Below are 56482 nucleotides of genomic sequence, written 5' to 3'. Positions count from 1 at the left end.
GGGTCAGGTGGTTGAAGGCCAGCCAGCCCGGCAGCACCGGCAGCCACAGGGTGAGCAGCCGGAACAGCAGCACCGCCGGCGCGGCGACCTCCTTGGGCAGGCCGACGGCGATCAGACCGACCGTCAGCGTCGCCTCCACCGCGCCGACACCGCCCGGGGTGGGCGCCGCGGAGCCCAGCGCGTTGCCCGCGAGGAAGACGACGGCGACACTGGCGATGCTGATCGACGTCGAGTCGTCGCCGAAGGCCCTGATCGAGGCGTCCAGGCACATCACGAAGCAGGCGGTGAGCAGCAGCATGCCGCCGATGCCGGTGACCAGCTTCTGCGGGCGCTGCAGCACGTCCAGCATGCGCGGCACGACACCGGCGAAGAGCGACCGCACGCGCGTGACGACGAACTTGCGCAGGAACGGCACCGACGTCACCACCAGCACCAGCACCGCCACCGTCAGCAGACCCGCGATGACCGTCCGGGACGGTGACAGCGACGGCGTCTTCTCGGTGCCGGTCAGATAGCCGAAGGACAGCAGCATCAGGATGTGGCAGCCGAGCCCGAACAGCTGCGAGGCGCCGACGCTCGCCACCGCGAGCCCCGGCCGTACCCCGGCCCGCTGCAGGAACCGGGTGTTCAGGGCGACGCCGCCGACCGCGGCCGGCGCGACGATCTTCACGAACGACCCGGCGACCTGCGCCGCCACGGTCCGTACGAAGGGCACCCGCTCGGGCACGAAACCCAGCAGGGCCATCGCCGCGGCCACGTAGCTCGCCGCCGAGAACAGCACGGCCGCGGCCACCCAGCCCCACTCGGCGTTGGAGATCAGCGGCCCGAACTCGATGTGGGTGAGCTGTGTCAGCAGGAAGTACGCGCCGATCGCGCCGGCGATGAAGCTGATGAGGGTCCGCGGACGCACCCGCTCCAGCCGGGCCGGCTCCACCGGGGCCTGCGGCCTGATCCGCAGGACCGCGTGCCGGATCTGCGTGAGCAGATCCTCCTCGCGGGCCTCCTCCAGCGCGTCGTCCAGGGCCCGCTTCTCGGCCCGCTGCTCCGCGCGTACGGCCTTCTTGTCGGGCTTCCCGGACGCCGGCACGGCCGTCGCGCCGGTGCCGGCCGCCTCCGCGCGGGCCAGCTTGGCCTGCCGGGACGCCTCCAGCACCGCTTCCCGCTCGCGCTCGGCCCGCTCCCGGGCCAGCCTGCGCAGGGTCGCCCGGGTGGAGCGGCTGAGCGCGATGGGCTGGAGCATCGGCAGGCAGTCCGCCACCGCGTCGGGACCGAGTACGTCCAGGGCCGTGGCGACCGCGCGTTCGGCGCCCACCCGCAGCCCGAGCGTCACCAGGAGCTGGGAGATGTCCATGCGCAGCAGCAGGTCGCCGGCGGCGATCTCGCCGATGCGCAGCTCGGTGAGGATCACGGTGCCGGAACGATCCACCAGGATCGCGTCGCCCACCAGCCTGCGGTGCGCGATGCGCCGGGACTGCAGGGCCCGCACCTGCTCCCAGGTCCCGCGCAGCAGGTCGTCGGTGATCTCGTCGTCCGGCAGCGAGTCGAGGGTACGGCCGCCGGTGTGCTCGTAGACGAGCATCACGGCGTCGGGGCCCAGCTCGGACGTCGCGATCAGCTTCGGCGCGTTGGCGCCGGCCGCGATCGCCGCGTAGGCCAGCAGCGCCTCCTGCTCCAGGGCCTGCCGCAGCGAGGGGAGGCTGCTGCGGGTGGCGAAGCCGCGCAGCGTCAGGTTGCGCCAGGCGCGGTAGAAGAAGCCCTGCGCCTGCTGCTCGCGGTCCACGACCGTGACGTCCAGCGGCCGGCCGTCCTCCAGGGTGACGAAGTACCGGCGCCCCCGGTCGCCCGTCTCGGCGGTGTCCGACGGGACCTCCTCGCGCGCGGCGGTCACCGGCCGGAAGCCGACGTGCCGCAGCCCCGCCATCAGCGTCCGGCCGGTGGGGCGGACGTTGGGGGAGCCGACCGCGTAGAGCGTTCCGTAGGCGACGGCCCAGCCGATCAGGACCGTCAGGATGATCGAGAACGGTGTCGTGTAGCCGGTGACGAGCATCGAGAAGGCGTCGAGGAGGAGCACGATCCACAGCACCGCGCGCCAGCGGGGTCTGCGGGACATGCCGACGGCCGTCATGTACGCGATGACCGGCGCCAGATAGCCGTGCACGGGGTCGGTGAGCGCGTGGACGTCCCCCGGCGAGGGCTGGGTGAGCGCGTCCTGGATGGAACCGGGGGCCGCCTTCGCCACCCACAGGTCGGTGGCGAGGGTCACCCCGTGCGCGAGGACCGCCGCGAGCACGCCGTCGGCGATCCGCAGCCCGTCCCGTTTGATCAGCCGCTCGACCGCGAAGGCCACCGGCACCAGGAGGATCGCGATGCTGGAGGCCAGACCCGCGACCTTGATCAGCAGGTCGGGCGCCTGGCCGGTGCCCTTGCTGATGTCCTGTTCGAGCCCCGAGGTGGTGCCGTGCGCGAAGGCCGCGACGGCGAGCAGCACGACGATCGCGAGCACGCCCACCAGGAGCCGCATCAGGTCGGACGGACGGTGCACGCGCGCGGGGAGCAGCGGTTCGTCGCCCTCCACCTCGTCGATGTGTGCCACGTCACCGGGATCGGCGACGGTCGCGGACGGTCCGCCGGCCGGCTCCCCGGTGGATCTTCCGTCACGCTTGCCGCGCTTGTCGTTCTCGTCGCTCTTGTCGTGCTTGTCTGAAGCGCCCGGTTTACCGGAGGTGCCCGGGCGCGACGAGGAGTCAGAGGTGCCCTCGGCGTCCTCGGAGTGCGCACCCTGCTGATCCATCGCCTCTTCTTGCTCTCGTATCACTGGTCACCGACCGCACGATGGTGGCATGCCGGGCCGACACCCGGCGGCATCAGGGTGCCGGTGCGGGCCGCACAGTCTGCCCGAAGCGCCGCGGCCGGGCGAGGGGTGCGCACCGCCGCGAGCGCCTCGCGTTGTCGGTGGGGTGGGGCAGGATGGGGCGGATGAGCGAGCAGAGCCTTCCGGACGAGGCCGCCGCGGCGTACGCGGACGCGCTGCCCGAGTACGCCGAGCGGGTCCTCGAGGTGGCCGAACTGATTCCACCGGGACGTGTCATGACGTACGGGGACATCGCGGAGTGGCTGGAGGAGGGCGGGCCCCGCCAGGTCGGCCGCGTGATGTCCCTCTACGGCGGGGGCGTGTGCTGGTGGCGGGTCGTCCGCGCGGACGGCGTCCTGCTCCCCGGGCGCGAACTGGACGCGCTCGGTCACTACCGAGGGGAGGGCACGCCCCTGAGGGAAGCGGGCAGGAGCGCCGAGGGCCATCTGCCGCGCCTCGATCTGAAACGGGCCCGGTGGGACGGCGGCGATCGCGCGCAGGGACACACCTGACAGCCTCCGCCATCGGGCGTGCCGGGGTGCGGCCGGTGAGCCGTGCGAGGGAAACGGGACACATCGGGCATGCCCGTGACATGACGTACTTTCGAGGAGCGGGGGACACCGGAGTCGGAAGTGACCCGAGGGAAGAAGGGGAAGCTCTGCTTCCGCCTCGTTCGCCGGCGTAGCGTCGGCCGCGCGCGTCCCCCTCATCCCGCGGCCACCGCCGCCCCCGCAGAGCGGACACCCCACCAGTACGACCACCAGGACCGGCGAACCACGTGAGCTCCTCTTCCTCCACCGGACACCCGTCGCACCCCCAGGCGCGACGGGGGAGCGCCGGCGCCTACCGGCTGGTGCGCACCCCGCCGGCCCGTGTGGCCCCCCCTCGTCTGGACGCGGCGCAGCGCGCCGTGGTTGACCACCGGAGCGGGCCGCTGCTGGTCCTCGCCGGCCCGGGCACCGGCAAGACCACCACCCTGGTGGAGTCCGTCGCGGCCCGCGTCGCCCGCGGCGGCGATCCGGAGCGGATCCTGGTCCTGACCTTCAGCCGCAAGGCCGCCGCCGAGCTGCGCGACCGGATGGCGCTGCGTATGGGCGCCGCGCGCGCCCCCCGGGCGACGACCTTCCACTCCTTCGGCTACGCCCTGGTCCGCGCCCACCAGGACAGCGAACTGTTCGCGGAGCCGCTGCGGCTGCTGTCCGGTCCGGAGCAGGACGTGGCGGTCCGTGAGCTGCTGGCCGGGCAGGCGGACCTGGAGCGGCTCGGACTGGCACACGTGCGCTGGCCCGACGAACTGCGCGCCTGCCTGACCACCCGCGGTTTCGCCGACGAGGTCCGCGCGGTCCTCGCCCGCAGCCGCGAACTGGGCCTCGGCCCGGACGCCCTGGAGGCGTTCGCCCGCCGCACGGGCCGCCCCGACTGGCGGGCCGCCGCCGTCTTCCTCGCCGAGTACCTCGACGTCCTCGACCTGCAGGGCGTCATCGACTACGCGGAACTCGTCCACCGCGCGGTGCTGCTCGCCCACCGCCCCGAGGTCGCAGCCCGGCTGGCCGCGCGGTACGACGCCGTGTACGTCGACGAGTACCAGGACACCGACCCGTCCCAGGTACGGCTGCTGCACGCCCTGGCGGGCGGCGGACGCACCCTTGTCGCCTTCGGCGACCCCGACCAGTCGATCTACGCCTTCCGCGGCGCGGACGTGAACGGCATCCTCGACTTCCCGCACGCCTTCCCGCGCGCGGACGGCCGCCCGGCGCCGGTCGAGGTGCTGCGGACCTCGCGCCGGTCCGGGGCCGCCCTGCTGGCCGCCACCCGGCTGCTGACCCGGCGCATGCCGCTGACCCGCCTGCCCGCCGACAAGGTCCGCGCCCACCGCGAGCTCGCCGCCGAACGGGACGGAGGGCGCGTCGAGGTGTACACGTACCCGACGTCCGGCACCGAGCTCGACAACATCGCCGACATCCTGCGCCGGGCCCACCTCGAGGACGGCGTGCCGTGGGGCGAGATGGCCGTCCTCGTACGCGCCGGCTCACGCACCCTGCCGGTGATGCGCCGCGCCCTCACCGCGGCCGGCGTCCCGCTGGACGTCGACGGCGACGACCTTCCCCTGCGGCACGAACCGGCGGTGGCGCCGCTGCTGACGGCCCTGCGGGCGGTGGCCACCGCGGTGGCGGAGGAACGCCCCGGCACCCGCGCCGCCGACGCGGCGAAGGCCGCGCCCGGCACGGAGGGCGTGCCCGGCGCCGGGCCGGACGCCGACGGCGCACGGGAGACCGGCCCCACCGCCGAGAGCGCGTCCGAGGCCGGACCGGGCGCCGAAGGCACGTCCGGAGCCGGGGCCACCGCCGGAGGTGCGTCTGACACCCGGCTCACCCCCGGCAGCGAGGCCGCCTCCGACGGCACGCGCGGGGAAGCCGCCCCCGCCGCCCCCGACGGTGCGCCCGAAGCCGTCCCCCCGGCCGGCGCCGCCCGTGCGGGGAGCTCCTGCTGGCTCAGCACCGAGACCGCCCTCACCCTGCTCACCTCCCCCCTCGCCGGCATGGACGCCGCCGACCTGCGCCGGCTCGGACGCGCCCTGCGCGACGAGGAGCGCGCCGCCGGGAACCCCCTGCCGCCGCCCTCGGACGAGCTGCTCGCCCGCGCTCTCGCCGAACCGGAGCGCCTCGCGGCGCACGACCCCGCGTACGCCCGGGGCGCCCAGCGGCTCGGCGCGCTGCTCCGCAAGGCCCGTGAACGCCTCGCCGGCGGCGGCAGTGCCGAGGAGGCGCTGTGGGACCTGTGGGAGGGCACCCCGTGGCCCGCCCGCCTGGAACGCTCGGCCAGGCGAGGCGGCGCGGCCGGCCGCAACGCCGACCGCGACCTGGACGCCGTGTGCGCACTGTTCGCGACCGCGGCCCGCGCGGAGGAGCGCACCGGCGGCCGCGGTGCGCTGAACTTCCTGGAGGAGATCGACGCCGAGGACATCGCCGCCGACACCCTCACCCGTCGCGCCGTACGCCCGGACGCGGTCCGCCTGACGACCGCGCACCGCTCCAAGGGACTCGAGTGGCGGCTCGTGGTCGTCGCGGGCGTCCAGGAGGGCCTGTGGCCGGACCTGCGCCGCCGCGGCTCCCTGCTGGAGGCCGACCGGATCGGTCGCGACGGACTCGCCGAGCCCCTCGCCCCCGGCGCGCTGCTCGCCGAGGAACGCCGCCTGTTCTACGTGGCCGCCACCCGCGCGCGCGAGCGCCTCGTCGTGACCGCCGTGAAGGCACCGGCCGACGACGGCGACCAGCCCTCCCGTTTCCTGACCGAGCTCGGCGTCGAACCCGTCGACGTCACGGGCCGCCCCCGCCGCCCCCTCGCCGTCGCGGCGCTCGTCGCCGAACTGCGCGCCACCACCGTCGACCCCCGCGTCTCCGCGCCCCTGCGCGAGGCGGCCGCCCGCCGGCTGGCCCGGCTCGCCGCCCTCGCCGACGAGGACGGCCGCCCCCTGGTGCCGTCCGCCCACCCCTACCGCTGGTGGGGCATGTGGGACCAGACCGAGAGCAAGGTGCCGCTGCGCGACCGCGACCAGCCCGTCACCCTCTCCGGCAGCGCCCTCGACCAGCTCGCCAACACCTGCGCGCTGCAGTGGTTTCTCGGCCGGGAGGTGAAGGCCGACGCGCCCGCCACCGCCGCCCAGGGCTTCGGCAACGTGGTGCACGTCCTCGCCGACGAGGTCGCCTCCGGGCACACCCCGGCCGACCTCGACGTCCTCATGGAGCGCCTGGACTCGGTGTGGAACGCGCTCGCCTTCGACGCGCCGTGGAAGTCGGCGCAGGAGAAGGCCAACGCGCGCGTGGCCCTCGAACGCTTCCTCGCCTGGCACGTGATGGACCGTGCCGGGCGCACACCGGTGGCGAGCGAGCACGACTTCGACGTGACCCTGGAGGCGGGCGACTACGAGGTCCGCGTCCGCGGCCAGATGGACCGCGTCGAGGCCGACCGCGACGGCCGCGCCTACGTCGTCGACTTCAAGACCGGCAAGCAGGCGCCCAGCTCCGCCGAAGTGGCCCGCCACCCCCAGCTCGCCGTCTACCAGCTCGCCGTCCGCGAGGGCGCCGTCGACGAGGTCTTCGGCGGGGTGCGCCCCGAACCGGGCGGCGCCGAACTCGTCCAGCTCCGCCAGGGCGCGGCCAAACGCGACGGCGGCGAGACGCTGCCCAAGGTGCAGGCGCAGGAGTCCCTGGCGGGCCCGGAGGGGGAGTGGGTCGGGGACCTGCTGGCCACGGCCGCCGGCAAGGTCCTGGACGAACGGTTCACCCCCACCGCGGGCCAGCACTGCACGCACTGCGCCTTCCGCGCCGCGTGCAGCGCACGGCCCGAGGGGCGGCACGTCGTGGAGTGACATGGCCCGGGGACCGTACGCCGTGGCCGGGGCGGAGCGACATGGTCCGGGGACCGTACGCCGTGGCCGGGGCGGAGCGACATGGTCCGGGGACCGTACGCCGTGGCCCGGCGCGGCCGGTGTGACCAGTCGCACCCCACGCGCTGACCTGCGCTTCTCCCGTCCGCGCGGCGCTCTTGGCCTCCGCTGTCGGTGACCGCCGCTAGCCTCTTCGACGTGCCCGCCCGTATCACCGACCCCGAGCAGCTCAAGGAGCTCCTCGGGATCCCCTTCACCCCCGAGCAGACGGCCTGCATCGTCGCGCCGCCCGCCCCGCAGGTGATCGTGGCCGGAGCCGGTTCGGGCAAGACGACGGTGATGGCGGCGCGCGTGGTGTGGCTGGTCGGCACCGGTCAGGTCGCCCCCGAGCAGGTGCTCGGCCTCACCTTCACCAACAAGGCCGCCGGCGAACTCGCCGAGCGCGTCCGCACCGCCCTGGTCCGGGCCGGCGTCACCGACCCCGACGTGATCGACCCCGACAATCCGCCGGGCGAACCGGTGATCTCCACGTACCACGCCTTCGCCGGCCGCCTGCTCACCGACCACGGCCTGCGCCTCGGACTGGAACCGTCCTCCCGGCTGCTCGCCGACGCCACCCGCTTCCAGCTCGCCGCGCGGGTCCTGCGCGAGGCCCCCGGCCCCTACCCGGCGCTCACCCGCTCCTTCGCCGACCTGGTCGGCGACCTCCTCGCCCTCGACGCCGAGCTCTCCGAACACCTCGTACACCCCGAGGAGCTGCGGGCCTGGGACACCGGCCTGCTGACCACCCTCCAGGGCGTCGAGCTCACCAACGCCGACCTGCGCAAGGTCCCCGAGGCCGCCGCCGCCCGCCGTGAACTCGCCGGCCTGGTGATGCGCTACCGGGCCGCCAAACGCGAACGCGACCTGCTCGACTTCGGCGACCAGATCGCCCTGTCCGCCCGGCTCGCCGGGCTCCCCGAGGTCGGCCGCGCCCTGCGCGACGAGTTCCGCGTCGTCCTGCTCGACGAGTACCAGGACACCTCGGTGGCCCAGCGCGTCCTCCTGGCCGGCCTCTTCGGCGGCGGCACCGGCCACCCCGTCACCGCCGTCGGCGACCCCTGCCAGGCGATCTACGGCTGGCGCGGCGCCTCCGTCGCCAACCTCGACGACTTCCCCGAGCACTTCCCGCACGCCGACGGCCGCCCCGCCACCCGCCAGGCGCTCAGCGAGAACCGCCGCAGCGGCGGCCGCCTCCTCGACCTCGCCAACGGCCTCGCCGCACCCCTGCGCGCCATGCACGCGGGCGTGGAGGCCCTGCGCCCCGCCCCCGGCGCCGAACGCGACGGCACGGTCCGCTGCGCGCTCCTGCGCACGCACGCCGAGGAGATCGACTGGATCGCCGACTCCCTCGCCCACCTGGTCCGCACCGGCACGGCGCCCGGCGAGATCGCCGTCCTGTGCCGCACCGCGGCCGACTTCGCCGAGATCCAGGGCGCGCTGGTGGCCCGCGAGGTCCCCGTCGAGGTGGTGGGCCTGTCCGGGCTGCTCCACCTGCCCGAGGTGGCCGACCTGGTCGCCGTCTGCGAGGTCCTGCAGGACCCCGGCGCCAACGCCTCCCTGGTCCGCCTGCTCACCGGCCCGCGCTGGCGCATCGGCCCCCGCGACCTCGCCCTCCTGGGGCGCCGCGCCCGGCTCCTGGTGAGCCACGCGCGCGTGGACGGCGACGACGACCCCGACCGGCGGCTCGCCGAGGCCGTCGAGGGCGTCGACCCGTCCGAGGTGATCTCCCTCGCGGACGCCCTCGACACCTTCCTGGAGACGCCGCTGGACGGCACTGGGGACGACGACGGGCTCCCGTTCTCGCCGGAGGCGCGCGTGCGCTTCGCCCGCCTCGCCGCCGAGCTGCGCGACCTGCGCCGGGCCCTGTCCGACCCCCTGATGGACGTCCTGCACCGCGTCCTCGCCACCACCGGTCTCGAGGTGGAGCTGTCGGCGTCCCCGCACGCCCTGGCCGCCCGCCGCCGCGAGACCCTGTCGAACTTCCTGGACGTCGCCGCCTCCTTCGCCGCCGGCGACGGCGAGGCAACGCTCCTCGCCTTCCTCGGCTTCCTGCGCACCGCCGCCCAGTACGAGAAGGGCCTCGACAACGCCCTGCCCGGCGGCGAGAACACCGTCAAGGTGCTCACCGCGCACAGGGCCAAGGGCCTGGAGTGGGACGTCGTCGCCGTCCCCGGGCTGGTCACCGGCACCTTCCCCAGCGGCCAGGGCCGTGAGAAGTGGACCGCCCAGGGCAAGGTGCTCCCGCACGCGCTGCGCGGCGACGCCGACACCCTTCCCGACGTCGAGTCCTGGGACTCCCGGGGCCTGAAGGCCTTCCACGAGGCCATGAAGGAACACCAGCACACCGAGGAGCTCCGCCTCGGCTACGTCACCTTCACCCGCCCCCGCTCCCTGCTCCTGGGCTCCGGCCACTGGTGGGGCCCCAGCCAGAAGAAGCCCCGCGGCCCCTCCGACTTCCTCCGGGCCCTGTACGACCACTGCGCCGCAGGCCACGGCGAGATCGAGGCGTGGGCGGACGAACCCGCCGAGGACGAGGAGAACCCCGCCCTCCACGAGAACACCGCCGACAAGGCCTGGCCCCTGCCCCTGGACGACACCGCCCTCGCCCTGCGCCGGGCCGCCGCCGAGACGGTCCTCGCCCACCTCGACGCCCTCGCCTCCGAGAACGACGGCCGCCCCGCCGCCACCCACGACCCCGGCGCCCACGACGACCCGGACTGGCCCCCGCCCCCCGCGGACGACGAGCTCTTCCCCTACGACGAGACGCCCCCCGCGGACGACGACTTCTTCCCCTACGACGAGGCACCCTCCGACGACGGTTTCTTCCCCGGCGACGAGGCGCCCCCCGCCGACGTGCTCCCCGCGCACGACGCACCCGCCACCCGCCCGACGATCCCGCACCAGGCCCCGCCCCCGCCGCAGCCCGGTACCACCGGCGTCCCGGGGCCCTCCCGCCTCACCCCCGAGGAGGCCCGCACCGTCGCCTCCTGGGACCGCGACCTCGACGCCCTCACCGGCGAGCTGCTGCGCGCCCGCGAGTCCGTCACCGAGGTACGCCTTCCGGCGTCGCTGACCGCCTCCCAGCTGCTGCACCTCGCCGCCGACCCCGACGGCTTCGCCCAGGAACTGGCCCGCCCCATGCCCCGCCCGCCCCAGCCCGCCGCCCGCCGCGGCACCCGCTTCCACGCCTGGGTCGAGTCCCGCTTCGAGGCGCTGACGCTGCCCATGCTGGAGCCGGACGAGCTGCCCGGCAGCGAGGCCGAGATCGCCGACGAACGCGACCTGGAGCTCCTCAAGGACGCCTTCGAACGCACCGAGTACGCCCACCGCACCCCGTACCGCGTCGAGGCCCCCTTCCAGCTCACACTCGCCGGCCGGGTCGTACGCGGCCGGATCGACGCCGTCTACAAACAGGGCGAGGGCGACACGGCGACCTACGAGATCGTCGACTGGAAGACCGGCCGCGAGCGCACCGCCGACCCCCTCCAGCTCGCCGTGTACCGCCTGGCCTGGGCCGAGCAGCAGCGCGTACCGCTGGAATCCGTGACGGCCGTCTTCCTGTACGTACGCACCGGCGAGGCCGTCCGGCCCGGGCACCTGCCGGACCGCGCGGCCCTGGAGCGGCTGCTGACCGCCGAACCGGTCGGTGACGAAACGCACGGTCAGGGTGGTGTCGCGGCCCGATAGGCTCGTGAGCATGAGCGAGACCCCGGACAGCGCCGTCCGTACGTACATCGAGCACCACCGCACCGCCTTCCTCGACGACCTCGCCGAGTGGCTGCGCATCCCGTCCGTGTCGGCCCAGCCCGACCACGCGACCGACGTACGCCGCAGCGCCGACTGGCTCGCCGCCAGGCTGAAGGAGACCGGCTTCCCCACCGCCGAGATCTGGCCCACCCCCGGCGCCCCCGCCGTCTACGCCGAGTGGCCCTCCGGCGACCCCGCGGCGCCGACCGTCCTCGTCTACGGCCACCACGACGTCCAGCCCGCGGCCCGCGAGGACGGCTGGGACAGCGACCCCTTCGAGCCCGTCGTCCGCGGTAACCGCCTCTACGCGCGCGGGGCGGCCGACGACAAGGGCCAGGTGTTCTTCCACACACTCGGCGTCCGCGCCCACCTCGCCGCCACCGGCCGCACCGCCCCCGCGGTCAACCTCAAACTGCTGATCGAGGGCGAGGAGGAATCCGGCTCCCCGCACTTCCGCGCGCTCGTCGAGGAGCGCGCCGAGCGGCTCGCCGCCGACGCGGTGATCGTCTCCGACACCGGCATGTGGTCCGAGGACACCCCCACGGTGTGCACCGGCATGCGCGGCCTCGCCGAGTGCGAGATCCGGCTGCACGGCCCCGACCAGGACATCCACTCCGGCTCCTTCGGCGGCGCCGTCCCCAACCCGGCCACCGCCGTCGCCCGCCTCGTCGCCGCCCTGCACGACGAGCAGGCGCGCGTCGCGGTCCCCGGCTTCTACGACGGCGTGATCGAACTCACCGACCGCGAACGCGACCTCTTCGCCGAGCTGCCCTTCGACGAGGAGCAGTGGCTGCGCACCGCCAAGTCGCACGCCGCCCACGGCGAGGCCGGACACACCACCCTCGAACGCATCTGGGCCCGCCCCACCGCGGAGGTCAACGGCATCGGCGGCGGCTACCAGGGCCCCGGAAGCAAGACGATCGTCCCGTCCTCCGCCATGGTGAAGCTCTCCTTCCGCCTGGTCGCCGGACAGGACCCCGGCCACGTCGAGAAGGCCGTCCGCGCCTGGGCCGCCGAGCAGGTGCCCGCCGGGATCCGCTGCGAGATCACCTTCGGCTCGGCCACCCGCCCCTGCCTGACCCCGCTGGACCACCCGGCACTGCAGTCCGTGGTCCGCGCCATGGGCCGGGCCTTCGAGAAACCGGTCCGCTTCACCCGCGAGGGCGGCTCGGGACCGGCCGCCGACCTCCAGGAGGTCCTCGGCGCACCCGTGCTCTTCCTCGGCATCTCCGTCCCGTCCGACGGCTGGCACGCCCCGAACGAGAAGGTCGAGCTCGACCTGCTGCTCAAGGGCGTCGAGACCTCGGCATACCTGTGGGGCGACCTCGCGGAGCACTGGCGCCACGCGCCCTGAGCGCAGCGCGGCCCGGGACCGGACCGCCACGGCGCGCACGGCACACTGGGAAGGGCCGCCGCACACCGCCCGCCACCGCCACCCACCGCCGCACCGCACCACCGAGGCCACCGCCGAGCCCTCCCGGACCCGGTCACCACCCGCCGCACGACCCGCTGAACCGCCTGCCGAACCACAACCGCTCACCGGGGGAGTTGGAAGCACCCGTGACCACCTGGACCGACCACACCGCCGACCGTCCCATCTCGCTCACCGCCCCCAGCGGCATCGACCGCGCCGCCCACCACCGCCTCGACGAGGCATGGCTCGCGGCGGCGTGGAGCCACCCCTCGACGCGCTGCTTCGTGGTCTCCGGCGGTCAGGTCCTCATCGACGAGACGCCCGACGGGCGTACCGAGCTCGTCATGACCCCCTCCTTCGAGGCCCCGCTCACCGAAGCGCACCGGTACTTCCTGGGCACCGACGAGGACGGCGTCAGCTACTTCGCCCTCCAGAAGGACTCCCTGCCCGGCCGCATGGACCAGTCCGCGCGCCCGGCGGGCCTGCGCGAGGCCGGCCTCCTGCTGTCGCCCCGCGACGCGGGACTGATGGTGCACGCGGTCGCCCTGGAGAACTGGCAGCGCCTGCACCGCTTCTGCTCCCGCTGCGGCGAGCGCACCGTCATCGCCGCGGCCGGCCACATCCGCCGCTGCCCCGCCTGCGGCGCCGAGCACTACCCGCGCACCGACCCCGCCGTGATCATGGCCGTCACCGACGCCGACGACCGGATCCTGCTCGGCCGCCAGGTCCACTGGCCCGAGGGCCGCTTCTCCACGCTCGCCGGCTTCGTGGAGCCCGGCGAGTCCATCGAGCAGTCGGTGCGCCGCGAGGTGCACGAGGAGGTCGGCATCACCGTCGGCCCCGTCGAGTACGTGGCGAGCCAGCCCTGGCCCTTCCCGTCCAGCCTGATGCTCGGCTTCATGGCCCGCGCCGTCTCCACCGACATCGACGTCGACGGCGACGAGATCCACGAGGCCCGCTGGTTCTCCCGCGACGAGCTCGCCGCCGCCTTCGAGACCGGCGAGGTGCTGCCGCCCTACGGCATCTCGATCGCGGCCCGCCTGATCGAGCTCTGGTACGGCAAGCCGCTGCCGACCCGCGGCTTCGTCTGAGCCGGGACATGCCGAAGGGGCGGCCTCCCGCACGGGGAGCCGCCCCGGGGAAGCCCTGCGGGCTACCGCGTCACCGGTCTAGTCCCGATGCTTCCCGCAGTGCCCGCAGGGCTCTCCCGACCGACTCCGTGGTCAGTGATGCCGCTCCCCGTAGGCCGCGAACGGCATGGCGCGGGTGAGCGCCAGGCCGCGGTAACCCCGGCACTCCCTCAGCCGGCCGGTAGGCAGGAGTTCACCGCCGGTGAACTTGCCCTCGGGGGTGCAGTGCATGCGGTGCACGTCACGGTCGTCGAAGAGCCGAAAACCGTGACCGGGCAGGCCGGTCACCTTCTGCCGGGCAGAGTCGATGATTCCGATGGCCCCCCGGCCCTGATGTTGCCGGGGTGAGCCGACAGCTCGCGGCGCGGGCAGTCGGTCAGAGGGGAGCGCGGGACATGGACGCGGACTCCTCACCGCTGAGCACGGAAGTACTCCTCGAGTACGCCGGCCGGGACCATGACGGCCGTCTCTCCCCCGGGGAGAGCAAGCTGTGCCGGCCGCTCAGGGGCGGTGAGCACGTGACCCTGCCCCGGCTCTCCAGAACGGGAAAGCCGCACACCTGACGTTCGGCGCGCGTGGTCCCGGTGGTCGTCCTCGGCGGGTACGAGCGGACCAACGCCCGAGCATGTCAGTCCAGCAGAGCGGCCGTGAACGTCTCGCGGTGGGCGGTCAGCCAGGCTTGTATGCGGTCCCAGCGCTCCCACCCGCCACGTTCGGCCAGCGCTTGGAGGTAGACGGGGTTGCCGTCAGCCACGCGGCGGGCGACGAAGGACCGGCAGGTCTCGGTGGCCTGTTCGATCACGCCCGGCAATCCGGCGCGATCCCTCGGCGAGAGGCCGTAGCTGTCGGCGAGGATCCGCAGCCGTGCAGACACATCCGATCCGGCGGGATACAGGGCGGCCGCAGACACCGGATCAAGCATGGGCACCCAGTAGCGGGCAGCCATGGCGACGTCCCAGAGAGGACGGCCCGGAGCTGCCGAGTCGAAATCGATCAAGGCGGTGGCACGGCCGTCGCGGAAGACCACGTTGTCCGGGCACACGTCGTTGTGGCACACCATCGTTCCCCCCTCCGGGTCGGCGAGGTCCTGGGGCCACTCGGCGTCCGTGTCGACCGCGACGGTCGCGCTGACCTCATGCAGGCGGCGCAGGAGGTGTCCCACCGATTCGAGGGCGCTTGTCGTCATCACCCAGGGCGGGAACGGCGGCAGAGCTACTTCGCCTGGGACGAAGGTGAGCTGTTCACGGCCGTCAGCGGTGAGGCGCACGGGAGTCGGAGCTCCATCGAAGCCGTGCTCCCTCAGCGCGAGGAGGTGGGCATGGAGAGCCTGTGCGTTGCGCGGGGCCGGGCGTTCCACCAGCGCACCCCTGCGGAAGACCGCCCCCGCGTTCACCATGCCTCCGGCCAGCGCTTCGCCGTCCGCCTCGTCCTCGGTCGTCATGTCGATCACGCTACCGTCGAGTCGGCCTCGTACAGGCCGGGTATGCAAAGACCCCCGATCAGGCGCCAGGCCGATCGGGGGTCGTGCGCGTCATGCGTGTCAGACGCCGAGCGCCTGCTTCACCTGGGCGAGGCTCGGGTTCGTCATCACGACCTCGGTGCCACCGCCGGAGGGAACTACCTGAACGGTCGGAACCGTCTGGTTCCCGCCGTTCGCCTTCTCCACGAACGCGGCCGACTCCGGGTCCTGCTCGATGTTGATCTCGGTGTACTCGATGCCCTCGCGGTCCATCTGGCTCTTCAGCCGACGGCAGTAGCCGCACCACGTGGTGCTGTACATCGTCACAGTGCCCGGCATGTCTCTCGTGCTCCTTCGGCGGCTCGGGGATGAGGTCGCAGGAAGGGAACGTCCGGGAAGGCGCCACCATTCCCGACGCGTGACGCCCGTCGCACCAGTACGACAATCAGTGCGTGCCTGTGGACAACCCGGCGCACCCGTCTCCGGGGACCTGGCAGCATGGCTGTGTGACAGCAGCAACGCACTCCACCCTTTTCCCGCAGGTACCGGAGACGGCCGACGCGGTGCTCGAAGGGCTCGACCCCGAGCAGCGCGAGGTGGCCACCGCCCTGCGCGGCCCGGTGTGCGTGCTTGCCGGCGCCGGCACCGGCAAGACCCGGGCGATCACCCACCGCATCGCCTACGGGGTCCGCGCCGGGATCCTCCAGCCCTCCAGCGTGCTCGCCGTCACCTTCACCAACCGCGCCGCCGGGGAGATGCGCGGCCGGCTGCGCCAGCTCGGCGCGGCCGGTGTCCAGGCCCGCACCTTCCACTCGGCGGCGCTGCGCCAGCTCCAGTACTTCTGGCCGAAGGCGATCGGCGGCTCCATGCCCCGGCTCGTCGACCGCAAGATACAGCTCGTCGCCGACGCGGCCGCCGCCTGCGGCCTGCGCCTCGACCGGGGGGAGCTGCGCGACGTCACCGCCGAGATCGAGTGGTCCAAGGTCACCCAGACCGTTCCCTCCGACTACGCCGCCGCCGTGGCGAAGGCCGGCCGTGAGGTGCCCCGCGACGCCGCGGAGATCGCCCAGCTGTACTCCGCCTACGAGGACCTCAAGCGCGGACGCGGCGTCATCGACTTCGAGGACGTGCTGCTGCTGACGGTGGCCGTCCTGCAGGACCGCCGCGACGTCGCGGAGCAGGTCCGCGAGCAGTACCAGCACTTCGTGGTCGACGAGTACCAGGACGTCAGCCCGCTCCAGCAGCGTCTGCTGGAGCTGTGGCTCGGCGACCGCGACGACCTGTGCGTGGTCGGCGACGCCAGCCAGACGATCTACTCGTTCACGGGAGCAACCCCCGACCATCTGCTCGACTTCCGCGCCCGGTACCCCGGCGCCACCGTCGTCAAGCTGGTCCGCGACTACCGCTCCACCCCCCAGGTCGTGCGCCTCGCCAACGGTCTGCTCGCCCAGGCCCGGGGCCGGGCGGCCGACCACCGCCTGGAGCTGGTCTCCCAGCGCCCCGCGGGCCCCGAACCCGTCTTCACCGAGTACACCGACGAACCGGCCGAGGCCGAGGGCGCCGCCCGCCGTATCTCCGAGCTCATCGACGCGGGCGTTCCCCCCGCCGGCATCGCGGTCCTCTTCCGTACGAACTCCCAGTCCGAGACCTACGAACAGGCGCTCGCCGACGCCGGCGTCCCCTACCAGTTGCGTGGCGCGGAACGCTTCTTCGACCGGCCCGAAGTGCGCAAGGCCGGCAGCGCCCTGCGGGCCGCGGCCCGCTTCGGCGGCAACGACCACCTCCTCGACGACGCCGTGGACCTGCCCTCCCAGGTGCGCGCGGTGCTGTCGGGCGAGGGCTGGACGCCCCGGCCCCCGGCGGGATCGGGCGCGGTCCGTGAACGCTGGGAGTCGCTGGCCGCCCTGGTGAATCTCGCCCAGGACTTCGCCGCCGCCCGGCCCGGTGCCACGCTGGGCGATCTGGTCGCGGAGCTGGACGAGCGGGCGAGCGCGCAGCACGCCCCGACCGTGCAGGGCGTCACCCTCGCCTCCCTGCACTCGGCCAAGGGTCTGGAGTGGGACGTCGTCTTCCTGGTGGGCGTCGCCGAGGGCATGATGCCGATCACCTACGCAAAGACGGACGAGCAGATCGAGGAGGAGCGCCGTCTCCTCTATGTCGGTGTGACCCGTGCCCGTGAGCGTCTGCATGTCTCCTGGGCGGTGGCGCGTTCGCCCGGTGGCCGTGCGAACCGCCGGCCCAGCCGCTTCCTGCAGGGGCTGCGGCCCGGCTCCGCCTCGGCCGGCGCGCACGCGTCCGCCGGCGGCCCGGGCGGTGTGGAGCGCGGTTTCGGCCGCGGCACGGCGACGGCCGCCGCGCCGCGGCGGACCCTCAGGACGGTGGCCCGCTGCCGGGTCTGCGGCCGCACGCTGACGGACGCGGGCGAGATGAAACTGATGCGCTGCGAGGACTGCCCCTCGGACATGGACGAGGGCGTCTACGAGCGGTTGCGCGAGTGGCGGGCGGTCCAGGCGCACCGCAGCGGCCAGCCCGCGTTCTGCGTCTTCACCGACAAGACGCTGATGGCGATCGCCGAGTCCGTCCCCGGGGACGAGTACGAACTGGTGAGGATCCCCGGTGTCGGCGCCCGCAAGTTCCGGCGCTACGGGGCCGACGTCCTGGCCATCTGCGCAGGCCGCGACGTCGCCGGGCTTGACGAAGCGGAATGAGGCCAACTCGTCGGAAAAATAGTTTGCGCATGCCCCGGGAATCCCCATAGGTTCTTGGTCACGGGGAACAGCGGCCTTCCCGGAGGCCCTGCACCCGTGCTGTACTTGCATATCCGTGGACCGGTTCGCACCGGTCCCCCGAGACGCCGAGAGGAGGCGAGCCCAATGATCAGCATCAACACCATCAGCACCGCTGCCGGTACCACCGTCAAACTCACCGATCGTTCGGCCGTCTCCCTGTGCATGCTCGGCGCCTCCAACCCGGGCACCGGTCTGTCCGGCATTCGTGCCGCGCGTCCGGCGTCCGTCTCCGTCGCTCCCGCGGGCCTTCCCGTCCGTGAGCGCGATGAGCGACCGACCGAGGCACTGGAAGCAGCAGTAGTGGCGCAGGCCCAGGCCTATGCCTTTACGGCGACCGGTGCCGGATTCCGGAAGCAGACGACGCAGCACCACCTGATGTGGGCCTTCCGTGGGCCAGAACCCTGGAGCGATCCAGCCTGATCTCGATCAGGCCGGCGCCTTCAGGGCCGCGGAACCCCATCCGGGATCCGCGGCCCTTCTGTTTGCCCACGAACGTGGGCGGCAGCACGAAGGAGCCTCGGGACAAGACAAGAACCCGGTACCAAGCCGCCAACCGGCCGACCGGCCGGAACGACCAGACGAGGAAGACCAGCCGTGCAACTCGAAGCGCACGCCCCGTCCGTACCGCCTTCCGACACGATCCCCAAGCCCGGTTCCACGGAGGACTCCACCTTGACCCCGCTCACCGCGCTCACCGCGCTCGACGACGCCATCGAGAACCTCGGCGTGCCCGTCCCCTGCCGTTCCTACGACCCGGAGGTCTTCTTCGCGGAGTCGCCGGCGGACGTCGAGTACGCCAAGTCCCTCTGCCGCACCTGCCCGCTGGTCGAGGCCTGCCTCGCCGGCGCCAAGGAGCGGCGTGAGCCCTGGGGCGTGTGGGGCGGTGAGCTGTTCGTCCAGGGTGTCGTCGTCGCCCGGAAGCGGCCCCGTGGCCGCCCGCGCAAGAACCCGGTCACAGCATGAACATCACCGGAACGATCGACCGTCCCCTCACGCACGACCCCAAGAAGCAGGCCCCGATGAAGCCGTCCACCGACGAGACCGCAGGCAGCACGCCCGAAGACTTCACCACCAGCGACGCGAAGGACTCGCGTCAGAACAGGACCCGTGAGATGCAACTCATCCCAGAAGCCCTGGCCCGTGCGCATATGCACGAGCGGCTGCACGAGGCCGAGCGGGAACGCCTGGCGCTGCGCCTGGCGACCGCCCGGCGGATGCAGCGCCGGGCCGAGCGCGCCTCCATGCGCGCCCGGCGCGCGCTCGCCATGGCGGTCATGCAGTAACCGAACACACCCGAAGCGGTTGCCTCCGGTACAGGAGGCGGAACCTTCCCGTGGGGGCCGGTCCGTGCGAACGGGCCGGCCCCCACAGCGCTTCGGCTCCGGCGGCTCAGGCCTGAGCCGCCGCCCCCTCCACCCCGGCCTCCGTCCCGTCTCCCTCCCCGTACACGGCGTCGTCCTCGCCGCCCTCTTCGCCGTCGTCCTCCGGGACGAAGCCGGCCAGCCACTGCTCCAGCTCGTCGCGCAGACGCACCGTCGCGCCCAGCTGGCACAGCACCCCGATGGTGCTCAGGGTCACCCGGTGGATCAGGAGGTAGGCGGGCGGCAGATTGAGCTGCTTGGCCAGTTGGTAGGCGGGGGAGCGGGGATCGGCGATCCTGGCGGCCTGGCCGCGCATCCAGCCGCGGGTGAAGGTGAACGTGTCGACCCGGGCCGGCTCGATGATCGGCAGGAGGTAGTCGAGGACGGCATCGGGGTCCAGCTCGATGGTCTCCTTGACGAAGCCCTCCGCGCGGAGCATGTCGTAGACGGCCTGCGCCTCGCCGTCCAGGGTCATGCGCAGCGCCTCGCCGATGGGCTGAGGCAGTCCGCCCGGGAGGCGGTCGACCGTGCCGAAGTCCAGGACCCCCAGGCGCCAGTCGTCCTCGCCCCGCGGTCCGCCGGGCAGCAGCCGGAAGTTGCCCGGGTGCGGGTCGGCGTGCAGGAGACCGGTGCGGGCCGGGCCGGAGAACAGGAAGTGGGCGAGGAGCTGACCGGCCCGGTCGCGCTGTCCGGGGGTGCCGTCCGCGATGATCTCCGACATCGGGATGCCGTCGATCCACTCGGTGATCAGCACCTGCTCGCACTGGTGGACCACGTCCGGCACCACGATGTCCGGGTCGTCCGCGAACTCCTCGGCGTGGGCCCGCTGAGCCTGGGCCTCCAGGTCGTAGTCCAGCTCCTCCGAGACCCGGTCCTTCAGCTCTGTGATCAGCGGCTTGATGTCCATGCCGGGGACGAGCGGGCCGAGGAGGCGGGCGAAGCGGCTGAGCTGGTTCAGGTCGGACAGCAGGGCGTCGCCGGCGCCCGGGTACTGCACCTTGACGGCCACGTCACGGCCGTCGTGCCACACCGCCCGGTGCACCTGGCCGATGGACGCCGCCGCGGCGGGCTTGTCCTCGAACCGCAGGAACAGGTCCCTCCAGCCGTCACCGAGCCGCTCCGCGAGCACGGAGTGCACCGTGCGCGCCGGCATCGGCGGTGCGGCCTCCTGCAGCTTCGTCAGCGCCGCCCGGTAGGGGCCGGCGACCTCCTCCGGCAAGGCGGACTCGAAGACGGACAGTGCCTGCCCGAACTTCATCGCACCGCCCTTCAGCTCACCGAGGACCTTGAAGAGCTGCTCCGCGGTCCGCTGCTGCAGCTGCTGGCCGACGATCTCCGCGGACTCGCCCACGATCCGCTTTCCGAGCCCCCAGGTCGCCCGCCCGGCGAAACCGAGCGGGAGCGCGGCGAGCTTGGCGGTCCGGGTGACCGCCTTGCGCGGAAGATCAGACATGCGCCCTCCAAGTCCCAGCCGGCCGCGCCGCTGCTGCCTCACGGCGTCCTTCGGCTGTCGGCCGTTGCCCAGCCATTGTCGCGCGCCGGTCCCCGTTCCCGGGGGTGTGTTCTCGCTTACTCCGTCCGGCGGCCCCGCACGGGCACGCGGGGTGCGGCCGCACCGGCCGCGTGTGCCACCGCAGCGCGGGCAGCGAGACCTCCCAGCGTGCGTCGGCGCTGGCGGGTCTTCGGCCGTCGAGGAAGGCGAGGGCATGGGCCGCCGCCAGCCCGGCGACGGTCGTGGCCAGCGCCAGATCGCAGGGCGGTACCCGGCGCTGTCCGCCGGAACGCCACTGTGCCACCAGCCGCGGCCACGTGGGGTCGCGGTCGGCGCGGTCCGCCTGCAGGCAGCCCGCGCAGCCCGTCTCACCGGGCAGGACCAGGGGGCCGACGACCCCGGTCCCCTCCACCACTCCGGCATACAGGTGGGGTGTGCCCGCGGCCATGAGGGAGTCGGCGTGGGCGGGGTCGGGGGTGTGCGCCGCGACGTCGTCGCGCGGGGCGATCACCACCAGCGAGAAGCCCGGCCCGCCGTCGTCGGGCGGGGTGGCGGGGGACCGGCGCCGCGGCCGGTCCGGGGCGGCACGGCGCACGGCCCGGCGGGCCGCCTCGTCCCGGCGGTCGCCGACGGCCTCCGCGGTCAGCCCGCCCGGGGCGACGTCCCACGGTTCGACGCGTCCGGCGTCCCGCACGTCGACCTCGCCGACGCCCGCGCCCGAGAGCAGGCAGGCCAGTACGGCGCCCACCCGGCCGGCGCCCCGTACCCGTACCCGCATCGCCCGCCGGGCGGCCAGGTGCCGGATCGCGTCCCCGGGCCGGGAGGTCGTCAGGGACAGCGACGCGAGGTCGGGGCGGAGCCGGTCGAGGACCTCCTTCTTCTCGCGCAGGGCGTCGGCGGCCGGCCCGCCGCCCCGGGAGTCGTCCAGGAGCCCGGCCGCGGCCAGCCGCTTCACCAGCCGGTCGGCATGGCCGTCCGGAAGATTCATGCGGCGGGCCTCCTCGCGCAGGAGCGCCGGACCGCGCGTGCCGTCGAGCAGGTCCAGGAAGCCACCGGTCGCCATGTCCACCGGGCCGAGCGTCAGCGCGTGCGCCGGCGTCATCCCGAACTGCACGGTGCGCAGATCGTGCCAGCCGCGTCGCAGTGCGGGCTTGACCATCGGATGCATGACAGACCCCCGTATGTCCTCGTACGTCCCCGTGAGCCGGCGGTGACCGGACGCGTGGTCACCGTGCGGTCGGCCGTACGTCCGCCGGCGAGGCCAGCATGCCCGGATCCGCGTCCGGGCGTCGAAAGTTGTCCACAGGCGGTGGGTGATCGTCGTACAAGCTGTTGTGCAAGCCGCCGTGAGGATCGGAGCGGAACCGTCGCGGGGGCCGGGACTTTCCCCGGGCACAGCGGGTAACGTCGTGGCGTGTCCGCCGACCCACTGCACCGCGCCGGGACGCCCCAGCGCAAACCGACGAGTCCGCCGCCGAGCGGCACGGGGACGAGCCCGATCGAGGTGCGCAGAAGCGCCCGCCGGCGCCGGACGGTCTCCGCCTACCGCGAGGGCGACCGCACCGTGGTGCTGATCCCCGCCCGGATGTCCGAGGCGGAGGAGCGGCGATGGGTGAGCGTCATGCTGGACAGGCTGGCCGCCCAGGAGAGCAAGAGGGTCCTCGGCGACGCCGAACTGTCCGAGCGCGCCCGCCGCCTGTCGGACCAGTACTTCGACGGCCGGGCCCGGCCCGCCTCGGTCCGCTGGGTCACCAACCAGAACACGCGGTGGGGTTCGTGCACCCCGGCCGAGGGCAGCATCCGCCTGTCGCACCGGCTGAAGGGCATGCCCGAGTACGTCGTCGACTACGTCCTCCTGCACGAGCTGGCCCATCTGCTCGTCCCCGGGCACGGGCCCCGGTTCTGGCGGCTGCTGGAGGCGTATCCGCGTACCGAGCGGGCCCGGGGCTACCTCGAAGGGGTGGTCGCCGCCGACCGGCTGCCGCACGTGCCGGGGGCCCGGAACGAGTGAGGCGCACGCCGGAGCGCGTCCGATACGGGCGTGCGCGGGTTGTGTACCGGGACTGTACCGGCATCGTCCGGTGTCGGCGTTTGCCGTTAGCCTGACGCGACGCACTCACATTCGGATGGGGGACGGTCGTAACGCTATGGCCAGGGAATTCCAACGCGGCCACAAGGCCAGGATCAGTGACCTCACCGCGGGCACGGATCTGTACGTAGGCGTGCAGATCTCCGGCCCCGGTCTGAGCTTCGACATCAGCTGCTTCGGACTCGACGCCGACGAGCGGCTCTCCGACGACCGGTACTTCGTGTTCTTCAACCAGCCGAAGACCCCCGAGGAGTCCATCCAGCTCCTGGGTGCGCAGGCGGGTGACACGGAGTCCTTCCGCGTCACCCTGGACAGGATCCCGCCGCAGATCAAGAAGCTGTCCTTCACGGCGACGATCGACGGCGCCGGACAGATGTCGCAGGTCGGGGCCGGGTACATCCGGATCGTCGCGGGCGGTGAGGAGGTGGCCCGGTATCCGTTCAGCGGGTCGGAGTTCTCCACCGAGCGCGCGGTGATGCTGGGCGACTTCTACCTGAAGGACGTGTGGCGCTTCGCCGCCGTCGGCCAGGGCTTCGACGGCGGCCTCGAGGCGCTGCTGAGGAACTTCGGCGGCGAGGTCGCCGAGGACGAGGCGCCGGAACCGCAGCAGCCGCCGCAGACCGGTGCCGTCCCGGGTTTCGCTCCGCCCGCCCAGGCCGCGGCCCCGCCCGCCTTCAGCGCCCCGGCCCCGCAGCCCGCCCCGGCTCCCGCTCCCGCCCCGGCCCCCGCTCCCGCTCCCGCTCCGGCGCCCGCCCCTCAGCCGGCGGCGCCCGCGCCGCAGCCCGCCGCGCAGGGTTTCGCACCCCCGCCCGGAGCCACTCCGCCACCGCCGCCCGCGCCCAACGTGCACGCCGCGCCGACCATCGCCGCGCCCCTGCACACCCCGCCCGGCGGCTCCCCGCTCCCGCCGCCCCCGGCCCCGGCGCCCGCCCCGTACGGCCAGCCGCCGTCGCCGTACGGCCAGGTCCCCGGCCAGACCGCCCCGCCGCCGCCCGGCTACGGCCGGCCGCAGGCACCCCACACCCCGGCCCCGCCGCCCCCGGGCTACGGGCAGCAGGCCCCCTACGGCGTCCCCCAGGGCATGCCCCCGGCGGCCCCGCAGGGCGCCGGTGTGGCCGCCGCGCTCCAGCAGTTCCGTGAGACGGCGCCCGGACAGCGCTGGACGCAGCAGAACAAGAAGCTGATCCGCGTCGACCTCGGTGCGGACGGCCAGGCGGTGCTCGCCCGGCAGGGCAGCATGGTGCTCTACCAGGGCAAGGTCGACTTCAGCTACAAGGGCGCCGGTTTCGCCGGCCGCGTCGTGGGCAACGCCACCGGCCAGGAGATGCAGCTGATGCGCTGCACCGGCAAGGGACAGGTGTTCCTCGCCGACAACTCCGCGATGCTGCACCCCATCGAGCTCCAGGGCGACGCGGTCTGCGTCTCCGCGGAGAACGTGCTCGCCTTCGACGAGAGTCTCCAGTACGAGGTCCGCCGCATCGAGGGACACGGCATCCCCGGCGGCGCGCTGTTCACGATGCAGTTCCAGGGCACCGGCACCATCGTCGTCAAGACGCACGGCATGCCCGTCGTCCTGCCGGTGACGCCCACCACGTTCGCCGACTGCAACGCCGTGGTCGCCTGGTCGGCCGCCGCCCAGGTCGTCGTCTCCAGCCAGGTGCGGATGCGCCGCAACTCCTACGCGGGCGACACCGGCGAGAGCGTCAACCTGCAGTTCCGGGCCGCCCCCGGCAACTTCGTCGTCGTCCAGCCGTACGAGATCTGAGGGAGAGCCCGACATGAACCAGCCGCTCGCGGGCTACGCCCCCGCACCCGTCACCGCCCGCATGGAGAACCACGGCAACCACATGCTGAAGGTCGCCATGCAGACCGGCAACGACCTCTTCGCGCGCGTGGGCTCGATGGTCGCCTACGAGGGCTTCGTCCAGTACGAGCCCAACCCGCCCGCCGTCCGCCAGATCGCCAAGGACTGGATGACCGGCGAGGGCGCGCCCCTGATGAAGTGCTCCGGCGACGGTCTGCTCTACCTCGCCGACTACGGCGCGAACGTCGTCGTGATCAACCTCGACGGCGACGGGATCTCCGTCAACGCCACCAACCTGCTCGCCTTCGACTCCCACCTCACCTGGGGCGTCGAGCGGGTGAAGGGCCTGGCGAAGTTCGCCGGCCAGGGCCTGTGGAACACGAAGATCTCCGGTCAGGGCTGGGTCGCGCTGACCTCCCGGGGCAAGCCGATCGTCGTCGACTGCGGCGGTGGCGAGGACGAGACGTACGTCGACCCGGACGCCCTCGTCGCCTGGTCCCCGAACCTCAAGGTCAAGGGCAAGCGCAGCTTCAAGGCGCAGTCGCTGATCGGCCGCGGCAGCGGTGAGGCCTACCAGATGGCCTTCTCCGGCCAGGGCATCGTCGTCGTCCAGCCCAGCGAGGACAGCACCGACCGTCTCCGTATCCGGGGCTGAGGGGGAGCAAGAACACCATGCAGAGCCCGCTTTTCGCCTACAACGACCAGCAGACCCAGGAAGCCTGGAGCCTGCAGAACAAGCACATGCTCCGGATCGCCCTCACGGGCCACGACGACGTCCTCGCCCGCAAGGGCACGATGGTCGCCTACCAGGGGCTCGTCGAGTTCGACGCCGAGTACCAGAGCGACAGCCAGTCCCGTGCGCGCGCCCGCACCGGCGAGGGCCTGGACCTGATGCGCTGCCACGGGCAGGGCACCGTCTACTTCGCCAACCTGGCCCAGTACGTCCACGTGATGGACGTCGAGCAGGACGGCCTCACCGTCGACAGCAGCTACGTGCTGGCGATGGACTCGTCCCTGCACCACGAGGTCATCGCGGTCGACAGCCTGTACGGCATCTCCGGGTCGGGGAAGCACCAGCTCAACATCACCGGCCGCGGCAAGGTCGCCCTGATGACCTCCGGCGCCCCGCTGCTGATGCAGGTGACGCCCGACAAGTACGTCAACTGCGACGCCGACGCGATCGTCGCCTGGTCCACCGGTCTGCGGGTGCAGATGCAGGCCCAGACGCACTCCTCCGGGGTGTGGCGGCGCCGGGGCAACACCGGAGAGGGCTGGGAGCTCGGCTTCATGGGCAGCGGCTTCGCGCTCGTCCAGCCCAGCGAGCTGCTGCCGCCGCAGAACGCCCAGATCGGATCGGGTGTGGCCGCCCAGTACGGCATGGGCCAGCAGGGCGCCCGCGGCCAGAACCAGGGCAACGCCTGGAGCTGAGCCCCACCGCCCGGGAGCCCGGGAGAGAACGCCTGGGGAAAACGTCCGGGAGGAATCGTCCGGGGTGAGGGGTGACCGCGAGGGCGGTCACCCCTCACCGCTTCACAGGCGGGCGCGCGCCGCCTCCAGCAGGCGGACGACCGACTCGTCGGCCACGCCCGCGACCTCCTCGTACGGGAACCAGCGCAGGTCGAGGGACTCGTCGCTGATGGCCTCCACGGCCCCGGCCGGGGCCAGGGCCGCGTACTGCACGTCGAGGTGCCAGGCGCACGGCGTGTGGTGCCGGTCCAGCCGGACCGGGCCGCCGGGGACGAGAACGAGGCCGTCCACGCCCGACTCCTCGGTCGCCTCGCGCAGGGCGGCCCGCGCCAGCGTCCCGTCCTCCGGCTCGCAGTGGCCGCCCATCTGCAGCCACATGCGCATCTTCCGGTGGAGGGTGAGCAGCACCCGGTCGCGCGACGGGTCGATCACCAGGGCGCTCGCCGTGATGTGCCCGTCCGCGCAGGCCTTCCACATGCCGTCCGGGTGGGAGGCGAGGTGGTCCAGGTAGACCTGCCGCAGCTCGTCCTGGCCCTCGTACCCCTTGAGGACCAGGACCGCGTCGTCGTGGAGGCTCACTCGGCGCCGTCGCCCTTGCCGTCGGCCTCGTCCCGGCCCTTGGCGTCCTTGCCGTCGGCCTCGTCCCCGCTCTTGTCGTCCTTCTTCCGCAGATCGGGCTTGCCGGCCGCCTCGCCGAGCATCTTGTCCAGCTCGGAGAAGTCCATCTGCTCGCGGTGCACGAACCCGTCCGGGTCGTCCAGGTCGGTGGCCGTCGGCAGCATGTCCGGATGGGCCCACAGGGCGTCCCGGCCGTCCACGCCGCGCGCGTCCGTCACCGACGCCCACAGCCGGGAGGCGTCCCGCAGGCGGCGCGGGCGCAGCTCCAGACCGATCAGCGTGGCGAAGGTCTGCTCCGCCGGACCGCCCGAGGCACGGCGCCGGCGCAGCGTCTCGCGCAGCGCGTCCGCGGAGCCCAGACGGGGCTTGGCGGCGGCGTGCACGACCGCGTCCACCCAGCCCTCGACCAGCGCCAGGGCCGTCTCCAGACGGGCCAGCGCGGCCTTCTGCTCCGGGGTGTCCTCCGGCTGGAACATGCCCTGCTGGAGCGCCTCCTGCAGCTGCTCCGGGTTCTGCGGGTCGAACTGGCCGACCACATCCTCCAGCTTGGCCGTGTCGACCTTGATGCCGCGGGCGTAGCCGTCGACGGCGCCGAACAGGTGCGAGCGCAGCCACGGCACGTGGGCGAAGAGGCGCTGGTGGGCGGCCTCGCGCAGGGCGAGATACAGCCGCACCTCCTCCTGCGGGACGCCCAGGTCCTTGCCGAACGCCTCGATGTTCACCGGCAGCAGCGCGGCCTTGCCGGCCGGGCCGAGCGGCAGGCCCACGTCGGTCGAGCCGACGACCTCGCCGGCCAGCACGCCGACGGCCTGCCCGATCTGCGTGCCGAACATGGCGCCGCCCATGGAGCGCATCATGCCGATCAGCGGGCCGGCCATGGCCTGCATCTCCTCGGGCAGCACGTCGCCCATGGCGGCACCGACCCGTTCGGCGACCGGGTCGACGAGCTCACGCCAGGCGGGCAGGGTCGCCTCGACCCACTCCGCGCGGCTCCAGGCCACCGCGGTGCCGGCGCCGGAGGGCAGGGCGGTCGCGTCGTCCAGCCACAGGTCGGCCAGGCGGACGGCCTCCTGGACGGCATTGCGCTCGGTGGGGCCGACGCTCGCGTCCTTCGTGCCGTCCGGGGTGCCCTGGGCGACGGTCTGGCGGGCGATCTGCTTGGCCATGTCCCAGTTCACCGGGCCGCCCTCGTAGGAGAGCATCTGGCCCAGCTGCTGGAAGGCGGCGCCCAGGTCGGTGGGGTTCATGGAACCGAACATGGCAGCGAACGGATTGTCCGCACCGGGGCCGCCGAAGCCACCGGCTCCGGGCGTCCCGAATCCGAACGGGTTGGCCGGTCCCTGACCACCGCCGCTCTGCTGGTCCTTCTTCTTGCCCTCGTCGCCGTCGTCCGGCTCCTCCGGCGGAAGGCCGAATCCGAATGGGGTGTCACTCACGGGGTTCCTCGGCTGGTAGGGCCGCCGGTTCTTTCCGGCGGCACGGCTGCCCGACATCACACCCAGCGTAGACACCCCGGGCGGTTCGGGCCTCGGTGCTTCGCCGACTGACGGCCTGCGGCAGGATGGATGCCACCTGGTACGTACGCGTCTGGCGCGCCCGTACTGAAGACAACCGCTGGAGACGCCCGGTGAGTTCCCCAGATCCGCAGGTTCGCGCAGCGCGAAACCGGTCAACCGGTCCCGCCGCCCCCGCCGCGCGCGGCCCCGTCGTCGCGGTCACCGGTGCCGCCTTTGGCATCGGGGCCCTGCTCACGGCACGGCTGGCCGCGTCCGACGAGGTCAGACAGGTCGTGGCCATCGACGAGCGGCGCGGTGAGTGCGCGGACGCCCGCTGGCAGATCCTGGACGTGCGGGACCCGGCCATCGCCGAGAAACTGCGCGGCGCGGACGTCGTGGTGCACCTGGCCCTGGACCTCGACCTGGAGACCGACGCGGCCGCCCGGACGGCTTACAACGTCCGGGGGACGCAGACCGTGCTGACCGCCGCCGCGGCGGCCGGGGTGCACCGCGTCGTGCTGTGCACCTCCGCGATGGTCTACGGCGCGCTGCCGGACAACGAACTGCCGCTGTCCGAGGACGCCGAACTGCGGGCCACGGCCGAGGCCACGGGCGTCGGCGACCTGCTGGAGATCGAGCGCCTCGCACGGCGCGCACCGCGCGCGCACCCCGGCCTGAACGTGACCGTCGTCCGTCCCGCGGTGCTCGTCGGGGGCACGGACACCGCGCTGACCAGGTATTTCGAGTCGCCCCGGCTGCTGGTCGTGGCCGGGTCGCGGCCGGCCTGGCAGTTCTGCCACGTCGACGACCTGTGCAGCGCCCTGGAGTACGCCGTCCTGGAGAAGGCCGACGGGGAGCTGGCCGTCGGGTGCGACGGCTGGCTGGAGCAGGAGGAGGTCGAGGAGCTCAGCGGGATCCGCCGGATGGAGCTGCCCTCGGCGGTCGCGCTCGGCGCTGCGGCCCGGCTGCACCGGATCGGACTGACGCCCTCCCCGGCCGGGGACCTGGCGTACACGATGTACCCCTGGGTGGTCAGCGGGAGCCGGCTGCACGACGCCGGGTGGCGGCCGAAGTACACCAACGAGGAGGTCCTCGCCCAGCTGCTGGAGGAGGTCGCCGGACGGCGCACGGTCGCCGGGCGGCGCCTGGGACGCAAGGACGCGACGGCGGCCGGAGCCGCGGGCGCGACGGTGGCGCTGCTGGGCGCGGCCGCGGTGGTACGCCGGGCGCGGAAGGCCCGGCGGCGGATCTGAGACCGGGCGCGGGCCTGTAGAAGTCTCCGAGGCACCACCCTCGTCCGCCGGGCGATGATGCAGTTCCGCGCGGTGCCCCCGTGGGGCACGATGGGCGCATGGCAACCATGAACGATCACCCCGGTGAGCAGGCCGCACCGGACCCCGTCAAGCTGATCGGCATCCGGGAGACGCCCCTCTCCGTCGACGAGGTCTTCCGCGCCGTCGGCGACGACGCGGCCGGGGGGACCGCGCTGTTCGTGGGCACCGTCCGCAATCACGACGGGGGCACGGACGTCGACCGGCTCGGATACTCGTGCCATCCCAGCGCCGAGGCCGAGATGCGGCGCATCGCCGAGAAGGTCGCCGGAGAGTACCCCGTACGCGCGCTGGCCGCCGTGCACCGGGTGGGGGACCTGGAGGTCGGGGACCTCGCCGTGGTCGTCGCCGTTTCCTGCCCGCACCGGGGCGAGGCCTTCGACGCCTGCCGGAAGCTGATCGACGACCTGAAGCACGAAGTGCCCATCTGGAAACACCAGACCTTCTCCGACGGCACCGAAGAGTGGGTGGGCGCGTAGCGCCTCCTTGAGGGGAAGCTTGCTGAAGATTCCGGTTGCGTAACCGGGCCCCCGGCGTGAGCGTTGTCACTGCGGATGGTTAATCTGCTGATCAGTCAGTCGCGGAGCTCAAGGGGTTGGGAGGTCGGCATGGCGGCGCTCGCCTGGTTGCTGATTCCGCTGGTGGCTGCTGTGGCCGCGGGGCTGTGGGGAAGCTGGGCCAACCGGACCCGCAAGATCCGCAGCGACGGTCCCGAGCTCGACGGATACGCCCGGTTCCGTGAGGCGATGGAGAGGTCCCGCACCGGAGTCTGACCGGGCCTCCCCGACGGTCCTCCGGCAACCCCGTCCCGTAATGTCGTCCCATGCCACGCCGCACTGCGACGATGCTCGCCTCCACCCTGATGCTGATCGCGCTCCTGTGCGCGGGTGTGTTCATCCCCGTGCCCTACGCGGAGATGTCGCCGGGGCCGACGGTGAACACGCTCGGGGACCACGAGGGCGAGCCGGTGCTGCAGATCTCCGGGCACAGGACGTACGAGGCGAGCGGTCATCTGAACATGACCACCGTCCGGGTCACCAGCGCTGACTACCGGATGAACCTCGTGGAGGCCGTCTACGGATGGTTCGCGCACGACAACCGCGTGGTGCCGCACGACACGCTCTACCCGGACGGGAAGACGGAGGAGGAGGCGACCCAGGAGAACGCCGAGGAGTTCAGCCAGTCCCAGGAGAGCGCCAAGGTCGCCGCCCTGAGGGAACTGGACATCCCGGTGAAGTCCTGGGTGATCGTCTCCACCGTCGTCAAGGGCTCCCCGGCCCAGGGCAAGCTGCACGCCGGTGACGTGATCCGGGCCGTGGACGGCACGACGGTCGAGAAGCCCGGTGACGTCGCCGACCTGGTGACCGAGCACAAGCCCGGCGAGGACGTCGTCTTCACCATCGTGCCCGCGGAGGAACAGGCCGCCGCGGAGAAGGAGAAGCGGGCGCCGACGAAGACCGAGAAGGTGACGATCACCACCGTGGCCTCCGACGACGCCGGTGAGAAGCGCGCCATCGTCGGGATCTCGGCCGGGACCGACCACACGTTCCCGTTCTCCATCGACATCAAGCTCGCCGACGTCGGCGGCCCCAGCGCCGGTCTGATGTTCGCCCTCGGCATCTACGACAAGCTGACGCCGGGCAGTCTCACCGGCGGGAAGTTCGTCGCTGGCACCGGCACGATCGACGATGCCGGCAAGGTCGGCCCGATCGGCGGCATCGGCATGAAGACCATCGGTGCCCGGGAGAAGGGCGCCCGGTACTTCCTGACGCCCGCCGACAACTGCGCGGCCGCCGCCGAGGACACCCCCGACGGGCTGACGCTCGTCAAGGTGGGCACCATCGGCGACGCCCTCGGCGCCCTCGAGGACATCCGCTCCGGGAAGACCGGCGACCTGCCGAGGTGCACGGCCGGATAACGGTCCGAGCAGCCCGGCCGGTCCGCCCGGGACCGGCCGGGACTACTCCTCGAAGGTCGCCGTCAGCGCCTGGGCCAGGCCCGGCACCAGATCGGAGCCCGTGAGGACCTCGGTGGCGGAGTCCTTCTCGCGCAGCCGCAGGGCGGTCTCGCGGGCGCCGTCACGCAGCACCGCGACCGTCATACGGACCTCCTGGCGGTCCGGGTGTTCCGCCACCCACCGCGTCAGCTTCGCCCCGTCCAGGTCCGCGGGCACCTGGGCCTCGGCGGAGGGCGGCAGCATCAGGCGTTCCACGGCCAGCGCGCAGCCGACGACCGCGTCCGGCCAGGCGATGGTGCCGAGGAACTCGTCCAGCGGCTGGTCCGTCGGGATCTCGTCCTGCTCGATCGGGGTGAGGCCGGAGCTCTCCGGTTCCTCCGTGAGGCCGAGCCGGTCGGCGAGGGTGGGCTGGTCGGACCGCAGCCGTGCGGTGTCGACAAGGGCGAAGAGGCGTGCGGGCTGGTCCCAGCCGAGGCCGGAGACGTACTCGTCGATCTCGAGCACGGCCCGGGTGAGGGGGCTCGCTGCCATGGGGGTGTTGGACATGGTCACAATCCTGCCTCGTTCCCGGGCCGAATCGGGAACCGAGTAAACGGTGAGTAAGTTGCATAGGTGTGGGCCCACGATTCCGGGGGCGCACGGGGGGCCCACGAACCCGAGGGCCTGACGGATCAACAGCGACTTCGAGGTGCGCACCTTGGCTTTCCAGATGCCGGACCGAGGCGGAGGCCCGACGGGGCCACGGATGAGAGTGGGCCGCCCGTCCCGGCGTGTCCGCACCCTTCTGATGACGCTCGGCGTCCTTGCCGTGCTCGGCATGGCGTTCACCATGTTCGCGGGCTTCTGGACGGACTGGCTGTGGTACCGGTCGGTCCACTACTCGTCGGTCTTCACGACGACCCTGTGGACCAAGATCGGCCTGTTCTTCGTCTTCGGCCTGCTCATGGCACTCGCCGTCGGGTTCAACATCTGGCTGGCGCACCGGCTGAGGCCGCCGCTGAGCGCCATGTCGATGGAGCAGCAGAACCTCGACCGCTACCGCATGGGCATCGCCCCGTACAAGAAGTGGCTGCTGCTCGGCATCACGGCCCTGGTCGGCCTCGTCGCCGGCGCCTCGGCGTCCGGCCAGTGGCGGACGTGGCTGATGTGGGTCAACGGCGTGCCCTTCGGCCAGAAGGACCCCCAGTTCAAGCTGGACGTCTCCTTCTACGCCTTCGACCTGCCCTGGTACCGGTTCCTGCTCGGCTTCGGCTTCGCGACCGTGATCATCTCGGTGATCGCCGCCGCGCTCACGCACTACCTCTACGGCGGGCTGCGCGTCACCAGCCCGGGCGCGCGCGCCACCGCCGCGGCGACCGGGCACCTGTCGGTGCTCATCGGAGTCTTCGTCGCCCTCAAGGCGGTCGCGTACTGGCTGGACCGGTACGGGCTGGCGGTGAAGTCCAGCGACTTCAAGGCGACCGACAACTGGACGGGCCTGAGGTACGTCGACGCCAACGCCTATCTGCCGGCCAAGACGATCCTGTTCTGCATCGCCGTCATCTGCGCGCTGCTGTTCTTCGCCACCCTGTGGCGGCGCACCTGGCAGCTGCCCGTGATCGGCTTCGGTCTGATGGTGCTGTCCGCGATCCTCATCGGCGGCCTGTACCCGGCGCTGGTCCAGAAGTTCGAGGTGCAGCCCAACGAACAGGCCAAGGAGGCGCCGTACGTCGAGAAGAACCTCGAGGCGACCCGCAAGGCCTACGGCATCGAGGGCACGCAGGTCACCGAGTACGCCGGCGAGAGCGAGACCGAGGACAAGACCAAGCTCCGCGACGACGCCGACGCCACGGCATCGATCCGGATCATGGACCCGAACATCGTCTCGCCCACGTTCCAGCAGCGTCAGCAGATGCGCGACTACTACGCGTTCCCGAACAACCTGGACGTCGACCGTTACTCCAAGGACGGCAAGGAGCAGGACACGGTCATCGGTCTGCGCGAGCTGAACCTGGCCGGCATCCCGAAGAAGAACTGGATCAACAACCACTTCCGCTACACCCACGGGTTCGGCGTGGTCGCCGCCAAGGGCACCGAGGTCGACCCCGAGGGACGCCCGGTCTTCACCGAGGCCGACCTGCCGTCCAAGGGCGACCTCGGAACGTACGAACAGCGGGTCTACTACGGCGAGAAGACCACCACGTACTCGATCGTCGGCGGTCCCCAGAAGGAGATCGACTACTCCGACGACAGCGGCGAGAAGACCACCAGCTACAAGGGCGACGGCGGGGTGGACCTGTCCAGCCCGCTCAACCGCGCCGCGTACGCGCTGGCGTTCAGCGAGCCGCAGATCCTCTACTCCGGCGCCATCGGCGACGGGTCGAAGATCCTGTACAACCGCACGCCGAAGGAGCGCGTCGAGGCGGTCGCCCCGTGGCTGACCATCGACGGCGACGCCTACCCGGCCGTGGTGGACGGACGGATCCAGTGGATCGTGGACGCCTACACCACGACGAACGGCTACCCGTACGCCTCCCGCACGACGCTCGGCGACACGACCGCCGACTCGCTGACCGCGCGCAACGACTCGCGTGCGGTGGTGGCCCAGCAGAACCAGGTCAACTACATCCGCAACTCGGTGAAGGCGACCGTCGACGCCTACACGGGCGACGTCAAGCTGTACCAGTGGGACACCCAGGACCCGGTCCTGAAGACCTGGATGAAGGCGTTCCCGGACACGGTCAAGGCCAAGAGCGAGATCTCCGACACGCTGATGGCCCATCTGCGGTACCCGCAGGACCTGTTCAAGGTCCAGCGCGAGCTGCTCACCCGCTACCACGTGAAGGACGCCACGACCTTCCTCAGCGGCAGCGAGGTGTGGCAGGTGCCGGACGACCCGACCAACAAGTCGGGTGACGCGGTGCCGCCGTACTACCTCAGCATGAGGATGCCCGACCAGAAGCAGCAGGCGTTCTCGCTGACGACGACGTTCACGCCCATCGGACGCGACAACCTCAGCGCGTTCATGGCGGTCGACGCGGAGGCGGGCACCGAGGGCTACGGCAAGATCAGAGTCCTGAAGCTGCAGACGAACACGACGGTCAACGGACCGAAACAGGTCCAGAGCCAGTTCAACTCCGAACAGGACATCGCCGAGTCCATCAGGCTGCTGAGAGGCGGCGACTCGGAGGTCGAGTACGGCAACCTGCTGACGGTGCCGCTCGACGGCGGACTGCTCTACGTCGAGCCGGTCTACGTGCGCGGCGGCGGCCTCAAGTACCCGCTGCTGCGCAAGGTGCTGGTGTCGTACGGAGGCAACACCGCCTTCGAGAACACGCTGGACGAGGCCCTGGACAAGGTCTTCGGGGCCGAGGGTTCGGCCACCCGGCCGCCGGACGGGGACGACGACACCACCACACCGCCGCCGTCCTCCGACAACCCCACTGTCCAGCAGGCGCTGGACGACGCCCAGAAGGCCTTCGACGCCGGCCAGGAAGCCCTGAAGAAGAACGACTGGGCGGCGTACGGCAAGGCGCAGAAGGACCTGGAGGACGCCCTGCGGAAGGCCGAGGACGCGCAGACGCGGGCCGACGCCGGCGGCGGTGACAAGAACACGGAGAACCAGGAGGACAAGAGCCAGGACGGCAAGGGCCAGGACGGCAAGGGCCAGGACGGCAAGGCGATTCCGAGCCCGACGCCGACCGGCACCGCCGACGGAGCTTCCGGCAGCGGCTGACGCGGCCGGTCCGCGCCCGTCCGAGCTGGTCGGACGCCCATCCCGCGCCGTGGTACGGTTGTGAACACAACGGCGCGGGGTGGAGCAGCTCGGTAGCTCGCTGGGCTCATAACCCAGAGGTCGCAGGTTCAAATCCTGTCCCCGCTACTGAAGTCGTGAGCTAGGTGCGAACGACACACGAAGGCCCGGGTCCCGAAAGGGATCCGGGCCTTCGTGCTGTGCGAACGCATGTGCCGACGAGTGCGACGGCCGCGCCGATGGCGGGAGTTGGGGTGATCTGTGTTTGACTTGTCTCCCTGTGGGCATGTCGACAAAACGCTGAAGTGACCTCACTGGCTGCGGTATACCAGGTGTACCCGGGTTGCGGGTGGTGCGACGATGGACGTTATGGGGGACATGGCAAATCTGTTCGAGACGGGGCGATTTGTGCAGCAGTCCGGCCGGGAAGAAGCCGGGGACGAGACTCAGGAAGCCGCCGACGAGGCCGCCGAGGAGGTGCGCCGTCGGATCGCCGCCGAGAGCGGTGACGTCGAGGCGATGAGCGTGCTCGGGGCCATGCTGCTGCGCCGCGGCGATCTCGACGGAGCGGAGACCCACCTGCGTGCTGCCACCGCCGCGGGCGACCGCGCCGCCGCCAACAACCTGGGCGTCCTGCTGCATCAGCGCGGCTACGCCGACGAGGCCGCCGGGTGGTGGCGGATCGCCGCCGTCGCCGGGTCCGCCGCGGCCGCCCACTCACTGGGCCGGCACTTCCGCGAGCGCGGGGACGAGCCCGCCGCCGAGTACTGGCTCCGCCAGTCCGCCGAACAGGGGCACGTACTGGGCGCCTACGCGCTCGCCGACCTGCTGGAGCACCGCGGCGACGACGCCGGCGCCGAGCGGTGGCTGCGGGCCGCCGCCGAGCGGGGGCACCGGGAGGCCGCCTACCGGCTGGCCCGGACCCTGGACCGGCGCGCCGGACGGGACCTCGACGACGACGGCCCCGGTGCCGCGGCCTCCACGACCGGGCGGGCGGTGAGGAACGAGCGGGCCGAAGGGGCGGAAGAGGCCGAGCAGTGGTACCGCCAGGCCGCCGCGCGCGGCCACCGGCGGGCCGCGCTGCACCTCGGGGCGATCCTGGAGCGGCGGGGCGAGCTGAAGGAGGCCGGGCGCTGGTACCTGACGTCCGCCAAGGACGGCGAGCCGCGCGCCGCCTGCGCGCTGGGCTTCCTGCTCCGCGACGCCGGGGACACCGAGAGCGCCGCCGTGTGGTGGCTGCGGGCCGCGCAGGACGGTGACGGCAACGCCGCCAACGCGCTGGGCGCGCTGCACGCCGAGCGCGGCGAGCCGCAGACCGCCGAGCGCTGGTACCGGGCCGCGATGGACGCCGGGGACGACAACGGCGCCTACAACCTCGGGCTGCTCTGCGCCGAGCAGGGCCGCACGACGCAGGCCGAGCAGTGGTACCGGCGCGCCGCCTACGCCGGACACCGCGAGGCCGCGAACGCGCTGGCGATCCTGCTGCTGCGGTCCGGGGACGAGACCGGGGCCGAGCCGTGGTTCTCCAAGGCCGCGGAGGCGGGCAGCGTGGACGCCGCCTTCAACCTCGGGATCCTGCACGCCGGGCGGGGCGAGGACCGGGCGGCGCTGCGCTGGTACGAGCGGGCCGCCGCCGCCGGGCACACCGAGGCGGCGCTGCAGGTCGGGATGGCCCGGCTGCGGGACGGTGACGAGCCCGGGGCGGAGCGCTTCCTGAGGTGCGCGGCGGGCGGCGGCAGCCCGGAGGCCGCGTACCGCCTGGCCACGCTGCTCGACGCGCGCCGGCCGCCGGCGCCCGCGCACGAGCTGGGCGAACCGGCGCAGGAGAAGACCGAGTGCGAGGAGTGGTACGAGCGGGCGGCCTCCCAGGGGCACCGCCGGGCCCAGGTGCGGGTCGGGATGCTCGCCGCGGCGCGGGGCGACGTGGTGGAGGCGGCGCGCTGGTACCGGAAGGCGGCCGAGGCCGGCTCCCGCAACGGCGCCTTCAACCTGGGGCTGCTGCTGGCCCGGGAGGGCAGCGAGCCCGAGGCCGTCGTGTGGTGGCGCCGGGCGGCCGACGCCGGGCACGGGCGGGCGGCACTGCGGCTCGCGCTGGTGTACGCGCGCCGGGGGGAGCTGGACGAGGGACAGCGGTGGGCCGACCTGGCGGTGACGCTGGGCCCGCGCGAGGTCGCGGAGCGGGCGGCCCGGCTGCGGGACGCGCTGCGCCAGGAGCTGTCGGCCTGACCTCGCGCGGAGCGGGATTTGCTTCTCGACGCGGGGTTGACGTAGTGTTCCCTTCATCGACGCGGGGTGGAGCAGCTCGGTAGCTCGCTGGGCTCATAACCCAGAGGTCGCAGGTTCAAATCCTGTCCCCGCTACTGAAGACCGAGGGCCGGAATCCGAAAGGGTTCCGGCCCTCGGTGCGTGCGGTCCCACGAAGCGGCGCGGTACGGAGCGCCGGCGCACGCGAAAGCCCCGGCACAGTGTGCCGGGGCTTTCGGTGTACGGGGGAGGTCCTAGGCCGCCGCGCAGTTCGGGCAGGTGCCGCGGTAGGTCACCTCGACGTCCGAGACGGTGAAGCCGAAGCGCTCCGTGTCGGGCAGGTCGGCCAGCGGGTTGCCGGTCGGGTGGACGTCGCGGATCGCGCCGCACTGTGCGCAGACCAGGTGGTGGTGCGGCCGGTGCGCGTTCGGGTCGTACCGCTTGGCGCGCTTGTCCGTCGCCACCTCGAGCACCTCACCGAGCGAGACCAGCTCGCCGAGGGTGTTGTAGACGGTCGCCCGGGAGATCTCCGGCAGCTTGGTGACGGCCCTGGCGTGCACCTCGTCGGCGGTCAGATGGACGTGATCGCCGTCGAGGACCTCGGCCACGACGCGTCGCTGCGCGGTCATGCGCCATCCGCGTCCACGCAGCCGTTCCAGTAGGTCGCTCATAGAGGCCAGCCTAACAGCAGGGGGACCAGGTCCCGAGTCGGTGTGATTCTGGAATCTTACTTGACTTAGACATTGTCCATTGTAGGATCGGGGACGGCATTAGCCAAGGGACAGGTTTTGCAGGATTGGCGCAGGAGGCGTACGTGACTCAGGGACCGCTCACTACGGAGGCCGGTGCTCCGGTAGCCGACAATCAGAACAGCGAGACCGCGGGTGTCGGCGGCCCCGTGCTCGTCCAGGACCAGCTCCTTCTGGAGAAGCTGGCCCACTTCAACCGTGAGCGCATCCCGGAGCGCGTCGTCCACGCCCGTGGCGCCGGCGCCTACGGCACCTTCACGGTCACCGCCGATGTCACCAAGTACACCCGCGCCAAGTTCCTCTCCGAGGTCGGCAAGGAGACCGAGGTCTTCCTCCGCTTCTCCACCGTGGCCGGCAACCTGGGCGCGGCGGACGCCGTTCGCGACCCGCGCGGCTTCGCGGTGAAGTTCTACACCGAGGAGGGCAACTACGACCTCGTCGGCAACAACACCCCGGTGTTCTTCATCAAGGACGCCATCAAGTTCCCCGACTTCATCCACACCCAGAAGCGCGACCCCTACACCGGCTCCCAGGAGCCGGACAACGTCTGGGACTTCTGGAGCCTGTCGCCCGAGTCGACCCATCAGGTGACCTGGCTGCACGGCGACCGGGGCATCCCCGCCTCGTACCGCCACATGGACGGCTTCGGCTCGCACACCTTCCAGTGGAACAACGAGGCCGGCGAGGCCTTCTGGGTGAAGTACCACTTCAAGACGGACCAGGGCATCAAGAACCTGACCGCCGAGGAAGCGGAGATCCTCGCGGGCAAGGACCCCGACTCGCACCAGCGCGACCTGCGCGAGGCCATCGAGCGCGGCGACTTCCCGTCCTGGACCGTGGGCGTGCAGATCATGCCGGTGGCCGAGGCGGCGACGTACCGCTTCAACCCGTTCGACCTGACCAAGGTGTGGCCGCACGCGGACTACCCGATCGTCTGGTTCGGCAAGATGGAGCTGAACCGCAACCCGGAGAACATCTTCGCCGAGGTCGAGCAGTCGATCTTCTCCCCGGCGCACTTCGTGCCCGGCATCGGCCCGTCCCCGGACAAGATGCTCCAGGGCCGCCTCTTCGCCTACGGCGACGCCCACCGCTACCGCGTCGGCATCAACGCCGACCACCTGCCGGTGAACCGCCCGCACGCCACCGAGGCGCGCACCCACGCCCGTGACGGCTACCTGTACGACGGCCGCCACAAGGGCGCGAAGAACTACGAGCCGAACAGCTTCGGCGGCCCGTTCCAGACGGACCGGCCGCTGTGGCAGCCGGTCGCGGTCACCGGTGTCACCGGCGAGACCCAGGCGCCGGTGCACGCGGAGGACAACGACTTCGTCCAGGCGGGCAACCTCTACCGCCTGATGTCGGAGGACGAGAAGGAGCGCCTGATCAACAACCTGGCCGGCGGCCTCTCGAAGGTCTCGCGCGAGGACATCATCGATCGCGCGATCAACAACTTCCGTCAGGCCGACGGAGACTTCGGCAAGCGGCTGGAGGCCGCGGTCCAGGCCCTGCGCGGCTGACACATCCAGCACTGGACCGCTTGTCGTGGCGGCGGGCCGGATCCCCGGGGACGGGGGTCCGGCCCGTTCGTCCTTCCACCCCGCGCCCGCCGCCCGGCTCGGCGCCGTCAGGCGAGGGCCGCCGGCGCCTCGCACTGCCGCCGCACCGGTGCCCAGGGCGGGGTCAGCGGTCGCCGAGGTGGCGGAGCAGCTCGTCGTGGAGCAGACCGTTGGAGGCGGCGGCGTTGCCGCTGTGCGGGCCGGGACGGCCGTCCAGGCCGGTGAAGGTGCCGCCGGCCTCCGTGACGATGATCGCGTTCGCCGCCATGTCCCAGAGGGAGAGCTCGGGTTCGGCGCAGATGTCGACCGAGCCCTCGGCGACCATCATGTACGGCCAGAAGTCGCCGTACGCGCGCGTGCGCCACACCTGGCGGGTCAGGTCCAGGAAGCCGTCCAGCCGTCCCTGCTCCTCCCAGCCGCTGAGCGAGGAGTACGCGAACGAGGCGTCGGACATCGCGGAGACTCCGGAGACGTGCAGCCGGGAGGCCGAGGACAGGCTGCGGCCGGTGAACGCGCCGTGGCCCTTGGCCGCCCACCAGCGGCGGCCGAGAGCCGGCGCGGAGACGAGGCCGACGACGGGCTGGTAGCCCCCCTCGCCCGCCTCCATGAGGGCGATGAGGGTGGCCCAGACCGGGACGCCGCGCACGTAGTTCTTGGTGCCGTCGATCGGGTCGACGACCCAGCGGCGGGGACCGGTGCCCTCGACGCCGTACTCCTCGCCGAGGACGGCGTCGCGGGGGCGGGCGCGGGCGAGGTGGCCGCGGACGAGTTCCTCCGCGGCCTTGTCCGCCTCGCTCACCGGGGTCAGGTCCGGCTTGGTCTCGACCTTGAGGTCGAGGGCCTTGAAACGGTCCATCGTCGCGGCGTCGGCGGCGTCCGCGAGGACATGGGCGAGGCGGAGGTCGTCGAGGTGGTCGGCCATGCGATCACGGTATCCGGCGGGGGAGGAACGGGGCCACCAGGGGTTCGGCCCGGTGGACGGCGGCCGCGGGGTTCAGTGTGCCGAGCCCGAGAGCTGCAGCCCGATCACACCGATGATGACGAAGCTGATCGACACGATCTTCAGGGTCGAGACCAGGTCGCCGAGGAAGACCATGCCGTAGATGGCGGTGCCCGCCGCGCCGATACCGGTCCACACGGCGTACGCCGGGCCGACGTCGAGCTTCTTCAGGGACATGGTCAGCAGACCGAAACTGCCCAGCGCGAAGGCGCAGAACGCGATCGTGGGCCACAGCCGGGTGAAGCCGTGCGACAGCTTCAGACAGACGGCGAAGCCGGTCTCGAGCAACCCCGCCACTATGACCAGCAGCCACGCCATGTGTCGTCCTCCCGTGGTCCGTACCGTGACCGCTTCGTCGATTCGTCGGCTTTGCTCGGGCTTGGATCAGACTCGGTGCGATTATGCACTTACCTGTCGTGCGGTACGGCAAACAACGCGAAGGTCAGTCACCCTCCGTCCGTTCCCGCGTCGACAGCAGCCGACGCAGGGAGTACAGCCGGGCCGGGTCGGCGTGGCCCTCGGCGACCCACGCGTCCAGCGCGCAGTCGGGCTCGTCGTGACTGCACGCGCGCGGGCACCCCTCCGTGCCCGGCTCCAGGTCGGGGAAGGCGTGGATCACCCGGGACGGGTCGACGTGCGCGAGCCCGAACGACCGTACGCCCGGGGTGTCGACGACCCAGCCGCCCCTGGCCGAGGACAGCGGCAGCGCGAGGGCCGAGGTGGTGGTGTGCCGGCCGCGTCCCGTCACCGCGTTGACGTGCCCCGTCGTACGGCGGCGGTCCTCGGGGACCAGCGCGTTGACCAGAGTCGTCTTGCCCACGCCGGAGTGGCCGACGAACGCCGTGACCTTGCCCTCCAGGTGCTCGCGCACCCGGTCGGCGGCGTCGCCGTTCTCCAGCTCCTCGCGGCTGGTGACGACGTACGGGATGTCCAGGGCGCCGTACAGGCCGAGCAGTTCGTCGGGCGGGGCGAGGTCCGACTTGGTCATCACCAGCAGCGGGGTGAGGCCGCCGTCGAACGCCGCGACCAGGCAGCGGTCGATGAGGCGCGGGCGCGGTTCGGGGTCGGCGAGGGCGGTGACGACGGCGAGCTGGTCGGCGTTGGCGACGACCACCCGCTCGTAGGGATCGTCGTCGTCCGCCGTGCGGCGCAGCACCGAGGTGCGCTCCTCGATGCGGACGATCCGCGCGAGCGTGTCCTTCGTGCCGGACAGGTCGCCGACCAGGGCGACCCGGTCACCGACGACCGCCGCCTTGCGGCCCAGTTCCCGCGCCTTCATCGCCATGACGATGCGGTCGTCGACGAGGCAGGTCAGCCGGCCCCGGTCCACGGTCAGGACGAGGCCCTCGGCGGCGTCCTCGTGCTTGGGCCGGGTGTGCGTGCGCGGCCGGTTGCCCTTGCGGTTGGGGCGGGAGCGGATGTCGTCCTCGTCGGTGTGCTTGCCGTAGCGGCGCATGGCGATCCGTCCCTACGCCTCGAGCATCCCGGTCCACAGGTCGGGGAAGTCGGGCAGCGTCTTGGCCGTCGTCGCCACGTTCTCGATCTCCACGCCCTTCACCGCGAGGCCGAGGACCGCGCCGGCGGTGGCCATGCGGTGGTCCTCGTAGGTGCGGAAGACGCCGCCGTGCAGGGGGCGCGGGCGGATGTGCAGTCCGTCGGCGGTCTCGGTGACGTCGCCGCCGAGTTCGTTGATCTCCTTGGTGAGCGCGGCCAGCCGGTCCGTCTCGTGCAGGCGCAGGTGCGCCACGCCGCGCAGGGTCGAGGGGGAGTCCGCGAGGGCGGCGACGGCCGCGATGCCCGGGGTCAGCTCGCCGACCTCGCCGAGGTCCACGTCGATGCCGTGCACGGCGCCCGAACCGGTGAAGACGAGACCGTAGTCGGTCAGTTCGCAGGAACCGCCCATCTCGGTGAAGATCTCGCGCAGCCGGTCGCCGGGCTGGGTGGTGCGGGCCGGCCAGTCGGGGACGACGACCCTGCCGCCGGTCACGAGGGCCGCCGCCAGGAACGGCTGGGCATTGGACAGGTCCGGCTCGATCGTCAGGTCCCGGCCGAGCAGCGCGCCCGGCGTGACCCGCCAGACGTTCGGCTCGCCGCCCGACTCGGGGGTGTCGACCTGGGCGCCGACCGAGCGCAGCATGTCGACGGTCATCCGGATGTGCGGCATCGACGGCAGAGCCGAGCCGGTGTGGCGGACCTCGACGCCCTGGTTGAAACGCGGGCCGGACAGCAGCAGCGCGCTGACGAACTGCGAGGACGACGACGCGTCGATCTCGACCGGGCCGCCCTCCAGGGCACCGCTGCCGTGCACGGTCAGCGGCAGCGCGCCGCGCCCGTCGTCGTCGATCCGGGCGCCGAGGGCGCGCAGCGCGTCGATCACGCCGTGCAGGGGGCGTTCGTACGAGCGCGGGTCGCCGTCGAAGCGGACGGCGCCGTCGGCGAGCGTGGCGACCGGCGGCAGGAAGCGCATGACCGTGCCGGCGTTGCCGACGTCGACCGTGGCCGGGCCGCGCAGGCCCGCCGGGATGACCCGCCAGAACTCGCCGGTGCCCTCCGGCCCGACGCCCTCCTCGATCTCTACGCCCATCGCGCGCAGCGCCCCGGCCATCAGCAGGGTGTCCCGCGAGCGCAGCGGGCGGCGCAGCCAGCCGGGCTCGGAGGCGAGGGCGGCCAGCACCAGGGCACGGTTGGTGACCGATTTGGATCCCGGCACATGGACGGTCGCGTCGACGGCTCCGCTCGCGTGCGGGGCGGGCCAGAGGGCGGTGTGCGCGGGGTTCACGGTCATGGGCCCCACTTTAATGGCTGGGACCGGCCGGAGATCTTGATCGGAAGCGGCGAGAACGCGGAGTGAGGAGCGGTACTGGAACCACCGCGCATATATGCGGCGTGCGTGTTCCGTCCTCGGTGTCCGGAGCGGGTGTCCCCCGCAGCCGGCTCGGGCGCCTCGCTCACAGCCCCAGCAGCCAGCGGCCCCCGCCGATCAGCGAGCACAGCGACACCGCGTGGAAGAGGAAGAACCACACCCCCGCCGGCGCGTGGGTCAGCCGGGCCAGCTGGTCGGCGTCGGAGTCGCCCGCTCCGCCCCGCGCCCGCTTGGCCTGCAGCTCGAACGCCGGCCGCACCCCGCCCAGCAGCAGGAACCACACCGCCGCGTAGGCGAACGCCGCCTGCACCTGCGGTCCGGCCAGCCAGGACACCAGAAGGAACGTGCCGCCGGTCAGCACGACCGTCAGCACCCCGTACGCGTTGCGGATCATCACCAGCAGGGCGACCAGCAGCGCCGTCGCCGCCCACAGCAGCAGCGTGATGCGCCCCGAGGCCAGCAGCGCGGCACCGCCCAGGCCCAGCAGCGGGGGCGCGGTGTAGCCGGCCACCGCGGTGAGGACCATCCCGAGTCCGTGCGGCTTGCCCCGGCTCACGGTCAGGCCGCTGGTGTCCGAGTGCAGGGTGATCCCGGTGAGCGTGCGCCCGGTGAGCAGGGCCACGAGCCCGTGCCCGCCCTCGTGGGCGATGGTCACGGCGTTGCGCGCCATCCGCCACGGGCGGTGCGGCACGACGACGGCGAGCGCGGCGACCAGGGTCGCGATCACCACCCACAGGTCGGGAGCGGGCTGGGTGCCGGAGACCTCGTCCCACAGGGAGGCGAGCGAGGCCGAAGCGAGGTGGTCCATGGTCGGTGAGGGCTCCTCGTACGAACGGTCGAGCGGTCGAGCGGGTACGGCGCGGAAGGCGCCTCGTCGGGAGGTGGTGGCAGGGGGCGGGCGGGCCTGGCAGTGTGGCACGTATGTGCGGACGGTATGCGGCGAGTCGACGACCCGAGGATCTCGCGGGAATCTTCGAGATCGAGAAGTGGGAGCCCGAGGAGACCCTGGCCCCCGATTACAACGTGGCCCCCACCAAGGAGGTCCACGCCGTCCTGGACCGCCCCCTGAAGGACGCCGGGGACCCGAGACCGGTTCGCCAGCTGCGGAAACTGAAGTGGGGGCTCGTCCCCTCCTGGGCCAAGACGCCCGAGGGCGGCGCCCGGATGATCAACGCCCGCGCGGAGACCGTCCACGAGAAGCCGTCCTACCGCCGCGCCTTCGCCACCCGGCGCTGCATCCTGCCCGCCGACGGCTACTACGAGTGGGTCACCGGCAGGCAGGAGCGGGACCTGGAGGTCGAGGGGCGCAGGAAGCGGCCCCGCAAGCAGCCCTACTTCGTGACCCCGGCCGACGGGTCCGTGTTCGCGATGGCGGGACTGTACGAGTTCTGGCGGGACAGGACGCTGCCGGACGACCACCCGCAGGCCTGGTGGGCGACCTGCTCGGTGATCACCACCGAGGCCGAGACCACGCCGCTCGCCGTCGCCCCGGCCGACGGCCCGCGCACCCTGGCCGACATCCACCCGCGGATGCCGCTGATGCTCACGCCGGACCGGTGGGACGCCTGGCTCGACCCGGCGCGCACCGACCCCGCCGACGTCGTCCCCCTGCTGGCGCCCCCGCCCGCCGGACTGATGCGGGCGTACCCCGTCCCCACCGCCGTGAGCAACGTCCGCAACAACGGACCGGAGCTGCTGACGGAACTGGAGGGCCCGGAGGAGGGCACACTCTTCTGACGTGAAGACCGAGATCATCGACACGGAGGCCGGCGCCGCCCGCATCACCTGGCATCCGGCCGCGGAACCCCGCCTGGTCCTCGCCGCGGGTCACGGCGCCGGCGGCGGCATCGAGGCACGCGACCTGGCGGCACTGGCGGCCGCCCTGCCGGCGCACGGCGTGACCGTGGCGCTGGTCGAGCAGCCCTGGCGGGTGGCCGGAAAGAAGCTGGCGCCCGCCCCGAAGACCCTGGACGCCGGCTGGCGGGGCGTCTGGCCCGCGCTGAACGCCCCCGGCCTGCCGGTGGTCTCGGGCGGCCGCAGCGCCGGCGCCCGCGTCGCCTGCCGCACCGCGGCCGGGCTGGGCGCCCGCGCCGTCCTCGCCCTGAGCTTCCCGCTGCACCCGCCGGGCAGGCCCGAGAAGTCCCGCGCCGGCGAGCTGCTCGCGGCCGGGGTGCCGACCCTCGTCGTCCAGGGCGGCAACGACCCCTTCGGGAAGCCTGCCGAGTTCCCCGAGGGGGCCTGTGACCTGGTCGAGGTGCCGTACGGCGACCACGGCTTCGCCGTGCCCAGGCGGGCCGCGATCACCCAGGAACAGGCCCTGGAAACGCTCACCGGCGCGGTCGCGCAGTGGACCCGCTCACTCGGCTGACACCCCGGGAATGACCGGCGGACGACCGCTGTTGTGCGGACATACGTTGCTGAGCATCAGCACCGACGCCGTAGGAGAGGAAGTCCGCCGCATGGGTTCGACCTTCTGCCCACCCGTCACCCACCACGGCCCCGTGGACGGGCTGCGCCCGGCGGAGTCGGATCCGAGCCGTGGCCGCGCCGGCCTGGAGTGGACGGTGCTGCACGCGGCGAGGACCGCCCCTGTCCGGGCGGCGGGCGGGCCGGATCGTCGTCTATCCTCCGATTCGAGCGGGGCCGCACTCGGCTCCGTGACATCACTGGAGGAGGTGGGTCCGGTCACTGGGACCGACGCAGGGACCGAGCACGGCCAGGCGGAGCAGCCCGAGGGCCGGGGCACGGGCGCGGAGTCGGCCGCGGAGCGCAGCGCGCGCTTCGAGCGGGACGCGCTCGAGTTCCTCGACCAGATGTACTCGGCCGCGCTGCGCATGACGCGCAACCCGGCCGACGCCGAGGACCTGGTGCAGGAGACCTACGCCAAGGCGTACGCGTCCTTCCACCAGTTCCGCGAGGGCACCAACCTCAAGGCGTGGCTGTACCGCATCCTCACCAACACCTTCATCAACTCGTACCGCAAGAAGCAGCGCGAACCCCAGCGCAGCGCGGCCGAGGAGATCGAGGACTGGCAGCTCGCGCGCGCCGAGTCGCACATGTCGACGGGTCTGCGCTCCGCCGAGTCGCAGGCGCTCGACCACCTGCCCGACTCGGACGTGAAGCAGGCGCTCCAGGCGATCCCCGAGGAATTCCGCATCGCCGTGTATCTCGCGGATGTCGAGGGCTTTGCCTACAAGGAGATCGCGGACATCATGGGGACACCCATCGGTACGGTCATGTCCCGGCTGCACCGTGGACGCCGTCAGCTGCGCGGCATGCTGGAGGACTACGCCCGCGAGCGCGGACTGGTCCCCGCCGGCGCCGGAGAGTCGAACGAAGCGAAAGGCTCGGGGTCATGAGCTGCGGAGAGCCGCACGAGACGGATTGCAGCGAAATCCTCGATCATCTCTACGAGTTCCTCGACCGGGAGATGCCGGACTCGGACTGCGTGAAGTTCGAGCACCACTTCGAGGAGTGTTCGCCCTGTCTGGAGAAGTACGGGCTGGAGCAGGCCGTGAAGAAGCTGGTCAAGCGGTGCTGCGGACAGGACGACGTGCCGGGTGACCTGCGGTCCAAGGTCATGGGGCGGATCGACCTGATCCGCTCGGGCCAGTCGGTGCCCGAGCACGACGTCACAGCCGCGCCGCCGACCCCGCAGGAGACCTGAGAGTCCGGGCGCGCCCCGCGCCCGCCTCCTGTCACCCGTACGTGCTAATCCGCGGGTTGTCCGCCCGCCCCTCCCTCGCGCCGCCCTAGGCTCCGGAGCCTGACAGGCATGGCCGGGGGAGGTGCTCATGGACGCGGTACCGGCACGGGCGCGTGCGTACGTCGCCGGTGTCGTCCTCGCGGCCCTGCTGCTGTGCCTGCGCCCGCTGTCCGGGCCGCACACGCCCTGGTGGGCCGTACTGCTGCTCGCCGCGCTGTACGCGGGCTGTGAGCAGGTCGCCCGGTCCCGTTTCGACGGCTTCGGCACCTGTTACCCCGTCCTGCTGGCCGGCGCTTTCCTGCTGCCGCCCCCGGCCGCCGCGCTCGTGGCGCTGCCGGGGGCGCTGCTGTCCCCGGTGGACCGGCGCCCGGTCCTCCTGCGCCGGTGCTGGCGGGCCGCGCAGCTCGCGCTCGCGGTGTGGGCGGCGGCCGGGGTGCACGGGAGGCTCGGTGGCCGGGACGCGGTGGCGACCCCGGACTTCCCCGGCGCGCTCGTCCCGGCCGGGGCCGCCGTGACGGCGTTCTGCCTGGTCCTGGCCCTGCTGGACGGCGGGATACTGGCCCTGGCGGACCGGGTGCCGGCGCGCAGGGCGTGGCAGGGGCTGTTCCTCCGGTCGCTCGCCCCGATCGCCGTGCACGGCCTCGCCGGGCTCATGATGGCCGTCCTGTGGCGCAGCCCGTACGGCCCCGTCGCCGCGCTGCTCGTGCTGCCGCCGATGTGGGTGGCCTGGTGGGCGCTGGCCCAGTACCACCGCGAGAGGGCCGCGCACCAGGCGACCATCCGCGCCCTCGTGCAGGCCGTCGACATCAAGGACGGCTACACGCGCGGGCACAGCGAACGCGTCGGCCACGCCGCGATGATGATCGCCCGCGAGCTGGGCCTGGACGACGAACGCGTCGAGACGCTCCGCTTCGCCGGGATCCTGCACGACGTGGGCAAGCTCGGGGTGCCCACGCGGCTGCTGCGCAAGGACGGGCCGCTGACGCCCGAGGAACGGCGCGTGCTCGAACTGCACCCCGAGTACGGGCACGAGATGGTGCGCGGCATCCGTTTCCTCGGCGAGGCCCGGGCCGCCGTACTGCATCACCATGAACGGCTGGACGGCAGCGGGTACCCCTACGGGCTGGCGGGCGGCCAGATCCCCGAGTCGGCCCGGGTGGTCGCCGTCGCCGACGCCTTCGACGCGATGACCTCCACCCGTTCCTACAGCAGGGCGCGGCCCGTCGAGGCGGCCGTCGCGGAACTGCAGCGGTGCGCGGGGAGCCAGTTCGACCCCCGGATGGTCGGCGCGCTGGCCCGGGCCCTCGGACGCCACGGCTGGCACCCGGCGGTGACCTCCGACACCGCGGTGGGCTGCCCGCCCGGCACCGGCACCCAGTGCGCCCGCGTGGAGGAGGACGTGCGCGACAGCGTCGGAAGGGGGACCTCGTGACGCCGCCCGGGCGGCACGCGGGGCTTTCGTGCGGCGGCGGCCTCGGGGGCGGTGCGCCCGGTGCCCGGGTGTTGCGGGGGTGTGCGCTCGGGGGTCTGACGCCGCGGGGCCGTGGTGTCGTGGGCTCTGCCCTCCAGGTTCGCGCCCTCCGGGACGTCGGGCTGCCGGGCCGGGCGCTGTCGGACAGGTCTGTCGGGGGCGGTGGGGCGTGACCTCGTCGCGGGTGGTCGGGGCCGGGTCCGCCGGGCGCCGGCCGTGGGCGGGTCGCCGGGTGCGGGGCGGGACGGGGGCGCGTACTCCCGCGGTGCTCCTCCTGATGCACACCGGTGCCGCCCTCCTCGCCCTCGGCTGCCTCGGCTGCGTGCTGTGGACGGGGATCGTCGAGCGCCCCGTCGCCCTCGCCTTCGGGGCGCTCGTCGCGCTCGGCGAACTCACCCGCCGCAAGGGCGAGGGCCGGGAGACGGCGCCGCTCGCGGCCGCCGGGGCGTCGGCGTACGCGCTGCTCGGCGACAACGCCGGGCGGGCCACCCACCACGGGGTCGCCCAGACCGTCACCGTCGTGCTCGCGGCCTCCCTGCTCGGCAGCGTCCCGCACATCGCGCGCGGACACGGACCCGTGCTCGACCACCTGGCACGACGCCTGCTCACCGTCACCTTCGCCGCGGTGTGCTTCCGGCCGCCGGCCGCCCAGGGCACCTTCCGCGACTGGAGCGGCCCCGCCCACGCGCTGCTGCTGACCGCGTTGCTCGTCCTGACCGTGCTGTGCGACGCCGTGCTCGCCGCGGCGCCCGCGCACGCGCGCACCGGCTGGCCCTTCGGTCCGCTGCTGCGCGAGGAGCTGCGGGGCATGGCCGGCATCGCCTCCGCGGTGTGCGCGACGGGCGCGGTGATGGCGCTCGCGGTGGCCGTCGCGGGCCTGTGGGCGCTGCCCGTCCTCTCCGTGCCGCTGCTGCTCGCCCAGCTGTCCTACCGTCGGTACGCCGCCGTCCGCGCCACCTATCGGCAGACCATCGCCTCCCTCGCCCGGGCCACCGAGATCGCCGGCTGCACCCCGGCCGGCCACGCCCGGCGCGTCGCCGAGCTGAGCACGGCCGTCGGACGGGACCTGGGGCTGACCGGGCCCGAGCTGACGGTGCTGGAGTACGCGGCCCTCATGCACGACATCGGACAGCTCAGCCTCGTCGACCCGGTCCCGGCGGGCGCCACCGCCGGCCTGCCCGTCGCCGAGCAGCGCCGGATCGCGCTGCTCGGCGGAGCCGTCGTACGCCGGACCGGCGTCGACGCGGCGGTCGCCGTGGTCGTGGAGCGGCAGGCCGACCCGTGCCGGGAGCAGCCGGTCGCCGCGCGCATCGTCCGCGCCGTGAACGCCTACGAGGAGAAGGCGCGGGACGCCGGGCCCGGCGGAGGCCTGCGTGCGCTGGAGGAGCTGCGCCTGGCCACCGCGGACGACTACGCTCCCGAGGTCGTGGAAGCACTGGCCCGGGTGCTGGCCCGGGGCAGCCTTACCTCGCCCGCGGCTGGGTAACCCATGGGTAATGAGCGCCCTCGAGGCCGTACGTGGTTTGATGCGCGGGAGAGGGTGTCCGGGGGCGCGGAAGGGCACGGCCAGCCCACTGAAAACGGAACTGGCAGGCGGGAATCGTGAGGATCTTCGGCAAGGGACGGCACCGGCCCTCCGCCTCCTGGCGGCAGGCCACCGACCGTGCGTTCACGCTGATCGGCGACGGTCGCTACGAGGACGCGGGCGCGCTGCTGACGCGCGCCGCCGATCTGGAGCCCTGGCTGTCGGAGTCGTGGTTCAACCTCGCCCTGCTGCACAAGTTCCGGCACGACTGGGAACAGGCCAGAGCGGCGGGCCTGAGGGCCGTGGCGCTGCTCGACCGGGACGGCGGGGCGCCCGACTGGTGGAACGTCGGCATCGCCGCGACCGCCCTGCAGGACTGGCCGCTGGCCCGCCGCGCCTGGCAGGCCTACGGACTGAAGACGCCCGGCGACGCCACCGACGCGGGTGAGCCCCTCGGCATGGACCTCGGCAGCGCGGCCGTACGGCTGTCCCCGGAGGGGGAGGCCGAGGTGGTGTGGGGGCGGCGGCTGGACCCCGCCCGCATCGAGGTGCTGTCCATCCCGCTGCCGTCCTCCGGGCGGCGCTGGGGCGAGGTCGTGCTGCACGACGGGGTACCGCACGGGGAGCGGACCACGGCCGCCGGGCACGCCTACCCGGTCTTCGACGAGATCGAGCTGTGGGCGCCGTCGCCCGTGCCCACCTGGGTGGTCCTCCTGGAGGCCGCCACCGAGGCCGACCGGGACGCCCTGGAGCAGCTGGCCGCCGACGCCGGTTTCGCCGCCGAGGACTGGTCGTCCTCCGTGCGGCTGCTGTGCCGGATGTGCTCGGAGTCCCGGATGCCGTCCGACGAGGGCGACGGTGAGCACCTCGACCCGCACGACCACAGCGAGCCGGGGCATCCGGGGCCGCTGGGCCACCGCACCGACGGGCAGCTGTGGGTGCCGGAGCGCGAGTGCGGGGTGGCCGCGCCGGCCTCCCTCGTCCGGGGGCTGCTGGACGGATGGGTCGCGGACAGCCCGGACTCCCGGGACTGGCGTGATCTCGAAGAGGTCTGCTGAGACCGACGCCCCTTTCCCCGTACCCTGTACCAGGCATCGATCCGGGTTTCATGAGGAAGGCACACGTCGGTCATGGCGCAGCAGGACACCGATCAGCAGCACGCGGGCGTGCTCCCCGTGGACGACGAGGGCTTCGTCGTCGACACCGAGGACTGCGAGGAGCGCGAGACGGCCTGGCGTGAGCGCGGGACCTCGCGGCCGATCACGGTGGTCGGCAACCCGGTGCTGCACAAGGAGTGCCAGGACGTCACCGACTTCGGCGAGGAGTTCCAGCAGCTGGTCGCGGACATGTTCGCCAGCCAGCGCACCGCCGAGGGCGTGGGCCTGGCCGCCAACCAGATCGGCGTCGACAAGAAGGTCTTCGTCTACGACTGCCCCGACGACGAGGGCGTCCGCCACGTCGGCGTGGTCTGCAACCCCAAGCTGGTCGAACTCCCCGCCGACCGGCGGCGCCTGGACGACAGCAACGAGGGCTGTCTGTCCGTGCCGACCGCCTACGCGCCGCTCGCCCGTCCCGACTACGCCGAGGTGACGGGGCAGGACGAGAAGGGCAACCCCATCAGGGTGCGCGGCACCGGCTACTTCGCCCGCTGCCTCCAGCACGAGACCGACCACCTCTACGGGTACCTCTACATCGACCGGCTCTCCAAGCGCGAACGCAAGGACGCGCTGCGGCAGATGGCCGAGAACGAGCCGCGCTACCCCGTGGTCGCGAACGACTGACTTCTCCTCCGGCCCACCAGCCCCGGGCGTACGGCGCCCGTTCGGATCCGTCCGAGCGGGCGCCGTTCGTCGTTCCGTCGCCCGTTCGCGCCCTCCCGTCCACCCGGAGATCCAAAAGCCGCCACACAACAGGAGAATTCCGGCACCGTAGGGTGGTGAATTTGGCAAATCCGTTCCCAGAGCGGTCAGTTGTGGTGCTGAATGGAAGGACGGGGATACGCAACGGCGCACACCCTGCTCGGCGAGAGGGGTGCGTCACCGGCGGCTGAGAGGGGTTTGTTCGTGCATGCTTTCTCCCACGGCACCACAGCGACACCGACCACGACCGCAGTTCCACCGCAGCTCTCACTCCCGGTGATCGAGGCGGCATTTCCCCGGCAGTTGCACCCGTATTGGCCGAAGCTCCAGGAGAACACCCGGACCTGGCTGCTCGAAAAACGGCTCATGCCGGCGGACAAGGTCGCGGAATATGCCGACGGCCTGTGCTACACGGATCTGATGGCGGGGTACTACCTCGGCGCCCCCGACGAGGTGCTCCAGGCGATAGCCGACTACAGCGCGTGGTTCTTCGTCTGGGACGACCGGCACGACCGCGACATCGTCCACGGCCGCCCCGCCGCCTGGCGGCGACTGCGGGACCGTCTGCACACGGCACTGGACTCACCCGCGGACCATCTGCACCACGAGGACGCGCTGGTCGCCGGGTTCGCCGACAGCGTGCTGCGGCTGTACGCCTTCCTGTCGCCCACGTGGAACGCCCGGTTCGCCCGGCACTTCCACGCGGTGATCGACGCGTACGACCGGGAGTTCCACAACCGGACCCATGGGATCGTGCCCGGTGTCGAGGAGTACCTCGCACTGCGCCGGCTCACCTTCGCGCACCGGATCTGGACCGACCTGCTGGAGCCGAGCGCCGGTTGCGAACTTCCGGACGCGGTGCGCAGGCATCCCGCGTACCGGCGCGCGGCCCTGCTGAGCCAGGAATTCGCCGCCTGGTACAACGACCTGTGCTCCCTGCCGAAGGAAATAGCGGGAGACGAGGTGCACAATCTCGGAATCAGTCTCATCACCCATCACCGACTCACCCTGGAAGAAGCGATAGGGGAAGTCCGCCGACGCGTCGAGGGAACCATCACGGAATTCCTCGCCGCCGAACGGGACGTATTGCGGTTCGCCAGCGAACTCGCCGACGGAACCGTACGCGGAAAGGAATTGAGCGGAGCCGTGCGGACCAACGTCGGCAATATGCGGAACTGGTTCAGTTCCGTCTACTGGTTCCACCACGAGTCCGGCCGGTACATGGTCGACAGCTGGGACGACCGGTCCACACCCCCGTACGTCGACAACGAAGCGGCAGGTGAGAAATGACCGTCGAGCCGATGGACCCGGAGACCCGGCCCGGTCCCGCGCGGGAACTGCGCGTCCCGCCCGTGGCGGGCGGTGGCGTCCCGCTGCTCGGGCACGGCTGGAGGCTGGCCCGCGACCCGCTGGCCTTCATGTCCCGGCTGCGTGACCACGGAGACGTGGTGCGCATCAGGATCGGTCCGAAGACCGTGTACGCGGTCACCACCCCGGCGCTCACCGGCGCCCTCGCGCTGAGCCCCGACTACCACATCGCCGGCCCGCTGTGGGAGTCGCTGGAGGGCCTGGTCGGCAAGGAGGGCGTGGCGACCGCCAACGGTTCGCTGCACCGGCGCCAGCGGCGTACCATCCAGCCCGCCTTCAAGCTCGACGCGATCCCCGCCTACGGGCCGATCATGGAGGAGGAGGCGCACGCGCTCACCGAGCGCTGGCGGCCGGGGGAGACGATCGACGCCACCTCCGAGTCCTTCCGCGTCGCCGTGCGCGTCGCCGCCCGCTGTCTGCTGCGCGGCCAGTACATGGACGAGCGCGCCGAGCGCCTGTGCGTCGCCCTGGCCACCGTCTTCCGCGGCATGTACCGGCGGATGGTCGTCCCGCTCGGTCCGCTGTACCGGCTGCCGCTGCCGGCCAACCGCGCGTTCAACGAGGCGCTGGCCGACCTGCACCTCCTGGTCGACGAGATCATCGCCGAGCGCCGCGCCTCCGGCCGGAGGCCGGACGATCTGCTGACGGCCCTCCTGGAGGCGAAGGACGACAACGGCGATCCCATCGGGGAACAGGAGATCCACGACCAGGTCGTCGCGATACTCACCCCCGGCAGCGAGACCATCGCCTCCACGATCATGTGGTTGCTGCAGGCACTTGCCGAGCACCCGGAACACGCCGACCGCATACGCGACGAAGTCGAAGCGGTCACCGGCGGCCGTCCCGTGGCATTCGAGGACGTCCGCAGGCTCACGCACACCGGCAATGTCATCGTCGAGGCCATGCGTTTGCGTCCCGCCGTATGGGTATTGACCCGGCGCGCCGTGGTGGAGACGGAACTCGGCGGCTATCGCATTCCGGCCGGGGCGGACATCATCTACAGTCCGTACGCGATCCAGCGCGATCCGAAGTCGTACGCCCGCCACCTGGAGTTCGACCCGGACCGATGGCTTCCGGAAAGGGTGAAGGAAATTCCGAAATATGCCATGCGGCCGTTCAGCGTGGGTAATCGCAAGTGCCCCAGCGACCATTTCTCCATGGCGCAGCTGACGCTGATCACGGCGGCGCTCGCCACCAAGTACCGCTTCGAGCAGGTGGCGGGTTCGAACGACGCCGTGCGCGTCGGCATCACACTGCGTCCGCACGACCTGCTGGTCAGGCCCGTGGCGCGGTGAACCGGGGGTGACACGGCTCAGGCGGCGGCCCCGGGGCCGCGGAAGGTGCGCCGGTAGGCGTGCGGGGTGGTGCCGAGAGCCCTGACGAACTGGTGCCTCAGGGCCGCCGCCGTACCGAAGCCGGTGCGCCAGGCGATCGCGTCCATCGTCTCGTCCGTCGCCTCCAGCAGCCGCTGGGCCTGCAGCACGCGCTGGCGCAGGAGCCAGCGGTAGGGAGTCGTCCCCGTCTCCTGCTGGAAGCGGCGGGCGAAGGTACGCGGGGACATGTGCGCCCGGGCCGCGAGCCGCTCGACGGTGACCTCCTCGTCGAGGTGCTGTTCCATCCAGGCCAGCACCTCGCCGACGGTGTCGCAGGAGGAGCGCGGCAGCGGCCGCTCGACGTACTGCGCCTGCCCGCCGTCCCGGTGCGGCGGCACCACCATGCGCCGGGCGATCCCGTTGGCGACCTGGGGGCCCTGCTCCTTGCGGACGATGTGCAGGCAGGCGTCGATGCCGGCGGCCGTGCCCGCGGAGGTGATCACCGGGTCCTCGTCGACGTAGAGCACGTCGGGCGAGACCACCGCCCGCGGGTAGCGCCGGGCCAGCTCCTCGGCGTAGCGCCAGTGCACCGCGCAGCGCCGGCCGTCCAGCAGCCCGGCGGCGCCCAGCGCGAACACCCCGGAGCACACGCTCAGCACCCGCGCGCCCCGGTCCACCGCCCGCCGCAGGGCGTCCAGCAGGCCGGGCGGGAAGTCCCGGCGCGCGAAGTCGTTCCCCGCCGGCACGGCGACCAGGTCGGCCTCCTCCAGGCGGTCCAGCCCGTACGGCGTGGAGACGGTCAGCCCGCCGACGTGGGTGCCCAGCGCCGGGCCCTCCGCGGAGACCACCGCGAAGTCGTACGCCGGCAGCCCCTCGTCGCTCCGGTCGATGCCGAAGACCTCGCAGACCACACCGAGTTCGAAGGGATGCACGCCGTCCAGCACGACGGCGGCCACGTTCTGCAGCATGCCGTCAGTGTGCACCCCGGCTGGCAGGAAATCGAGGTCCTGCGGCAGTCCTGCCACTCACGGCGGGGAGCCCGGAGCACGACAGTGGTGTACATGACCGCAGACCAGACAGAAGCCCTGATCGGAATGCTCGTGACCTTCGGACTCCTGGTCCTCATGGTCCTCCCCTCGGTGTTCGGCATCGTGCGCGAACGGCGCGTCGACCGGCAGATCAGGGAGGCCCGGCAGGACCGGGAGACCCGGAAGGCCCGCGAGGCCGTACGGAAGGAGACCCCGAGGACTCAGAAGTCCTCGTCCAGGTCGACGGTGCCCTCCACCGCCACCTGGTACGCCGAGGGACGCCGCTCGAAGAAGTTGGTCAGCTCCTGAACGCCCTGGAGCTCCATGAAGGAGAAGGGGTTCCCGGAGCCGTACACCGGGGCGAAGCCGAGGCGCGTCAGGCGCTGGTCGGCGACGCACTCCAGGTACTGCCGCATCGAGTCGGTGTTCATGCCCGGGAGGCCGTCACCGCACAGGTCGCGCGCGAACTGCAGCTCGGCCTCGACGGCCTCCCGCAGCATGTCGGTGACCTGCTCGCCCAGCGCCTCGTCGAAGAGGTCCGGCTCCTCCTTGCGGACGGTGTCGACCACGTCGAAGGCGAAGGACATGTGCATCGTCTCGTCGCGGAACACCCAGTTGGTGCCGGTGGCCAGG

General features: G+C 72.6%; 48 protein-coding genes, 2 tRNA genes and 1 pseudogene (2 of these 51 cut by a window edge). 34 read left to right on the top strand and 17 right to left on the bottom strand.

Annotated features, from left to right (window positions below):
• Positions 1-2791 carry the 5' portion of a lysylphosphatidylglycerol synthase transmembrane domain-containing protein gene (locus tag ACFYOJ_RS03065; protein WP_356550457.1) on the bottom strand. Its footprint begins 17 nt before the window's first position, so only the first 2791 of its 2808 coding nucleotides appear in the window; its start codon is at positions 2789-2791; its stop codon lies off the left edge, out of view.
• Positions 2792-2976: 185 nt separating this feature from the next.
• Between ACFYOJ_RS03065 and ACFYOJ_RS03060 the strand changes: the two genes are divergently transcribed.
• From ACFYOJ_RS03060 to nudC, 5 genes are all read left to right on the top strand, one after another.
• Positions 2977-3363 (top strand): MGMT family protein, encoded by a 387-nt coding sequence (locus ACFYOJ_RS03060; protein WP_356550456.1) that lies wholly within the window; start codon positions 2977-2979, stop codon positions 3361-3363.
• Positions 3364-3629: 266 nt separating this feature from the next.
• Positions 3630-7220 (top strand): ATP-dependent DNA helicase, encoded by a 3591-nt coding sequence (locus tag ACFYOJ_RS03055; protein ID WP_356550454.1) that lies wholly within the window; start codon positions 3630-3632, stop codon positions 7218-7220.
• 216 nt (positions 7221-7436) lie between these two features.
• Positions 7437-10967, top strand: a complete 3531-nt coding sequence (locus ACFYOJ_RS03050) for an ATP-dependent DNA helicase (RefSeq protein ID WP_356550453.1) — start codon at positions 7437-7439, stop codon at positions 10965-10967.
• A gap of 10 nt (positions 10968-10977) precedes the next feature.
• Positions 10978-12381, top strand: a complete 1404-nt coding sequence (locus tag ACFYOJ_RS03045) for a dipeptidase (protein ID WP_356550451.1) — start codon at positions 10978-10980, stop codon at positions 12379-12381.
• 206 nt (positions 12382-12587) lie between these two features.
• Positions 12588-13532 (top strand): NAD(+) diphosphatase, encoded by a 945-nt coding sequence (nudC, locus tag ACFYOJ_RS03040; RefSeq protein ID WP_356550450.1) that lies wholly within the window; start codon positions 12588-12590, stop codon positions 13530-13532.
• A gap of 132 nt (positions 13533-13664) precedes the next feature.
• Here nudC and ACFYOJ_RS03035 read toward each other — a convergent pair whose 3' ends face one another.
• Positions 13665-13859, bottom strand: a complete 195-nt coding sequence (locus tag ACFYOJ_RS03035) for a DUF6879 family protein (protein WP_356550449.1) — start codon at positions 13857-13859, stop codon at positions 13665-13667.
• A gap of 107 nt (positions 13860-13966) precedes the next feature.
• Between ACFYOJ_RS03035 and ACFYOJ_RS03030 the strand changes: the two genes are divergently transcribed.
• A complete protein-coding gene (locus ACFYOJ_RS03030; RefSeq protein ID WP_356550447.1) occupies positions 13967-14134 on the top strand; it encodes a hypothetical protein in 168 nt (55 codons plus the stop codon).
• A 65-nt stretch (positions 14135-14199) separates the two neighbouring features.
• On the opposite strand, the gene ACFYOJ_RS03025 is transcribed toward ACFYOJ_RS03030, so the two are convergent.
• Positions 14200-15012 carry a phosphotransferase gene (locus ACFYOJ_RS03025; RefSeq protein ID WP_356550445.1) on the bottom strand — a complete coding sequence of 271 codons (813 nt, stop codon included), beginning with the start codon at positions 15010-15012 and terminating at the stop codon, positions 14200-14202.
• Positions 15013-15111: 99 nt separating this feature from the next.
• Complete coding sequence (locus ACFYOJ_RS03020; protein WP_356550443.1) at positions 15112-15369, bottom strand: mycoredoxin; 258 nt, start codon at positions 15367-15369, stop codon at positions 15112-15114.
• Positions 15370-15448: 79 nt separating this feature from the next.
• On the opposite strand from ACFYOJ_RS03020, the pseudogene ACFYOJ_RS03015 reads away from it, so the two are divergent.
• From ACFYOJ_RS03015 to ACFYOJ_RS03000, 4 genes and pseudogenes are all read left to right on the top strand, one after another.
• A pseudogene (locus ACFYOJ_RS03015) lies at positions 15449-17738 on the top strand (ATP-dependent DNA helicase UvrD2).
• Positions 17739-17903: 165 nt separating this feature from the next.
• Positions 17904-18239, top strand: coding sequence for a hypothetical protein (locus ACFYOJ_RS03010; RefSeq protein ID WP_356550440.1), 336 nt, complete (start codon positions 17904-17906; stop codon positions 18237-18239).
• Positions 18240-18413: 174 nt separating this feature from the next.
• A complete protein-coding gene (locus tag ACFYOJ_RS03005) occupies positions 18414-18782 on the top strand; it encodes a WhiB family transcriptional regulator (protein ID WP_356199600.1) in 369 nt (122 codons plus the stop codon).
• Complete coding sequence (locus ACFYOJ_RS03000; protein ID WP_356550438.1) at positions 18779-19102, top strand: hypothetical protein; 324 nt, start codon at positions 18779-18781, stop codon at positions 19100-19102. The genes ACFYOJ_RS03005 and ACFYOJ_RS03000 overlap by 4 nt, the downstream gene beginning before the upstream one ends.
• A 106-nt stretch (positions 19103-19208) precedes the next feature.
• On the opposite strand, the gene ACFYOJ_RS02995 is transcribed toward ACFYOJ_RS03000, so the two are convergent.
• Both ACFYOJ_RS02995 and ACFYOJ_RS02990 read right to left on the bottom strand, forming a co-directional pair.
• Positions 19209-20633, bottom strand: a complete 1425-nt coding sequence (locus ACFYOJ_RS02995; RefSeq protein WP_356550436.1) for an AarF/ABC1/UbiB kinase family protein — start codon at positions 20631-20633, stop codon at positions 19209-19211.
• Entirely contained in the window at positions 20626-21840 is a 1215-nt protein-coding gene (locus ACFYOJ_RS02990) for a TOMM precursor leader peptide-binding protein (protein ID WP_356550435.1), read from the bottom strand. Before ACFYOJ_RS02990 ends, ACFYOJ_RS02995 begins: the two co-directional genes overlap by 8 nt.
• 246 nt (positions 21841-22086) lie before the next feature.
• Here ACFYOJ_RS02990 and ACFYOJ_RS02985 point away from each other — a divergent pair, with 246 nt between their 5' ends.
• The 4 genes from ACFYOJ_RS02985 (at position 22087) to ACFYOJ_RS02970 (ending at position 25993) form a co-directional block, all read left to right on the top strand.
• A complete protein-coding gene (locus ACFYOJ_RS02985; protein ID WP_356550433.1) occupies positions 22087-22683 on the top strand; it encodes a M48 family metallopeptidase in 597 nt (198 codons plus the stop codon).
• A 136-nt stretch (positions 22684-22819) separates the two neighbouring features.
• The gene (locus ACFYOJ_RS02980; protein WP_356550431.1) at positions 22820-24526 is read left to right on the top strand and encodes a TerD family protein; all 1707 of its coding nucleotides are present in this window, start codon (positions 22820-22822) and stop codon (positions 24524-24526) included.
• 13 nt (positions 24527-24539) lie between these two features.
• Positions 24540-25220 carry an AIM24 family protein gene (locus ACFYOJ_RS02975; protein ID WP_356550429.1) on the top strand — a complete coding sequence of 227 codons (681 nt, stop codon included), beginning with the start codon at positions 24540-24542 and terminating at the stop codon, positions 25218-25220.
• 17 nt (positions 25221-25237) lie between these two features.
• Positions 25238-25993, top strand: coding sequence for an AIM24 family protein (locus ACFYOJ_RS02970; RefSeq protein WP_356550427.1), 756 nt, complete (start codon positions 25238-25240; stop codon positions 25991-25993).
• A gap of 102 nt (positions 25994-26095) precedes the next feature.
• Here ACFYOJ_RS02970 and ACFYOJ_RS02965 read toward each other — a convergent pair whose 3' ends face one another.
• Positions 26096-26611 (bottom strand): NUDIX hydrolase, encoded by a 516-nt coding sequence (locus tag ACFYOJ_RS02965; protein ID WP_356550426.1) that lies wholly within the window; start codon positions 26609-26611, stop codon positions 26096-26098.
• Entirely contained in the window at positions 26608-28086 is a 1479-nt protein-coding gene (locus ACFYOJ_RS02960) for a zinc-dependent metalloprotease (protein WP_356550424.1), read from the bottom strand. The genes ACFYOJ_RS02965 and ACFYOJ_RS02960 overlap by 4 nt, the downstream gene beginning before the upstream one ends.
• A 191-nt stretch (positions 28087-28277) precedes the next feature.
• On the opposite strand from ACFYOJ_RS02960, the gene ACFYOJ_RS02955 reads away from it, so the two are divergent.
• From ACFYOJ_RS02955 to ACFYOJ_RS02940, 4 genes are all read left to right on the top strand, one after another.
• On the top strand, positions 28278-29399 hold the full coding sequence (locus ACFYOJ_RS02955) for an SDR family oxidoreductase (RefSeq protein WP_356550422.1): 1122 nt from the start codon (positions 28278-28280) through the stop codon (positions 29397-29399).
• A gap of 98 nt (positions 29400-29497) precedes the next feature.
• The gene (locus ACFYOJ_RS02950; RefSeq protein ID WP_356550420.1) at positions 29498-29956 is read left to right on the top strand and encodes a molybdenum cofactor biosynthesis protein MoaE; all 459 of its coding nucleotides are present in this window, start codon (positions 29498-29500) and stop codon (positions 29954-29956) included.
• A gap of 129 nt (positions 29957-30085) precedes the next feature.
• Positions 30086-30250, top strand: a complete 165-nt coding sequence (locus ACFYOJ_RS02945) for a hypothetical protein (protein WP_356550418.1) — start codon at positions 30086-30088, stop codon at positions 30248-30250.
• Between the two features lie 50 nt (positions 30251-30300).
• On the top strand, positions 30301-31395 hold the full coding sequence (locus ACFYOJ_RS02940; protein ID WP_356550416.1) for a PDZ domain-containing protein: 1095 nt from the start codon (positions 30301-30303) through the stop codon (positions 31393-31395).
• Positions 31396-31437: 42 nt separating this feature from the next.
• On the opposite strand, the gene ACFYOJ_RS02935 is transcribed toward ACFYOJ_RS02940, so the two are convergent.
• Complete coding sequence (locus ACFYOJ_RS02935) at positions 31438-31980, bottom strand: PPA1309 family protein (protein ID WP_356550414.1); 543 nt, start codon at positions 31978-31980, stop codon at positions 31438-31440.
• Between the two features lie 163 nt (positions 31981-32143).
• Between ACFYOJ_RS02935 and ACFYOJ_RS02930 the strand changes: the two genes are divergently transcribed.
• The 4 genes from ACFYOJ_RS02930 (at position 32144) to ACFYOJ_RS02915 (ending at position 37527) form a co-directional block, all read left to right on the top strand.
• Positions 32144-35149, top strand: coding sequence for a UPF0182 family protein (locus ACFYOJ_RS02930; RefSeq protein ID WP_356550812.1), 3006 nt, complete (start codon positions 32144-32146; stop codon positions 35147-35149).
• A 73-nt stretch (positions 35150-35222) separates the two neighbouring features.
• Positions 35223-35296 (top strand) — tRNA-Met (locus ACFYOJ_RS02925).
• A 240-nt stretch (positions 35297-35536) separates the two neighbouring features.
• Positions 35537-37393 carry a tetratricopeptide repeat protein gene (locus ACFYOJ_RS02920; protein WP_356550413.1) on the top strand — a complete coding sequence of 619 codons (1857 nt, stop codon included), beginning with the start codon at positions 35537-35539 and terminating at the stop codon, positions 37391-37393.
• Positions 37394-37453: 60 nt separating this feature from the next.
• Positions 37454-37527 (top strand) — tRNA-Met (locus ACFYOJ_RS02915).
• 138 nt (positions 37528-37665) lie between these two features.
• Here the strand turns inward: ACFYOJ_RS02915 and ACFYOJ_RS02910 are convergent.
• Positions 37666-38082, bottom strand: a complete 417-nt coding sequence (locus ACFYOJ_RS02910) for a Fur family transcriptional regulator (RefSeq protein ID WP_189228749.1) — start codon at positions 38080-38082, stop codon at positions 37666-37668.
• 143 nt (positions 38083-38225) lie between these two features.
• On the opposite strand from ACFYOJ_RS02910, the gene ACFYOJ_RS02905 reads away from it, so the two are divergent.
• The gene (locus ACFYOJ_RS02905) at positions 38226-39677 is read left to right on the top strand and encodes a catalase (protein WP_356550411.1); all 1452 of its coding nucleotides are present in this window, start codon (positions 38226-38228) and stop codon (positions 39675-39677) included.
• A 163-nt stretch (positions 39678-39840) separates the two neighbouring features.
• Here ACFYOJ_RS02905 and hisN read toward each other — a convergent pair whose 3' ends face one another.
• The 5 genes from hisN to ACFYOJ_RS02880 form a co-directional block, all read right to left on the bottom strand.
• The gene (gene hisN / locus ACFYOJ_RS02900) at positions 39841-40638 is read right to left on the bottom strand and encodes a histidinol-phosphatase (protein WP_356550410.1); all 798 of its coding nucleotides are present in this window, start codon (positions 40636-40638) and stop codon (positions 39841-39843) included.
• A 72-nt stretch (positions 40639-40710) separates the two neighbouring features.
• On the bottom strand, positions 40711-41034 hold the full coding sequence (locus ACFYOJ_RS02895) for a multidrug efflux SMR transporter (protein WP_356550408.1): 324 nt from the start codon (positions 41032-41034) through the stop codon (positions 40711-40713).
• Positions 41035-41158: 124 nt separating this feature from the next.
• Entirely contained in the window at positions 41159-42172 is a 1014-nt protein-coding gene (gene rsgA / locus ACFYOJ_RS02890) for a ribosome small subunit-dependent GTPase A (protein ID WP_356550406.1), read from the bottom strand.
• Between the two features lie 12 nt (positions 42173-42184).
• The gene (aroA, locus tag ACFYOJ_RS02885) at positions 42185-43501 is read right to left on the bottom strand and encodes a 3-phosphoshikimate 1-carboxyvinyltransferase (protein ID WP_356550405.1); all 1317 of its coding nucleotides are present in this window, start codon (positions 43499-43501) and stop codon (positions 42185-42187) included.
• A gap of 163 nt (positions 43502-43664) precedes the next feature.
• Positions 43665-44387 (bottom strand): M50 family metallopeptidase, encoded by a 723-nt coding sequence (locus ACFYOJ_RS02880; protein WP_356550403.1) that lies wholly within the window; start codon positions 44385-44387, stop codon positions 43665-43667.
• 113 nt (positions 44388-44500) lie between these two features.
• Between ACFYOJ_RS02880 and ACFYOJ_RS02875 the strand changes: the two genes are divergently transcribed.
• The 10 genes from ACFYOJ_RS02875 (at position 44501) to ACFYOJ_RS02830 (ending at position 54803) form a co-directional block, all read left to right on the top strand.
• Positions 44501-45316 (top strand): SOS response-associated peptidase, encoded by an 816-nt coding sequence (locus ACFYOJ_RS02875; RefSeq protein WP_356550402.1) that lies wholly within the window; start codon positions 44501-44503, stop codon positions 45314-45316.
• A 1-nt stretch (position 45317) separates the two neighbouring features.
• Positions 45318-45947 (top strand): alpha/beta family hydrolase, encoded by a 630-nt coding sequence (locus ACFYOJ_RS02870; protein WP_356550400.1) that lies wholly within the window; start codon positions 45318-45320, stop codon positions 45945-45947.
• Between the two features lie 307 nt (positions 45948-46254).
• Positions 46255-46938: an RNA polymerase sigma factor SigR gene (gene sigR, locus ACFYOJ_RS02865; RefSeq protein ID WP_205614659.1), complete on the top strand. Its 684-nt coding sequence runs from the start codon at positions 46255-46257 to the stop codon at positions 46936-46938.
• On the top strand, positions 46935-47246 hold the full coding sequence (gene rsrA, locus ACFYOJ_RS02860; protein WP_356550399.1) for a mycothiol system anti-sigma-R factor: 312 nt from the start codon (positions 46935-46937) through the stop codon (positions 47244-47246). The genes sigR and rsrA overlap by 4 nt, the downstream gene beginning before the upstream one ends.
• Before the next feature lie 127 nt (positions 47247-47373).
• Positions 47374-48717 (top strand): HD-GYP domain-containing protein, encoded by a 1344-nt coding sequence (locus ACFYOJ_RS02855; protein ID WP_356550397.1) that lies wholly within the window; start codon positions 47374-47376, stop codon positions 48715-48717.
• A gap of 316 nt (positions 48718-49033) precedes the next feature.
• The gene (locus ACFYOJ_RS02850) at positions 49034-50242 is read left to right on the top strand and encodes a metal-dependent phosphohydrolase (RefSeq protein ID WP_356550810.1); all 1209 of its coding nucleotides are present in this window, start codon (positions 49034-49036) and stop codon (positions 50240-50242) included.
• Positions 50243-50358: 116 nt separating this feature from the next.
• Positions 50359-51339: a hypothetical protein gene (locus tag ACFYOJ_RS02845; RefSeq protein WP_356550395.1), complete on the top strand. Its 981-nt coding sequence runs from the start codon at positions 50359-50361 to the stop codon at positions 51337-51339.
• A 72-nt stretch (positions 51340-51411) separates the two neighbouring features.
• Positions 51412-52062 carry a peptide deformylase gene (gene def / locus ACFYOJ_RS02840; RefSeq protein ID WP_356550394.1) on the top strand — a complete coding sequence of 217 codons (651 nt, stop codon included), beginning with the start codon at positions 51412-51414 and terminating at the stop codon, positions 52060-52062.
• Positions 52063-52344: 282 nt separating this feature from the next.
• Positions 52345-53430 (top strand): epi-isozizaene synthase, encoded by a 1086-nt coding sequence (gene cyc1 / locus ACFYOJ_RS02835; RefSeq protein WP_356550392.1) that lies wholly within the window; start codon positions 52345-52347, stop codon positions 53428-53430.
• Positions 53427-54803 carry a cytochrome P450 gene (locus ACFYOJ_RS02830; protein ID WP_356550391.1) on the top strand — a complete coding sequence of 459 codons (1377 nt, stop codon included), beginning with the start codon at positions 53427-53429 and terminating at the stop codon, positions 54801-54803. Before cyc1 ends, ACFYOJ_RS02830 begins: the two co-directional genes overlap by 4 nt.
• A 17-nt stretch (positions 54804-54820) precedes the next feature.
• Here ACFYOJ_RS02830 and ACFYOJ_RS02825 read toward each other — a convergent pair whose 3' ends face one another.
• Positions 54821-55789: a helix-turn-helix domain-containing protein gene (locus ACFYOJ_RS02825; RefSeq protein WP_356550389.1), complete on the bottom strand. Its 969-nt coding sequence runs from the start codon at positions 55787-55789 to the stop codon at positions 54821-54823.
• Positions 55790-55882: 93 nt separating this feature from the next.
• Here ACFYOJ_RS02825 and ACFYOJ_RS02820 point away from each other — a divergent pair, with 93 nt between their 5' ends.
• Positions 55883-56158, top strand: coding sequence for a hypothetical protein (locus tag ACFYOJ_RS02820; RefSeq protein ID WP_356550387.1), 276 nt, complete (start codon positions 55883-55885; stop codon positions 56156-56158).
• On the opposite strand, the gene ACFYOJ_RS02815 is transcribed toward ACFYOJ_RS02820, so the two are convergent.
• Positions 56071-56482, bottom strand: the final stretch of a protein-coding gene (locus ACFYOJ_RS02815; protein WP_356550385.1) for a ribonucleotide-diphosphate reductase subunit beta. 602 nt of this gene lie beyond the right edge of the window; only the last 412 of its 1014 coding nucleotides appear in the window; the start codon falls outside the window, past its right edge — the gene reads right to left on this strand; its stop codon occupies positions 56071-56073. The genes ACFYOJ_RS02820 and ACFYOJ_RS02815 overlap by 88 nt on opposite strands.

The sequence above is a fragment of the Streptomyces sp. NPDC006384 genome (assembly GCF_042870695.1).
Taxonomy (GTDB): domain Bacteria; phylum Actinomycetota; class Actinomycetes; order Streptomycetales; family Streptomycetaceae; genus Streptomyces.
This window is presented reverse-complemented; position numbering and strand designations above follow the sequence as displayed.

What these genes read in the sequence shown, in the direction of transcription:
- ACFYOJ_RS02950 (WP_356550420.1), top strand. Translation starts at nt 29,498, where the DNA reads ATGGCAACCATGAACGATCACCCCGGTGAGCAGGCCGCACCGGACCCC.
- ACFYOJ_RS03020 (WP_356550443.1), bottom strand. Translation starts at nt 15,369, where the DNA reads ATGCCGGGCACTGTGACGATGTACAGCACCACGTGGTGCGGCTACTGC.
- rsrA (WP_356550399.1), top strand. Translation starts at nt 46,935, where the DNA reads ATGAGCTGCGGAGAGCCGCACGAGACGGATTGCAGCGAAATCCTCGAT.
- ACFYOJ_RS02920 (WP_356550413.1), top strand. Translation starts at nt 35,537, where the DNA reads ATGGGGGACATGGCAAATCTGTTCGAGACGGGGCGATTTGTGCAGCAG.
- ACFYOJ_RS02850 (WP_356550810.1), top strand. Translation starts at nt 49,034, where the DNA reads ATGCACACCGGTGCCGCCCTCCTCGCCCTCGGCTGCCTCGGCTGCGTG.
- ACFYOJ_RS03000 (WP_356550438.1), top strand. Translation starts at nt 18,779, where the DNA reads ATGAACATCACCGGAACGATCGACCGTCCCCTCACGCACGACCCCAAG.
- ACFYOJ_RS02875 (WP_356550402.1), top strand. Translation starts at nt 44,501, where the DNA reads ATGTGCGGACGGTATGCGGCGAGTCGACGACCCGAGGATCTCGCGGGA.
- ACFYOJ_RS02910 (WP_189228749.1), bottom strand. Translation starts at nt 38,082, where the DNA reads ATGAGCGACCTACTGGAACGGCTGCGTGGACGCGGATGGCGCATGACC.
- ACFYOJ_RS02980 (WP_356550431.1), top strand. Translation starts at nt 22,820, where the DNA reads ATGGCCAGGGAATTCCAACGCGGCCACAAGGCCAGGATCAGTGACCTC.
- ACFYOJ_RS03030 (WP_356550447.1), top strand. Translation starts at nt 13,967, where the DNA reads ATGGACGCGGACTCCTCACCGCTGAGCACGGAAGTACTCCTCGAGTAC.
- ACFYOJ_RS02935 (WP_356550414.1), bottom strand. Translation starts at nt 31,980, where the DNA reads ATGTCCAACACCCCCATGGCAGCGAGCCCCCTCACCCGGGCCGTGCTC.
- ACFYOJ_RS03010 (WP_356550440.1), top strand. Translation starts at nt 17,904, where the DNA reads ATGATCAGCATCAACACCATCAGCACCGCTGCCGGTACCACCGTCAAA.
- ACFYOJ_RS02945 (WP_356550418.1), top strand. Translation starts at nt 30,086, where the DNA reads ATGGCGGCGCTCGCCTGGTTGCTGATTCCGCTGGTGGCTGCTGTGGCC.
- ACFYOJ_RS02975 (WP_356550429.1), top strand. Translation starts at nt 24,540, where the DNA reads ATGAACCAGCCGCTCGCGGGCTACGCCCCCGCACCCGTCACCGCCCGC.
- ACFYOJ_RS02995 (WP_356550436.1), bottom strand. Translation starts at nt 20,633, where the DNA reads ATGTCTGATCTTCCGCGCAAGGCGGTCACCCGGACCGCCAAGCTCGCC.
- ACFYOJ_RS03060 (WP_356550456.1), top strand. Translation starts at nt 2,977, where the DNA reads ATGAGCGAGCAGAGCCTTCCGGACGAGGCCGCCGCGGCGTACGCGGAC.
- aroA (WP_356550405.1), bottom strand. Translation starts at nt 43,501, where the DNA reads ATGACCGTGAACCCCGCGCACACCGCCCTCTGGCCCGCCCCGCACGCG.
- ACFYOJ_RS02895 (WP_356550408.1), bottom strand. Translation starts at nt 41,034, where the DNA reads ATGGCGTGGCTGCTGGTCATAGTGGCGGGGTTGCTCGAGACCGGCTTC.
- ACFYOJ_RS02825 (WP_356550389.1), bottom strand. Translation starts at nt 55,789, where the DNA reads ATGCTGCAGAACGTGGCCGCCGTCGTGCTGGACGGCGTGCATCCCTTC.
- ACFYOJ_RS02930 (WP_356550812.1), top strand. Translation starts at nt 32,144, where the DNA reads ATGCCGGACCGAGGCGGAGGCCCGACGGGGCCACGGATGAGAGTGGGC.
- def (WP_356550394.1), top strand. Translation starts at nt 51,412, where the DNA reads ATGGCGCAGCAGGACACCGATCAGCAGCACGCGGGCGTGCTCCCCGTG.
- ACFYOJ_RS02820 (WP_356550387.1), top strand. Translation starts at nt 55,883, where the DNA reads ATGACCGCAGACCAGACAGAAGCCCTGATCGGAATGCTCGTGACCTTC.
- ACFYOJ_RS02880 (WP_356550403.1), bottom strand. Translation starts at nt 44,387, where the DNA reads ATGGACCACCTCGCTTCGGCCTCGCTCGCCTCCCTGTGGGACGAGGTC.
- ACFYOJ_RS03045 (WP_356550451.1), top strand. Translation starts at nt 10,978, where the DNA reads ATGAGCGAGACCCCGGACAGCGCCGTCCGTACGTACATCGAGCACCAC.
- ACFYOJ_RS02970 (WP_356550427.1), top strand. Translation starts at nt 25,238, where the DNA reads ATGCAGAGCCCGCTTTTCGCCTACAACGACCAGCAGACCCAGGAAGCC.
- ACFYOJ_RS02830 (WP_356550391.1), top strand. Translation starts at nt 53,427, where the DNA reads ATGACCGTCGAGCCGATGGACCCGGAGACCCGGCCCGGTCCCGCGCGG.
- hisN (WP_356550410.1), bottom strand. Translation starts at nt 40,638, where the DNA reads ATGGCCGACCACCTCGACGACCTCCGCCTCGCCCATGTCCTCGCGGAC.
- ACFYOJ_RS02940 (WP_356550416.1), top strand. Translation starts at nt 30,301, where the DNA reads ATGCCACGCCGCACTGCGACGATGCTCGCCTCCACCCTGATGCTGATC.
- ACFYOJ_RS02855 (WP_356550397.1), top strand. Translation starts at nt 47,374, where the DNA reads ATGGACGCGGTACCGGCACGGGCGCGTGCGTACGTCGCCGGTGTCGTC.
- rsgA (WP_356550406.1), bottom strand. Translation starts at nt 42,172, where the DNA reads ATGCGCCGCTACGGCAAGCACACCGACGAGGACGACATCCGCTCCCGC.
- ACFYOJ_RS02990 (WP_356550435.1), bottom strand. Translation starts at nt 21,840, where the DNA reads ATGCATCCGATGGTCAAGCCCGCACTGCGACGCGGCTGGCACGATCTG.
- ACFYOJ_RS03025 (WP_356550445.1), bottom strand. Translation starts at nt 15,012, where the DNA reads ATGACGACCGAGGACGAGGCGGACGGCGAAGCGCTGGCCGGAGGCATG.